The 44,611-nt window shown below is 55.1% G+C and carries 40 protein-coding genes, 4 tRNA genes and 3 pseudogenes; 17 read left to right on the top strand and 30 right to left on the bottom strand.

The window, feature by feature from the left end; all coding sequences use genetic code 11:
• Positions 1 to 1,135 (top strand): conjugal transfer protein TraG N-terminal domain-containing protein (locus tag KDX37_RS25120; RefSeq protein ID WP_231655804.1); only part of this gene is annotated, 1,135 nt, incomplete at its 5' end.
• Positions 1,136 to 1,174: 39 nt separating this feature from the next.
• Here the strand turns inward: KDX37_RS25120 and KDX37_RS25115 are convergent.
• The 7 genes and pseudogenes from KDX37_RS25115 to KDX37_RS25085 form a co-directional block, all read right to left on the bottom strand.
• The gene (locus tag KDX37_RS25115; RefSeq protein WP_231655802.1) at positions 1,175 to 1,561 is read right to left on the bottom strand and encodes a DUF3742 family protein; all 387 of its coding nucleotides are present in this window, start codon (positions 1,559 to 1,561) and stop codon (positions 1,175 to 1,177) included.
• Between the two features lie 246 nt (positions 1,562 to 1,807).
• Positions 1,808 to 2,020: pseudogene (locus KDX37_RS25110) on the bottom strand (hypothetical protein); the annotation flags it as partial.
• 135 nt (positions 2,021 to 2,155) lie between these two features.
• Entirely contained in the window at positions 2,156 to 3,349 is a 1,194-nt protein-coding gene (locus KDX37_RS25105) for an MFS transporter (protein ID WP_005746553.1), read from the bottom strand.
• A gap of 20 nt (positions 3,350 to 3,369) precedes the next feature.
• Positions 3,370 to 3,972, bottom strand: coding sequence for a DUF1349 domain-containing protein (locus KDX37_RS25100; RefSeq protein ID WP_231655800.1), 603 nt, complete (start codon positions 3,970 to 3,972; stop codon positions 3,370 to 3,372).
• 1 nt (position 3,973) lies between these two features.
• On the bottom strand, positions 3,974 to 4,627 hold the full coding sequence (locus KDX37_RS25095; RefSeq protein ID WP_005746551.1) for an HAD family hydrolase: 654 nt from the start codon (positions 4,625 to 4,627) through the stop codon (positions 3,974 to 3,976).
• Positions 4,627 to 5,301: a RibD family protein gene (locus KDX37_RS25090; RefSeq protein ID WP_231655798.1), complete on the bottom strand. Its 675-nt coding sequence runs from the start codon at positions 5,299 to 5,301 to the stop codon at positions 4,627 to 4,629. Before KDX37_RS25090 ends, KDX37_RS25095 begins: the two co-directional genes overlap by 1 nt.
• Before the next feature lie 69 nt (positions 5,302 to 5,370).
• Entirely contained in the window at positions 5,371 to 6,330 is a 960-nt protein-coding gene (locus KDX37_RS25085; RefSeq protein ID WP_231655797.1) for an alcohol dehydrogenase catalytic domain-containing protein, read from the bottom strand.
• 687 nt (positions 6,331 to 7,017) lie between these two features.
• Here KDX37_RS25085 and mobH point away from each other — a divergent pair.
• Together mobH and KDX37_RS25075 are read left to right on the top strand one after the other, a co-directional pair.
• Positions 7,018 to 8,947: pseudogene (gene mobH / locus KDX37_RS25080) on the top strand (MobH family relaxase).
• Positions 8,944 to 10,398, top strand: a complete 1,455-nt coding sequence (locus KDX37_RS25075; RefSeq protein ID WP_231655795.1) for a site-specific integrase — start codon at positions 8,944 to 8,946, stop codon at positions 10,396 to 10,398. The pseudogene mobH and the gene KDX37_RS25075 overlap by 4 nt, the downstream one beginning before the upstream one ends.
• Before the next feature lie 315 nt (positions 10,399 to 10,713).
• Here the strand turns inward: KDX37_RS25075 and KDX37_RS25070 are convergent.
• The 18 genes and pseudogenes from KDX37_RS25070 to KDX37_RS24985 all read right to left on the bottom strand — a co-directional run bounded on the left by KDX37_RS25070 (position 10,714) and on the right by KDX37_RS24985 (position 24,576).
• Positions 10,714 to 10,790 (bottom strand) — tRNA-Pro (locus tag KDX37_RS25070).
• 95 nt (positions 10,791 to 10,885) lie between these two features.
• A tRNA-Lys gene (locus KDX37_RS25065) sits at positions 10,886 to 10,961 on the bottom strand.
• A gap of 62 nt (positions 10,962 to 11,023) precedes the next feature.
• Positions 11,024 to 11,713: a 7-cyano-7-deazaguanine synthase QueC gene (queC, locus tag KDX37_RS25060; protein WP_231655793.1), complete on the bottom strand. Its 690-nt coding sequence runs from the start codon at positions 11,711 to 11,713 to the stop codon at positions 11,024 to 11,026.
• Between the two features lies 1 nt (position 11,714).
• The gene (gene queE / locus KDX37_RS25055; protein ID WP_231655791.1) at positions 11,715 to 12,362 is read right to left on the bottom strand and encodes a 7-carboxy-7-deazaguanine synthase QueE; all 648 of its coding nucleotides are present in this window, start codon (positions 12,360 to 12,362) and stop codon (positions 11,715 to 11,717) included.
• Positions 12,363 to 12,531: 169 nt separating this feature from the next.
• Complete coding sequence (gene ybgF / locus KDX37_RS25050) at positions 12,532 to 13,347, bottom strand: tol-pal system protein YbgF (protein WP_231655789.1); 816 nt, start codon at positions 13,345 to 13,347, stop codon at positions 12,532 to 12,534.
• Between the two features lie 6 nt (positions 13,348 to 13,353).
• On the bottom strand, positions 13,354 to 13,851 hold the full coding sequence (pal, locus tag KDX37_RS25045; RefSeq protein ID WP_025994450.1) for a peptidoglycan-associated lipoprotein Pal: 498 nt from the start codon (positions 13,849 to 13,851) through the stop codon (positions 13,354 to 13,356).
• A 52-nt stretch (positions 13,852 to 13,903) separates the two neighbouring features.
• Positions 13,904 to 15,154, bottom strand: a complete 1,251-nt coding sequence (gene tolB, locus KDX37_RS25040; RefSeq protein WP_231655788.1) for a Tol-Pal system beta propeller repeat protein TolB — start codon at positions 15,152 to 15,154, stop codon at positions 13,904 to 13,906.
• A gap of 47 nt (positions 15,155 to 15,201) precedes the next feature.
• The gene (gene tolA, locus KDX37_RS25035; protein ID WP_231655786.1) at positions 15,202 to 16,272 is read right to left on the bottom strand and encodes a cell envelope integrity protein TolA; all 1,071 of its coding nucleotides are present in this window, start codon (positions 16,270 to 16,272) and stop codon (positions 15,202 to 15,204) included.
• Positions 16,272 to 16,736 (bottom strand): protein TolR, encoded by a 465-nt coding sequence (gene tolR, locus KDX37_RS25030; protein WP_002554654.1) that lies wholly within the window; start codon positions 16,734 to 16,736, stop codon positions 16,272 to 16,274. The genes tolA and tolR overlap by 1 nt, the downstream gene beginning before the upstream one ends.
• Before the next feature lie 14 nt (positions 16,737 to 16,750).
• Positions 16,751 to 17,446, bottom strand: a complete 696-nt coding sequence (gene tolQ, locus KDX37_RS25025) for a protein TolQ (protein ID WP_231655784.1) — start codon at positions 17,444 to 17,446, stop codon at positions 16,751 to 16,753.
• Positions 17,436 to 17,902, bottom strand: a pseudogene (gene ybgC, locus KDX37_RS25020) (tol-pal system-associated acyl-CoA thioesterase). Before ybgC ends, tolQ begins: the two are co-directional and overlap by 11 nt.
• Before the next feature lie 136 nt (positions 17,903 to 18,038).
• On the bottom strand, positions 18,039 to 19,097 hold the full coding sequence (gene ruvB, locus KDX37_RS25015; protein WP_231655782.1) for a Holliday junction branch migration DNA helicase RuvB: 1,059 nt from the start codon (positions 19,095 to 19,097) through the stop codon (positions 18,039 to 18,041).
• Positions 19,098 to 19,706 carry a Holliday junction branch migration protein RuvA gene (ruvA, locus tag KDX37_RS25010; protein WP_231655780.1) on the bottom strand — a complete coding sequence of 203 codons (609 nt, stop codon included), beginning with the start codon at positions 19,704 to 19,706 and terminating at the stop codon, positions 19,098 to 19,100.
• Positions 19,707 to 19,814: 108 nt separating this feature from the next.
• A complete protein-coding gene (gene ruvC / locus KDX37_RS25005; RefSeq protein ID WP_003364732.1) occupies positions 19,815 to 20,339 on the bottom strand; it encodes a crossover junction endodeoxyribonuclease RuvC in 525 nt (174 codons plus the stop codon).
• Positions 20,340 to 20,469: 130 nt separating this feature from the next.
• Positions 20,470 to 21,216, bottom strand: coding sequence for a YebC/PmpR family DNA-binding transcriptional regulator (locus KDX37_RS25000; protein WP_231655779.1), 747 nt, complete (start codon positions 21,214 to 21,216; stop codon positions 20,470 to 20,472).
• Positions 21,217 to 21,331: 115 nt separating this feature from the next.
• The gene (gene aspS / locus KDX37_RS24995; protein ID WP_231655777.1) at positions 21,332 to 23,107 is read right to left on the bottom strand and encodes an aspartate--tRNA ligase; all 1,776 of its coding nucleotides are present in this window, start codon (positions 23,105 to 23,107) and stop codon (positions 21,332 to 21,334) included.
• Between the two features lie 286 nt (positions 23,108 to 23,393).
• Positions 23,394 to 23,738, bottom strand: a complete 345-nt coding sequence (locus KDX37_RS24990; protein WP_231655775.1) for a ribbon-helix-helix domain-containing protein — start codon at positions 23,736 to 23,738, stop codon at positions 23,394 to 23,396.
• Positions 23,739 to 24,102: 364 nt separating this feature from the next.
• Positions 24,103 to 24,576 (bottom strand): Dps family protein, encoded by a 474-nt coding sequence (locus KDX37_RS24985; RefSeq protein WP_231655773.1) that lies wholly within the window; start codon positions 24,574 to 24,576, stop codon positions 24,103 to 24,105.
• A 470-nt stretch (positions 24,577 to 25,046) separates the two neighbouring features.
• Here KDX37_RS24985 and KDX37_RS29575 point away from each other — a divergent pair, with 470 nt between their 5' ends.
• The gene (locus KDX37_RS29575) at positions 25,047 to 25,652 is read left to right on the top strand and encodes a cold-shock protein (protein ID WP_319941718.1); all 606 of its coding nucleotides are present in this window, start codon (positions 25,047 to 25,049) and stop codon (positions 25,650 to 25,652) included.
• An 88-nt stretch (positions 25,653 to 25,740) separates the two neighbouring features.
• Here KDX37_RS29575 and KDX37_RS24975 read toward each other — a convergent pair whose 3' ends face one another.
• Both KDX37_RS24975 and KDX37_RS24970 read right to left on the bottom strand, forming a co-directional pair.
• Positions 25,741 to 25,947, bottom strand: coding sequence for a SlyX family protein (locus KDX37_RS24975; protein WP_231655771.1), 207 nt, complete (start codon positions 25,945 to 25,947; stop codon positions 25,741 to 25,743).
• Positions 25,948 to 25,949: 2 nt separating this feature from the next.
• Entirely contained in the window at positions 25,950 to 26,375 is a 426-nt protein-coding gene (locus KDX37_RS24970) for an HIT domain-containing protein (RefSeq protein WP_231655806.1), read from the bottom strand.
• A 987-nt stretch (positions 26,376 to 27,362) separates the two neighbouring features.
• Between KDX37_RS24970 and KDX37_RS24965 the strand changes: the two genes are divergently transcribed.
• From KDX37_RS24965 to KDX37_RS24955, 3 genes are all read left to right on the top strand, one after another.
• A complete protein-coding gene (locus tag KDX37_RS24965; protein WP_231655769.1) occupies positions 27,363 to 28,685 on the top strand; it encodes an OprD family porin in 1,323 nt (440 codons plus the stop codon).
• A gap of 171 nt (positions 28,686 to 28,856) precedes the next feature.
• The gene (locus tag KDX37_RS24960; RefSeq protein WP_231655767.1) at positions 28,857 to 30,572 is read left to right on the top strand and encodes a proline--tRNA ligase; all 1,716 of its coding nucleotides are present in this window, start codon (positions 28,857 to 28,859) and stop codon (positions 30,570 to 30,572) included.
• A gap of 67 nt (positions 30,573 to 30,639) precedes the next feature.
• Positions 30,640 to 31,596 carry a hypothetical protein gene (locus KDX37_RS24955; RefSeq protein WP_231655765.1) on the top strand — a complete coding sequence of 319 codons (957 nt, stop codon included), beginning with the start codon at positions 30,640 to 30,642 and terminating at the stop codon, positions 31,594 to 31,596.
• 36 nt (positions 31,597 to 31,632) lie between these two features.
• Here KDX37_RS24955 and dinB read toward each other — a convergent pair whose 3' ends face one another.
• Positions 31,633 to 32,694, bottom strand: coding sequence for a DNA polymerase IV (dinB, locus tag KDX37_RS24950; RefSeq protein WP_231655763.1), 1,062 nt, complete (start codon positions 32,692 to 32,694; stop codon positions 31,633 to 31,635).
• Positions 32,695 to 32,953: 259 nt separating this feature from the next.
• On the opposite strand from dinB, the gene KDX37_RS24945 reads away from it, so the two are divergent.
• The 4 genes from KDX37_RS24945 to KDX37_RS24930 all read left to right on the top strand — a co-directional run bounded on the left by KDX37_RS24945 (position 32,954) and on the right by KDX37_RS24930 (position 37,636).
• Positions 32,954 to 33,030: transfer RNA gene (locus tag KDX37_RS24945), tRNA-Met, on the top strand.
• Between the two features lie 204 nt (positions 33,031 to 33,234).
• A tRNA-Met gene (locus KDX37_RS24940) sits at positions 33,235 to 33,311 on the top strand.
• A 351-nt stretch (positions 33,312 to 33,662) separates the two neighbouring features.
• Complete coding sequence (gene mprF, locus KDX37_RS24935) at positions 33,663 to 36,305, top strand: bifunctional lysylphosphatidylglycerol flippase/synthetase MprF (RefSeq protein ID WP_231655762.1); 2,643 nt, start codon at positions 33,663 to 33,665, stop codon at positions 36,303 to 36,305.
• Positions 36,305 to 37,636 carry a virulence factor family protein gene (locus KDX37_RS24930; protein ID WP_231655760.1) on the top strand — a complete coding sequence of 444 codons (1,332 nt, stop codon included), beginning with the start codon at positions 36,305 to 36,307 and terminating at the stop codon, positions 37,634 to 37,636. The genes mprF and KDX37_RS24930 overlap by 1 nt, the downstream gene beginning before the upstream one ends.
• Before the next feature lie 102 nt (positions 37,637 to 37,738).
• Here the strand turns inward: KDX37_RS24930 and KDX37_RS24925 are convergent, their stop codons facing one another.
• Both KDX37_RS24925 and KDX37_RS24920 read right to left on the bottom strand, forming a co-directional pair.
• Positions 37,739 to 39,634 (bottom strand): potassium transporter Kup, encoded by a 1,896-nt coding sequence (locus tag KDX37_RS24925; protein WP_231655759.1) that lies wholly within the window; start codon positions 39,632 to 39,634, stop codon positions 37,739 to 37,741.
• Positions 39,635 to 39,680: 46 nt separating this feature from the next.
• The gene (locus tag KDX37_RS24920) at positions 39,681 to 39,977 is read right to left on the bottom strand and encodes a hypothetical protein (RefSeq protein WP_231655757.1); all 297 of its coding nucleotides are present in this window, start codon (positions 39,975 to 39,977) and stop codon (positions 39,681 to 39,683) included.
• A gap of 199 nt (positions 39,978 to 40,176) precedes the next feature.
• Here KDX37_RS24920 and KDX37_RS24915 point away from each other — a divergent pair, with 199 nt between their 5' ends.
• The 6 genes from KDX37_RS24915 to KDX37_RS24895 all read left to right on the top strand — a co-directional run.
• The gene (locus tag KDX37_RS24915; protein ID WP_231655755.1) at positions 40,177 to 41,664 is read left to right on the top strand and encodes a SulP family inorganic anion transporter; all 1,488 of its coding nucleotides are present in this window, start codon (positions 40,177 to 40,179) and stop codon (positions 41,662 to 41,664) included.
• A 403-nt stretch (positions 41,665 to 42,067) separates the two neighbouring features.
• Positions 42,068 to 42,610 (top strand): hypothetical protein, encoded by a 543-nt coding sequence (locus KDX37_RS24910; protein ID WP_231655754.1) that lies wholly within the window; start codon positions 42,068 to 42,070, stop codon positions 42,608 to 42,610.
• A complete protein-coding gene (locus tag KDX37_RS29455) occupies positions 42,585 to 42,719 on the top strand; it encodes a hypothetical protein (RefSeq protein WP_264759378.1) in 135 nt (44 codons plus the stop codon). The genes KDX37_RS24910 and KDX37_RS29455 overlap by 26 nt, the downstream gene beginning before the upstream one ends.
• Before the next feature lie 74 nt (positions 42,720 to 42,793).
• A complete protein-coding gene (locus tag KDX37_RS24905) occupies positions 42,794 to 43,270 on the top strand; it encodes a hypothetical protein (protein ID WP_231655752.1) in 477 nt (158 codons plus the stop codon).
• A gap of 384 nt (positions 43,271 to 43,654) precedes the next feature.
• Entirely contained in the window at positions 43,655 to 44,014 is a 360-nt protein-coding gene (gene tnpB / locus KDX37_RS24900) for an IS66 family insertion sequence element accessory protein TnpB (RefSeq protein WP_231655750.1), read from the top strand.
• Between the two features lie 18 nt (positions 44,015 to 44,032).
• On the top strand, positions 44,033 to 44,611 hold a 579-nt coding region (locus KDX37_RS24895; RefSeq protein ID WP_231655749.1), incomplete at its 3' end, for an IS66 family transposase.

Below are 44,611 nucleotides of genomic sequence, written 5' to 3'. Positions count from 1 at the left end.
AGGATTACGAAGCCTTGCTGCCGTGGAACTGCGAACCTCGACTTCACAGCTAAGCGCTTTACCTATCTTTTGCCAGGTGGGGTTTATGGAGCGCTTACGTATCAACGACCCGCTGCTTGCCCAGGAGGTCGCTGACTTCACGAACGACTGCTATGCACGGGCGCGTGCAAAACTGTTCATGACCCAGCCTAACCTGAGTAAGGATCAACTCAACGACGTCAACTGGATCGGCTCGAGGTTCTTTCTGCAGACGCCAGGGTATTACGATGATGGTTTCTCTGGATTTAGGTCACACAGTCCTCGGACCAGATGGCCCTACGACGCAACAAGAGATGCGGGCCTGCCACAAACCAATGGTGGTGGGGGATTTCCTACCTGCACGCAGTGGTGGTCAGATAGCAGCATTGGCCTACGAGCCAGGCTGCTGGAACAGGTCAGTCCAGATCTGCTGAGCAAGCTCGCTCAGTGGGCAAAATTCATGACCCCGAATGAGGTGAACGACTCGGTCATCCGCGATCTGGTCTCCCCGAGGAAGCAGAAACTGACCCAGGGACAGGTGTATACTGACTACGGCGGCCAAGTGGGTGGTTCAGTGATGAATGACTTCACACGCCTGACCGCAACCGTCGGTCAGGCAGCAGGATCGTTGGCGATGTACCCCGCCATGGACAGCGTCCGTCAGGCAGCCCCCATGGTAATGGCCTTTTTGAAGATGGCTTTGATCATCTGTATTCCATTTGTCCTGGTATTCGGAATGTTTGATCTGAAGGTCGTGATGACGATCACATTCGCCGAGTTTGCATTGATCTTCGTGGACTTCTGGTTTCAATTGGCCCGCTGGGTGGATAGCACGATACTGGACGCCTTGTACGGCAATGGGATCGGCAGTGACGTACCTCATTCCAACTTCGACCCAGTGTTTGGGGCCAGCAATGCACAGGGAGACCTGCTGCTAGACTTCGTGATAGGGGCAATGTTCATCGTCCTGCCAAGTTTCTGGGTCGTTGCGCTCGGCTGGACCGGAATGAAACTTGGATCACTTATGAACGGACTGAGTGAAGGTACAAAGTCGGCTCAAGCAGCTGGGGCGAAAGGGGCTGAAGAAATTAGAAATCACATGAAACAAAGAAAATAACGGAATAATAGAAAAAGACCTGCAAATGCTGGTCTTTTTCTATCTATATTCATTATCAGAATCAAACCACCCTTTGGTCTGCCCGAAGACATTTGACTCTATACCATAAGGCAATTCTTCTTCCGCGAGAGAACGGTTCAAAGCATCGCATGTGGCTGACGTATTCAATATGCCCAATATTACTCCGAGTATAGCGACGACTCCCAAAGCATACAGCAATCCCCACGCCACGAAGAATGCGCCAGTACCGAACACCGCCGCACGGGCACCCCACTTGACTGGAGTGATGATCACTCTAGGCACACCGGTGCGGTCGAAAAGCGACCAGAACGCGCGCTCAACATTGAGTATTCGACGCAGACCACGACCGAGCACGTGGCCAAAACGCGCTGCACCGCTTAAATCCGTATTGGCATCTGTGGTCATGAGCCACCTCCCCTTGTCGATTAGAGTATGTCGTATTGACATCAATTTATAACCCATGAGTGAGTATCTTCAGCTCAATCCCCCTTGAAAATCAAGCCCTCAACGAGCAGTTGGGCAACAGATACCGACCGTTGAGCCGCCCGAGTCGACAGTGTTTCCGGATGAATGGGGCTGCAAGCGAACCCGCTACACAGAGGCTCCAGCTGCTCCTATAGACCATTCACAACCCATAAATGATCGTCAAGCCCCTCTAACACAGCGTGTATTGATCTCATCCTGCACTCCCATCACCTTCTCCGACGATGCCGACTGCGACGCCGCGAACAGGTCATTCGTAAAATTCGCGAGACTGTCGCAGATCCTGCAACAGTATCTCAGCCTCACTGTACTTGAACCCCGGTAGAAACAGACGACTCACTGCCTCAGTTGCCCCCAGGTCATCAACCGCACATCGTAGGTGAGTTATGGGCGGCTTGGAATCTTAAGTCTGGTTAGACCGAAAGCGAGTCGCCAAGGGTTTTTCAATGCCGAGCAAGTGCACCAGACTGCACGCGATCGCTTCGGGCTTGAGCGCTGACCGGCAGCCCCCCTTGGTCAAGGAGGAGGAATCACAGCCTTTCCACGTGACCAACGAGCCATCCATACGAGCAACACCATCATCCCTACAGGGCAAGCCATGACCGCCAACAATCCAATGTGAATGTCTGAATAATTTATGATGACACCCACCAACCAAGGGACAATACTACACCCCGCGTTGCCGATCGCTGTCAATACAGAGAACATTGTCGCCCCTCCCTGGGGGTAGGCATCAGCAGAAACAGCTAGCATCGTTGGCCAAAGGCAACTTCCCGAAAATCCTGCGGCAATAGCAGCAGCTATTGCAATTACAGGGCTAGGCGGAAAACTGATTACTATGAAAAGAACAGCAGTAACCGCGCAACACCCAAGCATCAAAGGAACTGGTGGGACGTGCTCTTGCAAGACCGCAGCGACCATTCGGCCGAGTGCCATACCGACGGAAAATCCAGCCAGCGTAAAACCACCAGCTTCTTTCGAGTACCCTAATCCTTGTTCGACGTAGGTAGGCAGCCATTGTGAAAGCCCTGTTTCGGTTGCTCCACCTAAAAAGATGGCGATCAGACAAACGATAAAAAAGGGTTGCCGGATAAGCGCCGGCATCGAGTCCCGTTGCGTGTCTTCATCTATTAAGGGCGGCAAGGTCAACCGCAGAAACAGCAAAAAAGTAAATAAAGGCGCAGCCATCATGACGAGTGAAACAATTCGCCACGAAATACCCCACCTCAGCGCGACACTGGCGATCAGCACTGCCCCCACAGCACCTACGCAGAAAAAAGCATGCAACCAGTTCATGGCTGCGCTACGCCGATCTGGCTGCAGGGCCGCCACGATGGGGCTCAGAATCATGTCCAGTACACCCGCGCCAAAACCCATAACCGCAACGGCGAACAACAGAAAGGAGTAGGAAGGAGAGCAGGCGACTACTCCCAAACCGGCCATGGTGATCAGCAGACCGATGAGAATGAAAGCCATGGCGCTGCCACGGTCCGCCAAAGGCCCCGTAACCAGAATTGCAACGATGAAACTGAGAAACATGACAGCGGGAATTCTGCCAAGTTGCTCAGCTGTAAGCCCTGATGCTCCACCGAACGTATCACTGAATGAAGTCAGGTATACCGGTAGGAAGTTAAGCGCCATGGCCAGACATGCCATGGCGGCGTAGCACGCATAAAGTGCGCGGCTGTTTTGGCTGAATAGATTCTTCATTACTCACACGACTCTTTGAATTAGAAACGGGAGGAGGTATGCGCATCCCACAGACATTCTGTCCACTCTATTTCCGAAAAGTGTGCGGCAAATGACGAGTCACCCGGACTACTCGCAAAAAACCCGAACTGAACCGTGGTATGTGCTTGAAACATATGAAACATCCGCATCATATTAAAGATTTTTCCGTCAGCGGAATGCTCGAGCAGAAAATCGTTGCCCCGGCGACTAAGTCGGTAGTACATAGTCTGCGTAACACGATCAAGATTGGTCATTGCCCAATCCGAGAACCCGTTATTCGTGACCACCGAAAAAAGCTGCTGATAGCCATTACTCTGATATTCGATCCCGCTTTTCATCCAGTTACTATCATCTATATAGATCAACATTCCACACTGATCAAAAAACATATTGGATTCAAACGCAACCTTAGATTTCAGCGTCCAGAAACGTTCCTCGCTGCGCATCACAATACCCGGAGCATTATTGTATTCAAGACCATAATAGGTACCCCGCCAAAAGTCAGTATCAGGTGACGTATGGATGACGAGTTCATTTTCGGTAATCGAGAAATGCTCAGGAGTGTTAATCCAGTTCAGCTCGGAAAAATTGAGTTTTTTCATACTATTTTTCTGCAAACCATTGCTTGATGTCACAATGATTATTGGCGATCAGATCAGCAGCGCTCAGATCCTGCTGCAATGAGCTGGGATGACGCAAACCTATACAAAACATATGGGCGGCCTTCGCAGCGGTAACACCGTGATGGGAGTCTTCAATAACCAGACATGAACGAGGTGACACTCCAAGTCCTTTGGCCGCCGTAAGAAAAATCTCCGGATTCGGTTTACTCTCTTTAACATCAGTACCACAAATAACCTCTTTGAAAAATCGACGCAATTTCGTTTTTTTCAATATAAGCTCGACCAAATTACGTGGAGACGAAGAGGCTACGGCACAGGGCACTCTGGTATGCTCCAGCAAATTGAGAAGCGCCTCCACGCCAGGCATGGATTGAAACGATTCAAAACTGATTGAGCGCATTAATTGCTGTTGATGCTGTGCCATCAGGTGGTCGATGGATTCAGTGAGCGCGTACTCATTTTTAATCGTGCTCCACATGTAGTGCTGTGTAGTTCCCAAAAAACGTGACAGATCTTTTTCATTAAGGGTCACGCCGTAGCGCAAACAGGAACTCTTTTCCTGTTCCATATAAAGGGGCTCACTGTCAACCAGAACTCCATCCATATCAAAAATAACAGCCCCTATCGCCTGCATCAGTATGGGCTCCGATTGTTCGATTCGCGCTTGAAGTGCATGAGATTGTAATGGGGGCGTGCTTCTAAAGCATGCAGCGTAAAGGAATTGGCCATGTTGATATCCCGATACCCCTCCCCGTCAGCAAGCGTTGCAGTTGCCGCACCACCTATGATGATAGGCACCTGCATGAGTATAATTTCATCTACCAGATCGAGATTGAATACCTGCCAGTTCAGGTTGCCACCGCCCTCAACCATGATGTGGTTTATTCCGCGCGCCTCCAGCATAGGGAAAAGTCGTGTAAAGTCGACATGCTTTGCACCGGCAAAGAGCACCTCCTTTCCACAAGCACGGATATGTTTGACCATGTCATGATCACGAGCCTGTTCGGTAGTTGCGATAATAGTTTTCTCTGGTGATTTGAAAATACTGGCGGAAGCAGGCAGATCTAAGGAGGTGGTGGGAATGATACGTAATGGGTTACGACCCGACTCATAGCGATTGGTCAATTGTGGATCGTCAGTAACAATTGTATTGCGCCCTACCATGATTGCGTCGACTTCGCCGCGGAATTTATGGATAAAACGCATATCATCATCATTAAAGTTCTGAAACAACGGCTTGCTGGATGCGCCTTTGCCCATCGTCAACTTGCCATCAATTGATATCTGACTGAATACAGTAACTTTCATATTGATTCCTTGATTCCTTGATTCCTTGATTCCTTGATTCCGCTCGTATCATACAGAGGAAATTGGGTATTAAAAATAAGCAAGATTTGGTGTGAATACGCTTTTTATATTGGGGGCGGAAGCATCGTTCAGAAGTGCATCAAAAACCTCCGAGTGATTTTCTAGCACGTAGCGATGCGTTACCAGCCGCCCTAGCTCAGGAAGTTTTTGCACAAGACGAATTGCTCTAGGAAAGTGCTGATTGTATTCTCCAGCAGAAATAATACTGATAGCGTTAATCAGGAAGTACTTAACAGGCAGCATGTAATGATAGTCGCCATCAAATCCAAAAAGTACAATTCTCCCACCGCGACCGATGTAGCGTGAAGCTGTATCGATCTGATTACCGACAGTATCGATAACAACATCAAACTTTTCTTGGTGCTGCATCTGCAACTCAAGATCATCGGCATGTATAACATCAAGACTTTGTGAGCGGCCGAACTGTATGCGATGTGTGTTTCGATCAGTGGCGAGCGTGTCAACCCCCATTGAGCGCAGAACGATCTGCGCAATCAGACTCATAGGGCCAGACCCTAGGATCAACACACGCTCTCCCGCTCGAATGAACGCCTGGTCTATATTATTCAGAATGCAGGCGACAGGCTCAACCAACACGCCAGCTGCCCAGCTCATATCGTCTGGCAATTGATACACAAAACGCTCACGAGTAACGAAGCGCTCGGCAAAAGTTCCATGTTTGTTGACACCTGCGATATCCAACCCAGCGTTCACCCCCCCATTGCATAGGTGCGTTTTAGCAAGACGGCAAGGTTCGCAAACGCCACAGTATTCGTTGGGATCAACAACCACCCGCATCCCTTTTTGTAGGTGTACTACGCTCTCACCTACATCGATAATAATGCCAACTGCTTCGTGCCCGCGTATAATGCCCACCTCTCCACCTTCACGGCCCGACAATACCGCCAGATCAGTTCCGCATATACCTGATAGCACGATATCGATTTCTACGCCGTCAGGAGCAAGCATGACAGGATCCTTGCAATTCACAAGTTCAAGCCTCTGGTTATCCATTAAGCCCAGTGCTTTCATAAGTTGATAATCACTCCATTTCTACCAGGAAAATATTAGCCATAAAGCGCTTTTGCTGCCAAACCTGCTGCAACGCTTAGCTTTAAGCAATGTTGGTCTGCCCAAGCATCTCTGACCCAAATCGACAAAAGTCACACGATGAGTGGCTGTTCTTCCAGTTTTGGTTCCAGATTTTTCGCGCCACGCCTCGCTGCCGCCCGGTCCCCCGTACAAACGGGTTGATTTTTCAGCCCCTCCCCTCACAGGCGCAATGAAGCAGGCTGAGGCAATCAAAGCCCCAAAGAGCCGAAATGGTCTGAAGCAAATGGCAAGGCAAAGGGTTTGAATGGAATGGGTAATAAGGGTAAGTGCCTTACCCGAAAAGGCCGGCGGGCCCGCCGAAAATGGATGCCGAAAGGGTTAGAAAGGCAGCTTTGCACGAATTGGAATTTACAAAAAACCAATCTAAACAAGCAGTTGAAGACTACATTTTCTTTGGCAAGCATGGCAACATCGGTTCGCTGACACTGTTTGGATCCCAACCATTCAGGTGGCGGCTCATGTACATAACCTTTCCAGGATGGATATGGGTTTCGACTTGTCACGCTGAGCCCTATAGAGCAAAAGGCCCACCATGACTTCATCATGGGTGCCTCAATGCTTAGCTTCTTTCAGCGAAGAAAAACATCGCCAACCACGCCCTCCAATGCTGCTGCAGGGTTTATCAAACACGAGTCTTCTGACGCGTTACTGTCTACTCCCCGACGGCGTCAGCTCATTGAAAACATCTGGCAGCGAACGTCCCTGCCCCGCGCGCAGTTCGATACGCTATACGTGCAGGCATTCAAGAGCTACGCAGCCTTGGTGCAGCATCTCCCTGCCTCGGAGAATCATCACCATGCCTATCATGGTGGCATGCTGGATCACGGTCTTGAAATCGTCGCCTACGCACTGAAGATTCGGCAAATGTATCTGCTGCCAATCGGAGCTCCGCCCGAGTCACAGGCTGCCCAGTCCGAAGCGTGGTCTGCCGCATCGGCTTATGGTGCGCTCGTCCATGACCTCGGCAAAATTGCGGTGGACGTCAACGTGGAACTGGCAGACGGCACGACCTGGCATCCATGGCATGGGCCACTGGATCAGCCATACCGATTCAAGTACGTGAAAGGTCGCGACTACCGGTTGCATGGAGCTGCGTCGTCGCTGATCTACGCCAATGTCATTCCGGCGAAGGCACTGGACTGGCTCAGCGGGTTTCCCGAGCTCTGGGCCCAACTGGTGTTCGCGTTCGCAGGGCAATATGAGCATGCCGACATCCTGGGAGAAATTGTCTCTCAGGCGGATCAGGCATCGGTGGCGCAAGAACTCGGCGGCAATCCGGGTCGGGCAATGTCAGCGCCTAAACAATCCATTCAGCGACAGCTGGCCGAAGGCTTGAGGATGCTCATCTCTGAGAAATTCAAGCTGAACCAGCGATGGTCCTTCAGACGGCTGGCTGACGCAGGACGGCTTGTGGCTTGTCAGCAAGCCTGCGGTAGACCAGCTCAGGGCTCATCTGCTGTCACAGGGCATTGAGCACATTCCGACGTCCAATGCCCCCATGTTCAACCTGCTCCAGGATCAGGCAATCATTCAGCCTAATGGAGAGGGAAAAGCCATTTGGAAGGCCAGCATCGACAATGGTCGCGGCTGGAAGAACACGCTCACGGTACTGAAAATCGCGCCGGCACTGATCTGGCCAAACGCCACCGAAAGACCAGAGGCGTATACCGGCACCCTTACGGTGGAAGCCGCAGGACCGGTGGAAGAAGTCGAGCAAGCGCTTGTGGGAGCCGCCGAACCACTTTCGGCAGGTAACAACAAGAAGATACCTGCTGCGATCAATCAGACGGTGCAGCAATCCTCTCAGAAACAGGCACCTGCACCAGTAAAAGATTTTGATGCGCTGGATGAGCTGCTCGATCTATTTCCCGATCCAGTACCTGCTGTTCCAACTGCACCAGTGCAAAGTAGCCCGGAGAGCACTGACGACGATCAGATCCCCTTTTCTCCTCCGCCCAAACCTTCTGCTCGGCTTAGCCAACCCAAGCAGGCTATGGCTGACCCTCCCATGTCTGAAACAGCTCCAGCAACTGACGCCGCCAAGAACTCGACCGACTCGGCCCAGAATCACGGTGCCAACTTCTTGGCCTGGCTGAAGGGCGGCGTAATTTCTCACCGGATCATCATCAATGACGCCAAAGCGCGTGTACATACCGTGGACAGCACCGCATTTCTGGTCAGTCCTGACATCTTCAAACGTTATGCGCTTGAGCATCCGGCGATCGAGCATGAAGCGAAAGAGCGCGATCTCGAAGCCTGGCAATTGGTCCAGCGATCTTTTGAGAAGCTGAAAAAACATCGTAAGACGCCCGCAGGCCTGAACATCTGGACGTGCTTGGTCAAAGGACCACGCAAAAGCAAGCAACTGCGGGGCTACCTGCTCATTGAGCCCACCGACGTTTTTAGCGAAGTGCCCTATGACAACCCGGTCATCAGCTTGGCGGACTTGGCAGATAAGGAACCATCTGAATGAACACGATGACACTGCCTGAGCTGACCCAGGAATACATCCTCACTCATGACCTGAGACCCGACACCGTCAAGATCTACTGGGCTGCCACAAAGTCCTATGTCAGATTCTTCGGCGACCGTCTGGCAAGCGAGACAACGCACCGGGACATGCTCGACTGGCGCCGATCAGAACTGGAGAGAATCTCAAAGCGCAGTTGGAACACGTACTCCGGCCACCTGCGAACGGTGTACCGATATGCAATGGAGCATGGTCTCGTTGACCTCAAGGCCAATCCTCTGAAAGAAACACGTGTGATCCCCGCCAAACGACCAAAGAAAACCGTCAACACAGACGCCATTGTACGTGCGAGAAACTGGCTAAACATTCTGGTCCAGGAGGAGCGTGCAACCGGGAACAGAACAGAGATCACCCCCGCATGGTTCTGGCTCGCAGTATTTGAAATGTTCTACTACACGGGCATCAGGCTCAATGCCCTGATCTGCTTGAGGTATGCCGATATCGATTTGGGACAACGCCTGATCAGAGTCAGGGGAGAGACAGAAAAGACTCACAGAGAATTCATGATCCCCATCCCAGACGGACTAATGCCTCATCTGAAACGGCTCATGGACATCGCGCAACGAGTCGGCTTCGATCCCGCCGACCAGATTTTCAACGTCAACCGCTTCTCCGGCCATTACAGTCGCACACAGATGAACGCTGATCAGGTGGAAGCCATGTATAAGAAGCTCACCGCCATGACGGGTGTTCGAATGACACCTCATCGCGTCAGGCATACCATTGCCAGTGAAATGATGCGACAGCCGGAACGCAACATTCACATAACAAAAAACCTGCTCAACCACTCCAATATTGCGACCACGATGGAATACATCGAACCGGATTACGACGTGATGCGCGAGGTCATGAATGAGCGCGGCAAGAGACCAGCAAAAATTAATTATCTGCCCAAGTCAGATGCCGCCAACCGAGAGAGTGCGCGTACAGGCAAGAAAGCCCCCGCAAAACATCTGACCCAACGCTCAGTCAGCAGCAGCCCTGCCATCAAATCAGGTAGCCTCTCCCAACCTACACCCCCTCCTGCCCCAGCAGCCAATGCCCACTCACCCTTGAAAGCTGATGAGATACGCCGCGCGGGTGTGCAGGTCAAAAACACCGAGTCCAATCTTTCAGAAAAATATGGAACTGACCCAGAGGAGCGAACAAATCCTTTTGACGATTCCACTGAGACGCCCATGAGGCAGGCTCTGCCTCATGACCTGTTCAGCCCGGAAGACCTCGCACGACAGCTTGAGGCGTTTTCGCAGTGGGTAAGAGAAGCTGCTAGCGGCAGAATAGTCGTGTGTCCTACAACCACTGATAGCCGATTACCGTCAGGCTCGAACGAGCAAATGGGCAACCCACTGCCGTCAGGCTTTGACGCAAGCGTCTGGAACAACCGCACCGGCTAAAGTATGGGGGCTAAGACAATTGCTAACTGCCATCAGTAATGGTCATACCCGCCTATTGTCTGTGCCAAGAGCCGACGTCAGGAAGACGGTACGAGGGCAGATAAGCGACGAACGCTGATTCGCACCCGCAAAAAAAAAGCCCTGTTCACAAGCTTTCGCTTGGAACAGAGCGCTGCAATTTGACATCACCGCGTGTCGGAGTTATGTTTCGCCACAGACGGCTGCTTGCCTGGATAAATCGTTCCACATGCAATGCTCGCCCTCAAGAAGCAAACGACACACCGTAATTGAAGATTTGAAGCACACAACAGTGTTTGGTCGGGGTAAGGGGATTCGAACTCCTGACATCCTGCTCCCAAAGCAGGCGCGCTACCGGACTGCGCTATACCCCGGTAAATCAAGGCACCTCAACCAGCTGCCTGCGACCTGATACGAGTGGCATCAGATCTTTAAGATTCGGCTCCAAGGTGAACCTGGAAGCCAAAAATGGTGGGTCGTGTGGGATTCGAACCTACGACCAATTGGTTAAAAGCCAACTGCTCTACCAACTGAGCTAACGACCCTCTGTTGTGTGGCGCGTATATTACTGATTTTTATCAGTAATTCAACACCTATTTTAAAAAAGTTAAAAATAACGAGTTGGGTCGGCTACACCAGCGGCTGAAAAGCCCTCTGCGCGCAGGCGGCAGCTGTCGCATTTACCGCATGCGCGGCCCTGATCGTCGGCCTGATAGCAGGAGACGGTGAGCGAGTAATCGACGCCCAGCGCCGTGCCTGCTTTGACGATGTCGGACTTGCTCAGGTTTTGCAGCGGCGCACGGATCGTGAAGCCCTGCCCTTCCACACCCGCCTTGGTCGCCAGATTGGCCATGCGCTCAAACGACTCGACGAATTCGGGGCGGCAATCCGGATAGCCGGAATAATCGACAGCGTTGACGCCTATGAAGATGTCACGCGCACCCAGCACTTCTGCCCAGCCCAGAGCCAACGAGAGAAATACGGTGTTACGGGCAGGCACATAAGTAACCGGGATGCCCTCTGAAGGCGCCTCAGGCACCGCGATCGAGCTGTCAGTAAGCGCCGAGCCGCCAATCCCGTTCAGATCAAGGCCGATGACCTTGTGCTCGACAGCACCTAGATCTCGAGCAACACGCGCTGCTGCATCAAGCTCGGCACGGTGGCGCTGACCGTAATCAAAGCTCATGGTGTAACAGGCGTAGCCTTCAGCGCGAGCCATGGCGACGACAGTCGCCGAGTCCAGGCCGCCCGACAAAAGAATCACGGCTCTTTTTTCAGTTCTGGTCATTTCAGTCATTTCAGCGCCCCGGCTCGTCGTCCCAAAGAATTTTATGCAGTTGCATCTGCAAGCGTACTGGCAGATTGTCTGCCACGATCCAGTCAGCGAGATCACGCCCTTTAAGCTCGTGATGACTGGCCGAGAACAACACTTCGCCTGCCCGACGGTCCAGCCCGTACTGGATCAGCTTGGAAACGGCCCAGTCATAGTCTTCGCGCGAGCAGATCACAAACTTGACTTGGTCGTTGGGCGTCAGCAGCTCAATGTTTTCATAACGGTTGCGCGCCACCTCTTTCGAGCCAGGGGTCTTTAGATCCACAACACGACTGACGCGAGTATCCACCGCCGATATATCCAATGCACCGCTGGTTTCCAGCGATACCTGATAGCCCTCATCACAGAGGCGTTTGAGCAAAGGAATGGCATTAGGCTGGGCGAGCGGCTCGCCACCGGTCACGCAGACGTAACGAGGCCGGTAGGACGCTACCTGCCCCATGATGTCGTCCAGCGTCTGAATGGTGCCACCGCTAAAAGCATAGGCACTGTCACAGTACTGACAGCGCAACGGACAGCCGGTCAGACGGACAAATACGGTGGGCAGCCCAGCCGTACGAGTTTCACCCTGCAAGGAGTGAAAAATTTCGGTGATGCGTAGTGTGTCTTGCATATCAGCCACGGGCGTAACAGCTAAACAGGCCGTCCGCCTCCGTCAGGCACTTCCAGGGACCCGGCAACGCGGAATCCAGAAAAGCGTAAGGTGTACCGGAATTTCGGGTGCGAGAGTTTAACGAAAAAGCCGCGACAGGCGCGGCTTTCTTGAACAGAGAGTCAAAACATCAGAGGCGCTGAAGATCTCGCTGCGCCAATTGAGCAGCAGACGTACCCGGATACTGGGCAACCACCTGCTGCAGAATGCCTTTTACCTTGTCGGTATGACCCAGGCGACGCTCGACATCTGCCAGCTTGTACAGCGAATCAGGCACCTTGGCATGCTTGGGGTACTGCTGACTGACTTTAGCAAAGGCCTGACCGGCGCCCTGAAGGTCGCCCTTGGCCAGATTCACTTCGCCCAGCCAGTATTGGGCGTTGCCCGCGTACGTGCTGTTCGGGTATTTGCGCAAAAAGGCCGCAAATGCCTGACTGGCCTTGTCGAAGTCTTTTGCCTTGATCAAATCGAAGGCAGCCTCGTAATAAAGCTTTTCCTTCGCCGGATCAGGAGGCTCGGTGCCTGCTGCCGGTGCCTGAGCTGCCGAAGCAGAAGGCGCACCACTGGCGTCGATAGCGGCGCCAGCAGGTTGAGAATTATTGGTAGCTGGAGCGGCTGCGCCACTGGCTATCCGTTGATCGAGTTCCTGATAACGCTCCAGAGCTTCCTGCTTCATGCGCTGGATATCGTTTTGCTGAACTTCGACCATACCGCGCAAACGCGCGATTTCGTCCTGCATTTGTTGCAATTGCATGAACAGCTGACCTTGTGCCGAGGCAGGGGCCGTAACCCCTCCCCCGGCATAGGCGCCGGACGTGCCATAACCCGCTGGCGGATAACTGCTGCTGCCAGAGCCAGAATTGTTATCGACCACGGTTGCCGCACCCAACGCTGAAAGCGGAAGGGCGAGGGCCAAAACGGTTAGAGCACGTCGGCACGTTCGCATGTCAAATTACTTACGCAGTTCGACGCGACGGTTTTGAGCCCAGGACTGCTCGTCGTTGCCGGTAGCAACTGGACGCTCTTCGCCGTAGGAAACCAGTTCCAGCTGAGCTGGGGAAACACCTTGCAGAACCAGGTAGCGTTGAACGGCTTTCGCACGACGCTCGCCCAGTGCCATGTTGTACTCGCGAGTACCACGTTCGTCGGTGTTGCCTTCCAGAACAACGCGAGCGCCGTTGGATTTCAGGTCTTTAGCGTGCACATCCAGGGAGCGCATTGCTTCTGGCTTCAGGTCCGAACTGTCGTATTCGAAGTAGAAGGTGGTGATTGCGCGCAGAGCAGCTTCTTCGCTCAGGGAGCCGTCAACAGCACCAGTGTTAGCGCCGTAACCAGCGTTAGGGTCGACAGCGCCAGCACCGGCATTGTCGCCGCCTTTGGACGAGCAACCTACAGCTACAGCCATGGCCAGAGCCAGCGCAGCAAACTTACCAAACTTCAGCATTTCCATCTTGAAACTCCTAATGAACCCCAGTGTGTTAAGCAAATCGTGTAGCGCCGCGTCAGTTCAGGTAAGGGGACCAGGAAGGTTCTCTGACTTCGCCTTGAGCGGTAGGAAGCGGGAGCCTTACGCGTCCGTTAATGGACACGAGCATCAAGACTCCCCGGCCCTGCTGGCGGGTGGCGTAGATTACCATGGTGCCGTTGGGCGCAACAGTAGGCGACTCATCAAGGTTGCTATCTGTGAGGATTTTTACGCTTCCGCGGGCCAAATCCTGCACTGCAACCTTGAAATTAGTGAAGCCGTCCTGCCTGTGAATCATCACCAGCGTCTTTTCATCGGCTGACAATTTCGGATTGGCGTTGTAGTTACCCACGAACGTAACACGTTCGGCACCACCGCCGTTGATATTGGTTTTATAGATTTGCGGCTTTCCGCCACGGTCCGACGTGAAATAGATCGTCGAGCCGTCCTTGCCGAAGAACGGCTCGGTATCAATGGAAGAATCGTTGGTAACACGGGTCAATTGACGCGAAGACAGATTCATCACATAAATTTCCGGGTTGCCGTCCTTGGAAAGAACGAACGCCAGCTTGCTGCCATCCGGCGACCATGCAGGCGCGCCGTTCAGGCCTTCGAAGTTGGTGATCTGCTCACGACGGCCGGTATCGATGTGCTGAACGAAGATGCGTGGGCGTCTCTGCTCGAACGATACGTAGGCGATACGCTTCCCATCTGGCGCAAAACGCGGCGACAGGATTGGTTCACGCGACTGCAGCAGCGTGACCGCACGTGCCCCGTCGTAATCCGAACGCTGCAAGGTGTAACGCGTGTTGCTTTCCGAAAAACGTTCGGCAGTCACGTACAGCATGCGGGTGGAGAAAGCACCTTTGATACCGGTGAGCTTCTCGAACGACTGGTCAGCGATATAGTGCGCCATGTCACGCAACTGATCGTTGGTGCCAGACACGTTACCGGTCAACACCTGCTGCTCGGTGGCCACATTGAACAAGGCGTATTGAATCTGCAGACGACCGCCTGCAGGGACAATGTTACCGACCATGACGTATTGGGCACCCAGTGCCTTCCAGTCACGGAAAATGACTTCGCTGGCCTGGGTCGGCAAGCTGATCATGTTCTGTTTTGGAATCGGCGCGTAATAACCAGAGTTGCGCAGGTCGTTACTTACGATCTCCGCCATGTCTTCCGGCAGCACGCTGCCACCCTGCCAGCCAAAAGGCACGACAGCGATAGGAGCCGCGCGGTCGCTGCCGCTGGTGACCAGAATATTCTTTTCTTCTGCGTTCGCCATTCCGGCTGCACAACAGAGAACGAACAGCAGTCCTCGAAAAAGGTTGATCACAAGGCTAGATCTCCAGGTGTGAATGTCATCTTGAATGAACGATAGGGAGCGAAGTCAGCCGGCTTCAGACCCTGCATTTCTGTCAAACGCCCAATATTCTTGACCGCAGCAACGGCAGAGCTGTCAAACGGCCCATCACCACTGGACTTGGCAATCGATACGGAAGCGATTGTACCGTCCGGCAACATACCGATCTGCAACGTTACCGACATGTTGTTACGTGCCGATGGTGGTCTGCTCCAACCTTCCGAAGCCCGTACACGAATCAAGTCGTCGAAGCTGCCTGCCGTTTCATCGCCCTGCTCGTCCGCCAGCGCCTGTTGCCGCTCGGGTTTATCGGACAACAAATCGGCCAGTGCCTGCGCCTTCTTGTCTTCTGCCGACTTGCGAGCTGCTTCCTGTGCCTTTTTGGCAGAGTCAGCGGCGGCTTTCTTTTTCGCGTCCTCGGCAGCCTTCTTCTTGGCGTCTTCTGCGGCCTTTTTCTTGGCCTCATCAGCAGCCTGCTTCTTGGCCTCCTCGGCAGCGGCTTTCTTGGCGTCTTCCTCGGCTTTCTTCTTGGCTTCGTCTTCAGCTTTTTTCTTGGCTATATCAGCCAACTGCTTTTCTTCAAGCTTCTTGGCGTCGGCGACCTTCTTGGCTTCGTCAGCTTTCTTGGCATCATCGGCTTTTTTGGCCTCTTCTGCTTTCTGCTCGGCCTTTTTGGCTTCGTCGGCGGCCTTTTGATCTTCGGCTTTTTGAGCAGCCTCTTCTTTCTTTTGTTCCGCAGCTTTTACGGCTTCCTGCTTTTGCTGCTCGATTTTTTTCTGTTCCAACTGCTCGACTTCAGTTTGTCGTGCAGCGGTCTTCTTTGCCTCGCCCGCTATTTTCTGGTTGGTCTGGGTCGTCGCCTGACTTTTTGACTTGAGCTGATAGAGCGTAGCCTGAACGATAGGCTTGGCTTCAGGCAGATCTGGCGTCATGGCAAAACTGACGAAAAGCATGCCAAAAATCAGAATGTGCAATGCCACAGCCCAGACACTGGGCCAGAAATAGCTTTCCGAGGCTGTCGGCTCTCGAATCGGCTGCATCAGGGTGCCTCGGTAATCAAGCCAACATTCCCGACCCCAGCTTTCTGCAGCCCGCCCATCGTGCCCATGACAGAACCGTAATCAACAGTCTTGTCGCCACGAATGAACACCTGTGTCTGCTTGCCGGCATCACGACCGGCAGCGACGATCTTGGTCACGGCCGCAGTCAGCTGAGGCAGGGTCATTGCCTTGTCCATCTGCTTGTCGGTGTCGACTTCGCTGCCAAGGTTCCAGTAATAGGTCTTGTCAGCCTTGATCGAAATGGTCAGGACCTGGTTATTGTTGTCTTGCGGCAAAGCCTCGCTGGAGACCTTGGGCAAGTCGACTTTCACGCCCTGGTTGATCATGGGAGCCGTCACCATGAAAATCACGAGCAGCACCAGCATCACGTCGATGTAGGGCACTACGTTCATTTCGGCGACCGGCTTGCGTTTTCTGCGTCGATCTCGAGCGATTAAAGCCATGGGGGATTACCTGCTCACTCTTCGCTGGTGTGCACTTTACGGTGCAGGATTGCCTGGAACTCGTCGGCGAACGTGTAGTAACGGCCGATCAAGGTTTCGCTGCGAGCGGCAAAACGGTTGTAGGCAATAACGGCTGGAATCGCTGCGAACAGGCCAATGGCTGTTGCGATCAGTGCTTCGGCGATACCTGGAGCCACGGTTGCAAGGGTCGCCTGCTGCGCCGTTGCCAGACCACGGAACGAGTTCATTATCCCCCAGACCGTACCGAACAGACCGATGTAAGGGCTCGTGGAACCCACAGTCGCCAGAAATGGCAGGCCAGCTTCGAGTTTCTCTTCCTCGCGGGAAATAGCCACGCGCATCGCACGTGCCACACCTTCCATGACCGCATCAGGATCGACGCCGGACTGCTGACGCAGACGCGAGAACTCTTTGAAGCCGGCACGGAAGATCTGCTCGACACCCGAGTCTGGATCAGGATTGCTGCCCGCCTGACGGTACAGCTTGGACAGATCGATACCCGACCAGAAACGCTCTTCAAAGCTGTCCAGTGCACGTCGACCTGCACGCAGCATGTTGCTGCGCTGAAAAATCACGATCCATGAAGTGACCGAGGCGGCCACCAGAATCAGCATCACCAACTGAACAACAATGCTGGCATTGCTGACCAAACTCCACATGGAGGAATGGTCGACGACGTTAGCTTCCACGCTTTATCTCCTGCTCTGAATGTGTGCCCGCGCCACTCTGGTCGGCAAAGGCCGCGCGCAGAGTTTCGGGAATGGCCCGGGGTTTCAAACTATCGGCGCGTACGCACGCCACCAAGAACTGCCCCTCACAGAGCAGCGTTGCATCCGATGCCCGCCTGACCTGCTGTTGAAAGCGCAGGCTGACCCGGTTCAATTCGATCACTTCGGCACTCACCAGCAGCTCATCATCAAGCCGCGCCGGCTTGTGATAACGCGCTTCACTCGAGTGCACGACAAACAACAGGTTCTCCTGGGCCAACTCAGATTGGGCAAAGCCCAATTCACGCAGGCGCTCGGTCCGAGCCCGCTCCATGAATTTCAGATAATTGACGTAGTAAACGATGCCGCCGGCATCGGTGTCCTCGTAATAAACGCGACAGCGATGTGCGAACGACTGCCCCTCGTTTGCGCGCGCATACTCTAGTGCTTACTCCTCAGGTTGCCAATCCGGTCAGGCAACTGTTTTTCAACGATTTACCGGTTATTGCCTGTAACACCCAGGAGACTGGCAATGTGACCACACAAACCCTGAATAAATCACTTGTCGTAGCCATTATTCGCTTGAACCGTCGACAAAATCTTCGGATACCGGCATTTCGCCCATCCTCGACGGAATATTCAGCCCGAAATGCAGATAGGCATGCCGGGTGACCACACGACCGCGAGGTGTGCGCATCATATAGCCTTGCTGGATCAAATAGGGTTCGAGTACGTCCTCGATTGTGTGCCGCTCCTCGCTGATCGCCGCCGCAAGACTGTCCACGCCCACAGGGCCACCGTCGAATTTCTCGATCATGGTCAACAACAGTCGCCTGTCCTGATGGTCGAAACCGTGCTCATCGACGTCCAGCAGGTTCAGCGCCTTGTCTGCGATCTGACGGGTGATCTGCCCGTTGCCACGCACCTCTGCAAAGTCCCGCACGCGTCGCAGCAGACGGTTGGCAATACGCGGAGTGCCGCGTGCGCGCCGGGCAATCTCGAACGCGCCCTCAGGCTCAATGTACAGCCCGAGAATACCGGCCGAACGCGTCACGATGGTCGACAGGTCGGCGATGCTATAGAACTCGAGACGCTGGACAATACCGAAGCGATCGCGCAGCGGGTTGGTCAGCATGCCTGCCCGCGTGGTCGCACCGACCAGCGTAAATGGCGGCAGGTCCAGCTTGATGGAGCGCGCAGCCGGGCCCTCACCAATCATGATGTCCAGCTGGAAATCTTCCATGGCCGGATACAAGACTTCTTCAACGATCGGCGACAGTCGATGAATCTCATCGATGAACAGCACGTCGTTGGGCTCAAGATTGGTCAGGATCGCAGCCAGATCGCCAGGTCTCTCCAGCACAGGCCCGGACGTGCTCTTGATCGAAACCGCCATCTCCTGAGCAATGATGTTGGCGAGCGTGGTTTTCCCCAGCCCTGGCGGCCCGAAGATCAAGGTGTGGTCGAGTGACTCATTGCGGCCTCTGGCAGCCTGAATGAACAGCTCCATCTGCTCACGAACGGTGGGCTGACCAATATAGTCGGCCAGACTGAGCGGTCGAATCGCACGATCCAGCTGTTCGTCACGCTCGCGGCCGCCGGTGGCGGTTATCAAACGGTCGGCTTCTATCACTTATCCCATCCCCTTTAATGCACGCCGGATAAGATCAGCGCTGCTCAATCCTTTTTCCTTGATGGCAGAGACTGCCTTGCTCGCTTCAGGCGGCTTGTAACCGAGGGATATCAATGCGCTGACCGCATCAGACTCCGCCGTCGCCACCGGCTCTGGCTGACCCGGCCCACTCGAAACAAGTGTGAAGGTCCCAGGCAGTGTCTCCCAGGCCTTGAAGCGGTCCTTGAGCTCGACCAGCAGACGCTCGGCTGTTTTCTTGCCGACACCCGGAATACGTGTCAGCGCAGAGGTATCCTGGGCCTGAACGCATCGCACCAGCTCATCGACTTCAAGGCCGGACATCAGTGCCAGCGCCAGCTTGGGGCCAACACCGTTCAGACGGATCAGCTCACGAAACAGCTCGCGCTCGCGTTTTTCATAAAAGCCATACAACAGATGTGCGTCCTCGCGGACCACCAGATGCGTATGCAGCGTCACAGGCTCACCGACATGCGGCAGCCGATAAAGCGTGGTCATGGGCACTTCGATTTCATAGCCGACGCCATTGACGTCCAACACCAGGTGCGGAGGCTGTTTTTCGGCAAGGGAGCCGCGTAAACGTCCAATCACGTATCAGATCCTTTCGTGTTGCCTATCGCGTGCGCGAAGAAGAAGTTGGACACAATCATCACAGGAGTCACCGCGCTGCAAGTAAAAAAATGCGTACGAATGATGCAGTCAGAGACGCAACCGCCCACCACGACTGCGCGCAGTGCCCAAACCATGGGGGATAAGGCTGGAGCGTGTATGCGCGTGACACAGCGCAATGGCCAGTGCATCAGATGCGTCAATTTGCGGCTTCTGGGTCAGCTTGAGCAGATGCATGACCATCATCATCACCTGCTCTTTATTGGCACCACCGGTACCTGCGACAGCCTGCTTGACCTGCGTCGCTGTGTATTCGGCAATTTCCAGCGCCTCTTCAGCTCCGGCGACGATGGCCGCGCCCCTGGCCTGGCCCAGCTTGAGCGCAGAATCGGCATTGCGGGCCATGAAGACTTTTTCAATCCCCATCGTGACCGGCCCGTAGGTCTTGATCACCTCGCGGACACCGCGATACACAATCTGCAAACGTTCATGCAGCTCACCGCTGCCCGTACGAATGCACCCCGACGCGACATACACACAGCCACGCCCGGTATCACGCACCACGCCATAGCCGGTAATTCGCGAACCGGGATCGATACCAAGAATAAGAGTCATAAAGCCTGCAGCTAGAGGAGATAACGCAACACAATGAGCGCAGCATAAAGGCAGAAGCCGGAGGCCGATAGCTACGTGATGATCACGGCTTCGCGCCCCCGGCTTCTGATGCAGCTTTATTGGCCAACGATCAGCCCAGTTGTTCCATGACCTCGTCAGGGATCTCCGCATTTGAATAGACGTTCTGGACGTCATCCAGGTCTTCAAGCATGTCGATCAGCTTGAGGACTTTCTCTGCGGTCTCCAGGTCGAGCACCGCGCTGGTGGTCGGCAACATGACTATTTCCGCATCCGCAGCCTTGAAACCGGCTGCTTCCAGCGCGTTGCGCACCGCATAAAAGCCAGCAAACGAAGTAAACACATCGATGGAGCCGTCATCATTGCTCACAACGTCATCGGCATCCGCTTCCATGGCAGCTTCGATCAACGCGTCTTCATCAGCGCCTGCAGCGAAAGATATCTGGCCTTTACGGTCGAACAGGTAGGCAACGGAGCCGTCAGTACCAAGGTTTCCGCCGCACTTTGTAAACGCATGGCGAACCGCTGCGGCGGTACGATTGCGGTTGTCGGTCATGGTTTCGACCATGATCGCCACACCGCCTGGCCCATAACCTTCATAGCCCAGCTCTTCGACATCATCACCGTCAGCAGCACCCGCACCGCGCGCCACAGCGCGATCAATGGTGTCACGGGTCATGTTCGCGCCAAGTGCCTTGTCCAGCGCCAGACGCAGACGAGGGTTGGAACCTGGGTCACCGCCACCCTGACGCGCGGCGACAGTCAGCTCACGAATCCACTTGGTGAAGATCTTGCCTTTTTTGGCATCCTGACGCTCTTTGCGGTGCTTGATGTTCGCCCACTTAGAATGACCTGCCATCTCTCGCTCCAGATTCTTTTTGAAACACTTTCAGCCCTTGCCCGCCTTCCGGCTGGCAAAAGCCTGACTCAATTCGGGCAAGGCAGGACGCATCAACGATACGTCCCGCCTGATATCACTCAGCCTTCTGCTGTTCGCGCAGACGGATGTGCAGCTCGCGCAACGCCTTGGCGTCCACTACACCCGGTGCCTGGGTCATGACATCCGCAGCACTCTGGGTTTTCGGGAACGCGATGACTTCACGAATGGACTGGGCGCCGGTCATCAACATGACCAGACGATCCAGACCAAACGCCAGACCGCCGTGCGGCGGTGCGCCGTATTTCAGGGCGTCGAGGAGGAAGCCGAACTTCTCCTGCTGCTCGTCTTCAGCGATGCCGAGAAGACGGAAAACAGCCTGTTGCATCTCCTTGCGGTGGATACGGATCGAACCACCACCGAGCTCGGTACCGTTGAGTACCATGTCATAGGCACGGGACAACGCTGTTGCCGGGTTGGCTTCGAGCTCTTCAGGCGTGCACTTGGGTGCAGTGAACGGGTGATGCAATGCGGTGAAGCTGCCGTCGTCGTTCTCTTCGAACATCGGGAAGTCGACGACCCACATTGGCGCCCATTCGCACGTGTGCAGCTTCAAGTCGTTACCGACCTTGATCCGCAGCGCGCCCAGAGCTTCGCTGACGATCTTCGCTTTGTCAGCGCCGAAGAACACGATGTCACCGTCGACAGCGCCCACGCGATCAAGGATCACGTTGAGATTGGCTTCAGGGATGTTCTTGACGATTGGCGACTGCAGACCTTCGACGCCCGCAGCGCGCTCGTTGACCTTGATATACGCCAGGCCCTTGGCACCGTAGATGCCGACGAACTTGGTGTAATCGTCGATCTGCTTGCGCGGCATGCTTGCCCCGCCTGGAACGCGCAGGGCAGCAATGCGGCATTTCGGATCATTGGCCGGGCCGCTGAAGACCTTGAATTCAACCTGGGTCAGTTGATCGGCAACGTCTACCAACTCCAGCGGGTTGCGCAGGTCTGGCTTGTCGGAGCCATAACGACGCATGGCTTCCGCAAAAGTCATGTGCGGGAAGGCGCCGAAATCCAGGTCCAGTACTTCCTTGAACAGCTGACGGATCATCTTTTCGGTCAGACCGATGATGTCTTCTTCGTTCAGGAAGCTGGTCTCGATGTCGATCTGAGTGAACTCAGGCTGACGGTCGGCACGCAGGTCTTCGTCGCGGAAGCACTTGGCGATCTGGTAGTAACGGTCGAAGCCGGCAACCATCAACAACTGCTTGAACAGCTGGGGCGATTGCGGCAGAGCAAAGAAACTGCCCGGGTGTGTGCGGCTCGGCACGAGATAGTCTCGAGCACCTTCCGGCGTGGCACGGGTCAGGATCGGCGTTTCGACGTCCAGAAAGCCATTTTCATCGAGGTAACGGCGGATGCTGGTGGTAATGCGCGAACGCAGACGCAGCTTCTCGGCCATTTCCGGGCGACGCAGGTCGATGAAGCGATAACGCAGACGCGTCTCTTCACCGACATCGGAATACTCGTTGAGTGGGAACGGTGGAGTCTCGGACTCGTTCAGCACTTCCAGCTCATAGCCCAGGACTTCAATAGCACCCGACGCCATGTTCGCATTGACAGCACCGGCCGGGCGAGGACGCACCTTGCCGACAACCTTGACAACGTACTCGCTGCGCACGCGGTCGGCAGCAGCGAAAGAGTCGGCGCGATCCGGGTCGAACACCACCTGAGCCATGCCTTCACGGTCGCGGATATCGAGGAATATCACGCCCCCGTGGTCACGACGACGGTGGACCCATCCGCAAAGGGTAATTTCCTGACCTTCCAGACTCTCGTTCAGTTGGCCGCAATAATGGCTGCGCATCATGATGGTGTTTTCACTTCCAGTAATTCGAAATTCGACAGGGCTTCAGCTCCTGAGCTGCGCTCAATAGTGCAAGGCACCGGCACACAGTTCAAGCCAGCCCTCGCCCACGCAGAGTCATGCCCGTTAGCAAGGCGAGGGATTATATAGAGTTAATCGATACCGTGCAGCCGCACGAGCCTATCCAGCAGGATAAGTTCGTGGCTGCACCGTGCGTCAGCGACGCTTGGCCGCGACGCAGGGCGGGCGCGTGCCCGCCAGAGGCGGCCACGCAGGAATGGGGGGCAATCTAAGCCTGACTGATCTCCAGATGATCAGTTTTCAACAAGTGGGCAACACAGACAACTCGAATCAGACCGCTGAAATTCTTGACGCCGCCGTAGCGCAGATGGACCTCTCTGTCGATGTAGGAAAGCACCGCATTCACGGAGCAGTGGTTGGAATTTGCAATGCCGGCAAGTATGTTCCAATAGACTTTTTCGAGACGCAGACACGTAGCAAGACCATTCAGCCTTACCGATTTGGAATGGGGTTGCGCCAGCGTCATGTTGAAGTCTTCAACAAACGGATCATCATATATAGCACCCTGCCGACTTGAATCTTTAACCTCACGCTCAACACCTCGTACCGTCATATTCATTACCTTTTTAAAGCCAGATTGAACCACGAAAGAAATATTTATAAACAAGTCAATACGTGTTCTATAAAGCCCGATTCACAATTTTATATCCAGCAGGGCATACACCCTGTTGTCGTAGGACATGACAACACGAGAATAGCGAATAACGATTTGCAGGCCTGCAATAACGCACGCCCACGGCACCAGTGCGTTGAATACTTATAGCGAATGTAAAAAACCGGCTTGAGCGACCGCGGTCTGGGGACGCGCATGCGGGACGGCCGCAACAGCGAACTAAAGGAAGGTGATCCCTTGTCACCAGGCCGCGCAGGCCTGGCGAGGATCAAGCGAGTGGCATGACGCCACTCACCTGGAGCACTTACTTGGACTCAAGCATCGAGCGCAACATCCATGCAGTTTTTTCATGAACCTGCATACGCTGCGTCAAGAGATCAGCCGTTGGCTCGTCGCTGACTTTATCCAGAAGAGGAAAGATACTACGTGCAGTGCGGACAACTGCTTCTTGACCTTGAACAAGGCTTCTGATCATATCTTCAGCACTTGGCACACCTTCTTCTTCCTTGATAGAAGACAGACGTGCATAAGTCGAATAGGTCCCAGGGGCTGGAAAACCAAGAGCACGAATACGCTCTGCGATGGAGTCCACAGCCAATGCCAATTCAGTGTATTGCTCTTCAAACATCAAATGCAGTGTACGAAACATCGGCCCACTGACGTTCCAGTGAAAGTTGTGGGTTTTCAGATAAAGCACATAAGTATCCGACAGCAGATGCGAAAGACCGTCCACGATTGATTTACGATCTTCTTCACTGATACCGATATCGATTGCCATGTTTCATGTCCTTTTATTGAGGATTGGAAAGCAGTAACAACCGCTACTCTATCAAAGACAACCGGCGCAGCGCAGCTTTCTCTCTACAGAATCGCCCAGGCAGATACACCCGGGCGCAAAAGCATTGCGCGCCAGCACCACTCTGTATTTCATCAACGCTAATGCATGGAGGGACGATTACACCCGAACCCATCAGAAACCGGACGGAGGCTCTGCCTCGGCCCTCGCAGGAGCACTGAGGGAAAACGGTTCACGGCGACCGAAAAACCGTTCGAGCCAGCACAGGTACGTAATTTGAGTAGCTACCCGCTTTGCTGTTAAATACACCGCGTGTCGCTAATACGTTGTCATTCGGCTTGGCACATAGGCTGGCCCAGCGTCCGTGCATCACGCCTCCTCTTTTTCAGAAGCGTACCGGGCGCACTACCCGCTATTTCTCGTAATCCTTCTTGATATGTGAGCTTTTTAAAATGTTGAAAATTGTCCATCTGGTAACGGGAGCAACAGCCCTGTTGCTTTCTTTCATACCCAGTCTGCGTAGCGAAGCCCTGTCTTCGCCCGCACTGACGTCCGACGCGCTCTACCTGGTCTTCTTCGGGCTGCTTAACCTGATTCTCGCTCCGATGATCCCTTATTGGAACCGAGGCACGCGTCATAATTTGCAAAATCTAGTCAGCGCCCTGCTGGTGATCGCGGTGGTTCTACAGACCCTGATCCTGCTCGTTCCGCTTGAGACCATCGCAGGTCAGCCGGCAATCATGGCCAGCCTGATCCTTGCTGTCGCGGCTGTCGCATTGCATCTTGCCATCAGCTTCTATAAATCTTCCCCCTCACCTGCACCGCAAAGCCACGACATGAGCAATCGTGATACAGGTACCGTGAAGTGGTTCAATACGTCCAAGGGCTTCGGCTTTATTTCGCGGGACTCCGGCGACGATATCTTTGTGCACTTCCGAGCCATACGCGGCGAAGGTCATCGCGTATTAGTAGAAGGACAACGTGTCGAGTTTTCCGTCATGAACCGTGACAAGGGGTTGCAGGCTGAAGACGTGATCGCGGCACTGCCACGCCGTTGATGGGCTGAGCTCGCTCAGTCTTCTCCGCAAAAAAAACCGCGACCCTTTGACAGGTCGCGGTTTTTTTATGCCTGCACGCTTGCGCTGCTTAATAATGAGGCGGCGGAACATCATCTTCGAACGTATCGAACTGACTGCCCATTTCTTCCTGTCGCTTGAGCATTGCTGCCATTTGCTGCTTCAGATGGTCAAGCTCTCGCCGCTGCACCACCAACACATCATTCAATGCCTGGATAGTGTCATCCTGAAACGCAAGGCGGCTTTCCAACTCCATGACTCGCTCATCAAGGCTCATGATCACTCTCCCTCAAATCGAAAATCATTGATCAGGACCGACCGCAGCCGCTGACAGATTTCAGCGAACTGCTCATCGGTGTAGGCGACCGCCGGGTGCTTGCCCCATACCGGCGCCGGCCACGCCACGTCGTCACGCTTGCGCACGATCACATGCATATGGAGCTGACTCACGACATTGCCAAGCGCCGCGATGTTGAGTTTATCAGCGTCGAAGACGGTTTTTAACACCTTCGAGAGCTCGGAGGTTTCTTTCCACAACGCGAGCTGATCCTCTGCATCGAGATCGAACATCTCTGTGATATCAGCGCGGCGCGGCACCAGAATGAACCATGGGTAGTTCGTATCATTGGACAGCAGCAAACGGCACAGCGCGAAGTCGCCAATAGGCAACGTGTCTTGATGAAGACGTGAATCCAGAACGAACACGATAGAAACTCCTGATTGCCAGGTAAATGACAGGCTGGCCCGGTCGGTAACAAGGCACCCCGTAACAATCGGCAGGATACGCGTGATCAGGTAACGCTTCATCCCTCAACGGCGGGCGCACCGCCGGGCAGCCTCAAAAGATCAGACTCCCGATCAAAAAACCCTCAGCGCACCATCATGTTGCCTTTTTTCCTTGCTACGCACTGATTTGAACCCTGCACTGGAAACCCGGAACCCTCAACAAATGCAGGTAATTTCATTTTCGGATACGAAACCGTAATGAATGCCTGAGTTTGGGTCATGAAAATGAAACACGGTCGCCCTCACCATAGCCATGCAGAAAAGGCCTGCTCCAGCTTCTGGCGAAAGGAGAACAAAATGCACCAAAAACACACACTGATGTTGCAGGAGCAACACCTCACAGGGGCGATTTACTCAAATACCGGGGTGTGAGGTAACAGATTTGGTATCAGACGCTTCGTCAAAAGGTGAGAGGCCCAAAGGACGTTATTTTTTTCCATCAATAAAACACTTAAAAAACATATAGTTACGAAACAAAAACAACCTGAATTCTGATTTTTCACAAATTTTTTCTATTTACAGGAACTTTGTGCACGCTTGTTGCTATATCACCCATATGGTCGAGACGCTTCTGGCGGAAAACAGAGACGGCATGACCAAGGGAAAAAACAGGTCGCGGCCCCGACACAGGCTTTTGCAACACTGTTTGCGGACGGGCATAGCCCGTTACAGGACGCGAATGCTTCGACGGGGCTACGCCAGGGCAGTAAAAGCCCTGCAATTGCGACAGGGATGAGACGTTCAGCGACACCGCCGTAAAGTTTTTGCAAGGATAGGGTTGTAACTATCGTAACCACAGTCAGCGTGATGTAGATTTTCCGCCGACAAAAATAGAAAGAGCCGCCCAGATAAAAAAACAGGTGGGACGGCATAGAAACTCTTCTAAAAACCAAAGGAGCAATCACGATGAGAGTGATGAAGTGGAGCGCAATCGCACTGGCCGTTACTGCAGCCAGCACCCAACTGGCTACAGCTGCACCGTTCGTCAGTGACCAGGCTGAGGCCAAAGGCTTTGTTGAAGGCAGCACTCTTGACCTGAAATTGCGCAATTACTATTACAACCGTGACAAGAAAGCAGGCGCTCAGGACGATCGTGACTGGACCCAAGGTATCTGGGCCAATTTCAGCACCGGTTACACTCAAGGCACCATCGGCGTCGGCGTTGAAGCGTTCGCTTACGCTGGCGTGAAGCTTTGGGGTCCTGACAAGTATTCGGGTTCGGGTAACCTGATCACCGATTCGGCCGGTAACAACGAAAACACCCAAAGCAAAGCTGGCGGCGCTGTTAAATTCCGCATCTCCAAGACTGAGCTGAAAGTCGGCGACATGCAGCCAACCAGCCCGGTATTCGCAGTCGGCGGTTCGCGTCTGTTGCCTCAGACGGCCAGCGGTATCAGCCTTCAGAGCAGCGAAATCAAAGGTCTGGACGTTGAAGCAGGTCACTTCTACTCCGGCACCAGCCAGGACGACACCAGCCACGGCGGCAGCATCTTCGCCAACTACGCTGGCGTTCGTGCCAACAGCGCTGATTTCGCTGGCGGTAAATACGCTATCACCGACAGCCTGGGCGTCGGCTTCTATGCCGCCAAGCTCGAGGACGTGTGGGACCAGTACTACGGTAACGTGAACTACGCACTGCCACTGGGCGGCGATCAGTCGCTGGCTTTCGACGGCAACATCTACCGCACAGTCGATGAAGGTAGCGCCAAAGCAGGTTCGATCAGCAATACCGCGTTCTCCGGCTCGGTTGCCTACTCGTTCCTGGCTGCTCACACCGTTACTCTGGCCTTCCAGAAAGTCAACGGCGACACCCCATTCGACTACATCGGTATTGGTGACAACAACCGTGGTGGCGACTCGATCTTCCTGAACAACTCGATTCAGTACTCCGACTTCAACGGTCCGGGCGAAAAATCGTATCAGGCTCGCTACGACCTGAACATGGCACCTTATGGCGTTCCAGGCTTGAGTTTCATGACCCGTTACGTCAAGGGTACTGACATCGACGGCACCAAAACCCCAGGCGGTAGCGCTTACGCTGGCCTGTACGGCGCAGATGGCGAGCACCACGAGACCAACCTTGAAGCCAAGTACGTGCTTCAAACAGGCCCGGCCAAAGATCTTTCCTTCCGCATCCGTCAAGCATGGCACCGCGCCAATGCTGACCAGGGCGAAGGCGATGTCAATGAGTTCCGCCTGATCGTCGACTACCCGATTTCGGTTCTGTAATCGCGATTCGGTACTCGGTAAAAGAAAAAACCCGGCGCATGCCGGGTTTTTTCATGCGCGCTGCAAAGCACCTTCCAGAGGGCTGCATGCCTGACGCGCCCTGTACGTCATCGGCACACCGCCGTACAATGCCAGGTCATTTCCAGTCACAGCAACCGACAACGGCCAACCATGCGCACCAGTCAATTTTTGCTCGCCACACAGAAAGAAACCCCTTCCGATGCGGTCGTGGTCAGCCATCAGCTGATGCTGCGTGCTGGCATGATCCGCAAACTGGCCTCCGGCCTGTACACATGGCTGCCCATGGGCCTGCGTGTATTGCGCAAGGTTGAAGCCATCGTCCGCGAAGAAATGGACGCCGCCGGTGCTCTCGAAGTGCTGATGCCTGGCATCCAGCCCGCAGAGTTGTGGCAGGAGTCAGGCCGCTGGGAACAATACGGTCCGGAATTGATGCGTCTGGTAGACCGTCACAACCGTGAGTTCTGTCTGGGTCCGACGCACGAAGAAGTGATCACTGATCTGGCACGCAATGAGCTCAACAGCTATAAACAGCTGCCGATCAACATGTATCAGATCCAGACCAAATTCCGCGACGAGATCCGCCCGCGCTTCGGCCTGATGCGCGGCCGCGAATTCGTCATGAAGGACGCCTACTCGTTCCATGCCGATCACGCCTCGCTGCAAGAAACCTACGACCGCATGCACCTGGCTTACAGCAATGTATTCACGCGCCTGGGCCTGAAATTCCGCCCGGTCGAGGCTGACAACGGCTCCATCGGTGGCGCAGGCTCACACGAGTTCCACGTATTGGCCGAGTCCGGCGAAGACGATATCGTGTTCAGTGACGGCTCCGATTACGCCGCCAACATCGAGAAGGCCGAAGCTGTTCCGCGCGAGAAGGTTCGCCCGGCTGCAACGCAAGAGCTTCGCCTGGTCGACACACCCAATGCCAAGACCATTGCTCAACTGGTAGAAGGCTACAGCCTGCCAATCGAAAAAACGGTCAAGACACTGGTGGTGCATGCCGCAGAAGAAGGCAAGCTGATTGCCTTGATCATTCGTGGCGACCACGAACTCAATGAAATCAAGGCCAGCAAACTGGAGCAGGTTGCCAGCCCGCTGGTCATGGCATCCGAAGCCGAACTGCGTGACGCGATTGGCGCAGGCGCAGGCTCTCTGGGCCCGCTGAACCTGCCATTCCCATGCGTCATTGACCGCTCTGTCGCGTTCATGAGCGACTTCGGCGTCGGCGCCAATATTGATGACAAGCACTACTTTGGCGTCAACTGGGAGCGGGATCTGCCGATTCCGGCCATTGCTGACCTGCGCAATGTCGTCGCCGGCGACCCAAGCCCGGATGGCAAAGGCACGCTTGAAATCAAGCGCGGCATAGAAGTGGGCCATATCTTCCAGCTGGGCACCAAGTACAGCGAAGCGATGAAGTGTCAGGTGCTGGGCGAGAACGGCAAGCCGGTCAACTTGTCAATGGGTTGCTACGGCATCGGCGTTTCCCGCGTCGTTGCAGCCGCTATCGAGCAAAACAGCGATGAAAACGGCATCATCTGGAACGATACTCTTGCACCTTTCCAGATCGCCCTGGTTCCGCTGCGTTATGAAACGGATGCCGTTCGTGAAGCCACCGACAAGCTGTATGCCGAGCTGAAGGCGGCTGGCTTTGAGGTGCTTCTCGATGATCGCGACAAAAAGACCAGCCCCGGCATCAAGTTTGCCGATATGGAGCTGATCGGGATTCCGCATCGCATCGTCGTCAGCGACCGCAGCCTTGCCGAAGGCAATCTGGAATACAAGAGCCGTACCGAATCGCAACCTCAAGCCATTGCAGTCGCGGATGTGCTTTCGTTCATCAAGGGCCGAGTGAAACGCTGAGTAAAAAGGAGCACCGGCATTGTCGGTGCTCCGCTCATCACCTGCCCCATCCGCATCAAGAGATCCCATGCTCAAACGAAGCACTCTAAGCCTCGGCAGTGCCGTACTGTGCGGCACTTTCCTCGTTGGCGGTTGTGCCAATCAATTGTCACAGCGCAGCGAGCACGAAGAACGCGTCGAACGCAAACTGCTCGAGCACACCGTACAGATCGACATTGGTGAGCCCAAGACACTTGAGCTGCCACAACGGCGCGTACGGATTCACGAACACAAGTCGTTCGAGGTCACTGACTTTGAGGTGACCCGCCATTACGATCGCTACACACCCTACCAACCCTGGCGCGAAGTGTACGAAATCCCGCTGGGCGCTGTTGCGGTCGTGGCAGGCATCGGCGCAAATGTGGTCAACGTCTTTGCATTGGGCAGCCTTCCAGAAAGCATGACCAAAGACTTGATCAGCTATGGCGTCGCTGGCCTGAACCCGTTCATGAACGCACCTTCTCATGGGCGCGCCCAGCAGAATCTCGCCGGTATAGACGAGGTCCAGAAAGACAAGAGAATCGAAAACTCTACTCTGCCCTGGAACGAGCGCTCGGTGATGGTAAAGGCCGGCGCGGAAACGCACGAGTTGAGCACCGATCGCAATGGCGTACTGAGGCTCAATCTGCTGGACAGCCCGTTCGCCGAGCAGGATCTCAGTCGCGTCACCCGCCTGTATATCAATGTCGAAGACGAGCAGGACAACGCGCACGCCAACACCAGCCTGCCGATCAGTCATTCGTTGCGAGGCAAGCTGCTTGAAGCGCACGCCTTGATTTATGACGACCTGGAAGACGACGAGGTCAGTCAGTGGGTTCATCGGGTCAAGCGTCTTTCAGACATGGGTCTCGAAGAAGAAGCCAGCGAACTGGAACAGAGCCTGATCGAACTGACGCGCAACGATCCGCAACTGCAAAACGAATTTCTGAAATCGCTCGCCAAGGACGCTGGCCGTCTGGTTGCAGTACCTGCAGAGGCGCCTTGAAGGTTAAACGCTCCGCAATGCTGCGGAGCCTGCGACTCATCGGTTGAACAGCTCCAGTTGCTCATGGGCTGCGCGCATGTCATGCAGGCGCACACCTACGCCCAAGAGTCGGACCGGCTTGCTTCCCCGCGCAAAAGCCTGAGCCAGCAATTGCTCATAACTGCCAAGGTCACGACCAGCCCCGGTCTGTTCAAGCGTGGTCTGCGTAAAGTCGTGAAACTTCACCTTCACGAATGGCTTGCCGGGTTTGTACTGCCCCTCCATGCGCGCCATGCGATTGGTCAACGTTTCCAATAAAGCGGGCAGCTTTGCCAGACAGCTGGCCAAATCAGGCAAGTCCGTATCGTAAGTGTTTTCGACACTGACCGACTGGCGCCTGCTGTCATTCTGGACGGGACGATCATCGATCCCGTGTGCAAGGCTCCAAAGCCGCTCGCCGAAGCTCCCGAACTCTCTTACCAACGACAACTTGTTGCGGCTGCGCAAATCGGCGCAATCGACAATCCCCAGACGTCCCAGCTTGTCAGCGGTAACTTTGCCAACACCATGCAATTTGTTCACAGGCAGCGAAGCCACGAAATCTTCGACCTGATCAGGCGTAATGACGAACAGCCCGTTGGGCTTTTTCCAGTCGCTGGCGATTTTGGCGAGGAATTTGTTGGGCGCGACTCCCGCTGAAACAGTGATATGCAACTGATTCGAGACCCTGCGCCGAATGTCCTGAGCGATACGCGTCGCGCTGCCCGAAAAGTGACTGGCGTCGGAAACGTCGAGAAAGGCCTCATCAAGCGAAAGCGGCTCGATCAGGTCGGTGTAATCACGAAAGATGGTGTGGATTTCCCGCGATGCTTCTTTATAAGCATCCATGCGCGGCTTCACGATGGTCAGATCAGGGCAAAGCTTCAGTGCATGACGCGAAGACATGGCAGAGCGAACCCCGAATGCCCTGGCCTCATAATTACAGGTCGCAATCACCCCTCGCCTCTCCGCCGAGCCGCCGACTGCCAGTGGCTTGGCCGCCAGACTGGGGTCGTCACGCATTTCGATGGCTGCATAAAAGCAATCACAGTCGATGTGGATGATTTTGCGTTGCGTCATGACCTGCTGAAATTTGAAAGCTGTGGCTGCGCAGTATCTCACCGGTATCGAAAAGTGACACGCCTCATCCTGCAAGTCCGCGATGAAATGCCAGCCCGCTCACCTCGTGGGCCAGGCAAACAACGCTCACGCCCTGCCCACGCGGCCCCAAACACCTGAATGCGTATTGAGCGCTTCGCTAACCAATTGAAGGAGAAGCATTTTTTTAAAACTAATCGTTGACACGCCCGCTACTCTCTGTAGAATGCCGCCACACAGACGCGGGATGGAGCAGTCTGGTAGCTCGTCGGGCTCATAACCCGAAGGTCGTCGGTTCAAATCCGGCTCCCGCAACCAAACATCAAAAAAGGCTACTCGAAAGAGTGGCCTTTTTTGTGCGCGTATGAAAAGGCATCTCGACCAGACTGAATCCGCCAGGGAACAAAAGCGTTGCATGGCGCCCACTTAAACCACCAATGACCTGCCAACCTACTAATTTGTCGGTTTTCTGCATTAAGGGTTGACACTTCTTCGTTCGGCTGTAGAATGCCGCCACACAGACGCGGGATGGAGCAGTCTGGTAGCTCGTCGGGCTCATAACCCGAAGGTCGTCGGTTCAAATCCGGCTCCCGCAACCAAACATCAAAAAAGGCTGCTCGAAAGAGTGGCCTTTTTTGTGTCTGACAGAAATAACTGCCTGATCAGCGCTAACCACCTGACAGAAAAGGCTATTTAGTTCACTCTCTGACATCCTTTCATCACGCATGTAACGTATTGTTTCCTTTTACGACAGTTTTAAGCTGCTCGGCCGATAGGCTTATGACTAAGCTGAATTTCACCTGAATCACAGCTGAACAGCATCACCCTGCTCCATTCGCTATTCGCTCGTTAGACGTTGACGCGCTAACATCCTGAAATATTTTTTGCGTAGGGATTGGTAACTTGGCTGTATACCTCCATCCTGTCGCGCACGATCCAAGGAGTGATTGATGCGCGATAACACGTCAGATTCCAATGAAACCGTGAATGCAGACCAACCTGGCAAACCTGCGCGCCTGCATTGGCGCGAGCTGCTGAGCAAGTATCGTCAGCCAATCGGCCTTGCGGTGATGCTGCTGTTGTTCGGCCTGGCCCTGATTGCCTGTCGTCACATGCTTATCGAGATGGACTGGTATGCATTGCACGACTCCTTGTTCGCCGTACCCCTGCCCTCACTGGGCGGAGCGTTACTGGCGGCAGTGATCGGCTATGTGATCCTGATGGGTTATGAACTGTCAGCCAGCCGTTATGCCAACGTTGACCTGCCCACCAAGACGCTGATTCTGGGAGGTTTCACCTCCTTTGCGATCGGTAATGCTGTCGGGCTTTCGATGCTGTCGGGCGGATCGGTGCGCTATCGTCTGTATTCCAGACACGGCATCGGCGCGATTGAAATCGCCCGTATGACGGTGTTCGCCAGCCTCTCGCTGGGCTGCGCACTGCCGCCGCTGGCCGCGCTGGCAACGCTGAGCAATCTCTCAGGTGCATCGCTGGCCCTGAAGCTGCCGGTTGAAGTATTGGCCGTAATTGCCACTACGGTCCTGGTAGGCAGCATTCTGCTGGCGGTTGCAATTTATCGCCGACGTCTGCCAGAGCAGGACATCCCGCACAACATTCTGGTACGCCTGGGTCGTCGCACCCTGCGCCTTCCTGATCTGCGCCTGACCCTGATTCAGCTGGTTATCACAGCACTGGACGTCGCTGCTGCCGCACTGGTGCTTTATCTGTTGCTGCCCCAGGCGCCGCCGCTGGGCGCCTTCATGCTTATTTATCTGCTGGCACTGGCTGCAGGCGTACTCAGTCATGTACCCGGCGGTGTCGGTGTTTTCGAGGCGATACTTCTCGCCGCGTTCGCCAACGAGCTGGGTGCGGCCCCACTGGCAGCTGCCTTGTTGCTGTACCGTTTGATCTATGTAGTGCTGCCGCTGCTGCTGGCGTGCCTCACGCTACTGTTCACCGAAGCGCAGCGCTTGCTGCCGACACGACAAGCCATGCGCGTTGCATCCGGGTTGGCAGCGCCAATTCTGGCCCTCCTGGTTTTCTTGTCGGGGGTGGTGCTGCTCTTCTCTGGTGCCACCCCTGAAATTGACACCCGACTTGAAAACGTCGGCTTCATGATTCCTCATCGACTGATTGACGCTTCGCATTTTGGCGCCAGCCTGGTCGGTGTGCTTTGCCTGTTGCTTGCTCAGGGCCTGCGTCGAAGGCTCTCCGCTGCGTGGGTGCTGACGGTGATTCTGCTGCTGGTCGGCGCTGTGCTGTCGATGCTCAAAGGCTTCGATTGGGAGGAGGCCAGCCTGCTGCTGCTGACCGCCTGCCTGTTGATGACCTTCCGACGTTCGTTCTATCGCCCCAGTCGCCTGCTCGAACTGCCCTTCTCGCCGCTCTACCTGATCGCCAGCGTGTGCGTTGTAGGTGCGTCGATCTGGCTGCTGTTGTTCGCCTATCAGGACGTGCCCTACAGCCATCAGCTCTGGTGGCAGTTCACACTGGACGCCGACGCCCCGCGCGGACTGCGCTCGGCGCTGGGCAGCGCTGTTCTGCTGGTAGTTGTGTCGCTGACCTGGCTGCTGCGCACGGCCCGTCCCGTGATCAAGTTGCCGGACGCCGCCGACCTCGACAAGGCCGCCGAGATTCTCAAGGCCTCCAGCCAACCCGACGGCGGACTCGTGCTGACCGGCGACAAGGCCATTCTTTTCCACCCTGCTGGCAATGCCTTTCTGATGTACTCGCACCGTGGCCGTAGCCTGGTGGCGCTTTATGACCCGATTGGCCCGACTCAGCAACGCGCCGAACTGATCTGGCAATTTCGTGACCTGTGCGACGTACACCATGCTCGCCCTGTGTTTTATCAGGTCCGTGCGGAAAATCTGCCGTTCTACATGGACATCGGCCTGACCGCCATCAAGCTGGGTGAAGAAGCCCGGGTTGACTTGCGTCGCTTTGACATCGAAGCGAAAGGCAAGGAAATGAAAGACCTTCGCTATACCTGGAACAGGGGTGGCAGGGACGGGTTGTCGCTGGAGATCTACGAAACCGGCCAGGCTCCCATCGATGAACTCAAGGTCATCTCGGACGCTTGGCTGACCGGCAAAAACGTGCGTGAAAAAGGTTTTTCGCTGGGCCGCTTCAATCCTGAATACCTCAAGTATTTCCGGATCGCCATCGTTCACTTCCAGGGCAAGCCTGTCGCATTTGCCAACCTGCTTGAAACCACCAGCCTTGAACTGGCAAGCCTGGACCTGATGCGCTCGCACCCTGATGCTCCCAAGCTGACCATGGAATTCATGATGGTCGGATTGATCCTGCATTACAAAGCTCAGGGCTACGCCCGATTCAGCCTGGGCATGGTCCCCTTGTCGGGGCTGCAGCCACGACGGGGCGCCCCTATCACACAGCGACTGGGATCAATGATCTTTCGCCGTGGCGAACAGCTATACAACTTCCAGGGGCTGCGCCGCTTCAAGGACAAGTTCCAGCCTGATTGGGAACCCCGCTATATGGCCGTGCCTGCCGGACTCGATCCGCTTGTCGCACTGGCTGACACCGCCGCCCTGATTGCGGGCGGCCTGACTGGATTGGTGAAACGCTGATGATTCGACGCTTTTGGCGATTTTTGCTCGCCGCCCTGGTAATTCTTCTATTGGCTGCACTGGGAGCCTGGATCTGGAACCGCCCCGCTCCACCCGCCACTCTGGAACGCTTTGACCTGGATGACGGTGCACCGCTGATCAGCGTGACGCCGGCCACAAGCATCAAGACCCGCATTGCCCTGGCCGTCACCGCAGAAGAGATGCTGACCGACAAACAATTGCTGGCGATCAGCAAGGACGCCTCGGCTCGCATCATCCAGGTCGTGCTGCCAAAAGACGATTGCGTCATGCAGCAGAAGACTTTCAAGGCCGCTCTGGAGAAACTCGACGGTCCCGCCCTCGTCGTGGGCGGCATCGGGCCTGGTGCGACACTGGCGTGGCGTTGGCTGGCCGAACAGACCAATGACAAGGCTCAGGCGATCTCGGTAGGTTTTGCACTGGAGCACGTTTCCAATCCGCCACCGGTGCTGGAAGAAGACGAGACCCCGCCGCGCATATGCGACGTGCCGCTGCCGCAAAAGGCGCCACACGGCCATTGGCTGGCTGCCTGGAACGATGCGCCGGATGATCCGAGCGCTGCATTCGTGCGCGACCAGACCAATGCCGACACCAGCATCAGCGATTACGACATTCCGCTGCCGCAGGTTCTGAACACTGAACTGCGCCACTTGCTGCTGGGCGAAAACGACGCGGGCGGCCTGGGCATTCCGGTGGTTGAAGTGCCAGCAAGCCAACCCTCCGACACCGTGACGCTGTTTATGTCTGGTGACGGCGGCTGGCGCGACCTGGACAAGGTCGTGGCGGGCGATATGGCGAAGATGGGTTACCCAGTGGTCGGTATCGACGTACTGCGCTACTACTGGGAGCACAAGACGCCTGAGCAGACTGCCGTCGACCTGACCGACCTGATGAACCACTATCGTCAGAAATGGGGCACCAAGCGCTTCATTCTCGCGGGTTATTCCTTCGGTGCTGACGTCATGCCTGCAATTTACAACCGTCTGGCGACCGAAGACCAGAACCGTATCGATGCGATCATCCTGCTGGCGTTCGCGCGGACTGGCAGCTTCGAGATCCATGTCGATGGCTGGCTCGGCAACGCAGGCAAGGAAGCAACCACAGGCCAGGAAATGGCCAAGCTGCCCGCCGCCAAAGTGTTCTGCGTGTACGGCGTGGAAGAGAAGAAAGACAGCGGCTGCACCGATACCACAGCTGTGGGCGAAGCGGTTCAATTGCCGGGCGGTCATCACTTCGATGAAGACTACCCTGCCTTGGCCAAGCGCCTGATTGATGCGATCAACAAGCGTCAGGGCAAAACAGCTGCTCAGTAATATGCGCTATCGCAGCTGATGTGCCTGCCATAAAAAATCCCGGCACCGTAAGGTTGCCGGGATTTTTTTGCCTGCCGTTCAGCCAGTCTTGCCAGCAGCGGGTTACATCTCGACCTGCGTACCCAGCTCAATCACCCGGTTGAAGGGCAGCTTGAAGAAGCGCAGGTTGCCGTTGGCGTTCTTGAGCATGAACGCGAACAAGGCTTCCCGCCAGCGTGCCATTCCGTCCATCTTGGACGGGATGACCGTCTCGCGACTGAGGAAGTACGTCGTACGCATCGGACTGAAGTCCAGCTCCGCCAGATGACACAAGGCCAGCGCAGCCGGCACATCAGGCTCGTCAATGAACCCGAAATGCAGAATCACCCGGTAGAAACCTTCGCCATACGATTCCACCTCGAAACGCTGCTGGGCGGGCACACGAGGGGAATCCTCGTAGACCACGGTCAACAGCACCACCTGCTCATGCAGCACCTGGTTGTGCAGCATATTGTGCAGCAGCGCGTGCGGCACAGCATCCGAACGAGCAGTCAGGAACACTGCAGTACCCTGAACACGATGCGGCGGCTGGACCCGGATACTGCCAATGAAGATCGGCAAAGGCAGCCCGCCCTCATCAATACGCTCAGCCAGCAACTGCTTGCCGCGCTTCCAGGTGGTCATGAGAATAAACAGCACAGCACCGGCCAGCACCGGAAACGCCCCGCCCTGGAAGATCTTCGGCACGTTGGCCGCGAAGAACAGACCGTCCACCAGCAACAGACACAGCAACAACGGCACCGCCAGCAGCGGCGGCCATTTCCAGAGCATCAACATGACAGTCGACACCAGAATCGTGGTGCACAGCATGGTTCCGGTCACTGCAACGCCGTATGCAGATGCCAGCGCGCCTGAGGACTCAAAGCCGATCACCAGCAGGATCACACCCGCCATCAACGCCCAGTTCACAGCACCGATGTAAATCTGGCCCTGCGCATCGCTGGACGTGTGCTGGATGTACATCCGAGGGATGTAACCCAACTGGATGGCCTGAAGCGTCATGGAGAACGCCCCGGAAATCACTGCCTGCGAAGCAATCACGGTTGCCATGGTCGACAGGCCGATCAACGGCAGCAAGGCCCAGGCAGGCGCCAGCAGATAGAACGGGTTGCGGACAGCCTCAGGATTACCCAGCACCAAAGCCCCCTGCCCGAAGTAATTGAGCAACAGGGCAGGCAGAACCAGGATGAACCATGCACGCGAGATCGGCTTGCGTCCAAAGTGCCCCATGTCGGCGTAAAGCGCTTCGGCACCGGTCAACGCCAGCACCACGGCGCCCAGAATGGCGACGCCAATGCCCGGATGGATGACAAAGAATCGTACACCCCAGACTGGGTTGACAGCGTGCAGCACTTCCGGAGACTGCATGATGCCGTAGATGCCCAGCGCGCCCAGCACCACGAACCAGGTGACCATGACCGGGCCGAACAGCACTCCGATGCGCGCAGTGCCATGTCGCTGGATCAGGAACAGACCGACCAGCACCACCAGCGCCATCGGCACAATCCAGCGCTCCAGGCCATCGAATGCCAGCTCGAGCCCCTCCATCGCCGACAACACCGAGACCGCCGGGGTGATCATGCTGTCACCATAGAACAGCGCAGCGCCAAACAACCCGAACACCACCATCATCATCTGCAGCCGTGGATGCTTGGCCGACGCACGACGCGCCAACGCCGTCAGGGCCATGATGCCGCCCTCGCCCTGGTTGTCGGCGCGCAGGATAAAGACCATGTACTTGAAGGAGACGACCCAGATCAGCGACCAAAAAATCAGCGACAGTACGCCCAGAATCGCGTCATGTGTCACCTCGACCCCATAGCCACCCTGAAACACTTCCTTGAGCGTATACAGCGGGCTGGTGCCAATGTCGCCATAGACGACGCCCACTGCCGCGATCAACAAGCCAACAGGCCTTGCAGCGCTTGCCCCCTCAGCATGACTGTTTGCTTGACTCATCCACTACTCCCGGAAACCAGACATGAGGTTCAAAGCACTCTGAACTTCACAACGCGTAACAATTCAGATTCACCCAGACATTGACATGCCTGGGCGCGATGGCGCGAAGCATAACGCAGCACTCGTTGTAATTCTCTTTCAAACGCTGCTCATCGCATGCACTCGTCTTGCGGTGTGTCTGGATCAGCAACCTCATCTCATGGCTTTGACCTTTCTTTTGTAACGCCCGCCTGATCAAAACTCCCTGCTCGCGCTCGTCTGTTAATGGCGCTTGAAGTTTGAACAGGCGCAGCGGACCGGTTAACATTTGCCCGGTTTCCAGAATTGCCCAAGGAAATGCCATGTCCCGCACCCACTGGCTGCCTACGCCGCCTTAGCGCTACGCCCCCTCGCAACACCCTGACCGCAACCTACTGCGGTCGCATCCGGCTGTGCCCGATCAATATCGGCAGCCCACTCCCTAGCTCAGTCAAAAACAGTTGCACACGCACCGTTCAGCGCTCGCCGCTGCGCGTCATGCCGTGCCTGCCATGGGTGAATCAATGTTTGAAAAGATCAAGGCCAACTGGCTATCCAACATAAAGGCGGATGTGCTCGCCGGTCTCGTTGTTGCACTTGCCCTCATTCCGGAAGCGATTGCCTTCTCGATCATCTCCGGCGTCGACCCTGAAGTCGGTCTCTATGCCTCGTTTTGTATCTGCACAGTGATTGCGTTTGTCGGAGGTCGCCCCGCGATGATCTCCGCCGCCACCGGCGCAATGGCGCTGCTGATGGTCAATCTGGTAAAAGACCACGGGCTTCAGTACCTGCTGGCAGCAACCCTGGTATGCGGGTTGCTGCAGATCATCGCTGGCTACCTGCGATTGGGCGCGCTGATGCGCTTTGTGTCCCGCTCGGTCGTTACGGGCTTCGTCAATGCGCTCGCCATTCTGATCTTCATGGCGCAGCTACCTGAACTCACAGGCGTCACTTGGCCAGTCTATGCAATGACCGCTGCTGGATTGGCGATTATTTATCTGTTTCCACGCGTACCGTTCGTGGGCAAGTTATTGCCGTCACCACTGGTGTGCATTCTGGTGCTGACAGCCGTATCGATGTATCAGGGTCTGAAGATACATACCGTCGGCGACATGGGTTCATTGCCGGACAGCCTGCCGATATTCATGTGGCCCAGCGTGCCACTGAACATGGAGACATTACTGATCGTCCTTCCCTACTCAGCGGCTTTGGCGGTGGTCGGTTTGCTGGAGTCGATGATGACAGCGACCATCGTTGATGACCTGACAGATACCCGCAGCGACAAGAACCGGGAATGCAAAGGCCAGGGCATCGCGAACATCGCTACCGGCCTGATCGGCGGGATGGCAGGCTGCGCGATGATCGGACAGTCGATGATCAATGTTAAATCCGGCGGCAGAACGCGCCTGTCCACGCTGAGCGCAGGCGTACTTTTACTCGTAATGGTCGTGTTTCTTGGCGATTGGCTGGCACGCATTCCGATGGCGGCCCTGGTTGCGGTGATGATCATGGTGTCCATCAGCACGTTCAGCTGGAGCTCGATCCGCAACCTGAAAACCTATCCACTCTCGACGAACATCGTGATGGTCACCACCGTGGCAGTAGTGGTCACTACGCATAACCTCGCGTATGGCGTCATCGCGGGCACTCTGCTGGCAGCCATGTTCTTTGCCAACAAAATAGGCCATTACCTGGATGTCACCTCCAGACATGACCCTGAACACAGCCACCGGACATACTACGTCACTGGCCAGGTTTTCTTCGGGTCCGCAGACCGGTTTGCCAATGCGTTCGACCTCAAGGAGAAACTGGACACGCTTACCATAGACCTGCGAGACGCTCACTTCTGGGACATCACCGCAGTGGCGGCTCTGGACAAAGTGGTCCTCAAACTGCGTCGAGAGGGCATCACCGCCGACGTCATCGGCATGAACCAGGCGACCGCGACCCTCGTCGACCGATTCGGCGTGCACGACAAACCGGACGGTATCGACACGCTGATGGGGCACTGACTGCCAGCATGAATAGCCCTCTGGCTATCCAGGGTCAGAGCTGCACACCCACCACGCAGGGGATTTAACACAGCACTCGTCGTAATTCTCCGCCAAACGCTGGTCATCGTGCGCGCTCGCCGCTAGAATTGCGCACTTTTTGATCAGAGGCGCACCAAGCGCCCAATCGGTGTCTGCGCGCGTATCGCCCAGGCACATTCACGCCGAGGTTCGCCATGTCCACCGTCACCACGCCGTCCGCCCCAAAGGTCGGATTTGTCTCTCTGGGCTGCCCAATTGATACCCTTCCTATACTTTGAAGATAATTGCTTTACCACGGCCACTTTTACTCGTTTTGCTGGCAGCATTGGTTCACCCCAAGCCCCTGCCCTGCTAGGATGCGCTCCCTGATTTCGGAGCACACATGGACGAACTTATCTCCCAGATGTACAAAGGTTTGAGCACGAATGGCCCCTTTGTAGGTGGTGTTTTCGAGTCACCGGAGGATGAGAATGAGTGGTACGTCCCTTTGCTCTGCCAAGGGGAACGATTCATCATGATTTTCGGTCTGATCAGCTCTGACCCTGTCGCTACGCACTACACCGGAATCATCAGAACCGACGCTGGCCATAATCTGAGTTCGCACGCATATAGTCTGAAATACGCAGCCGCCAGTGTGTACTTCTCAAAGAACCGCTTTGCGCCACTGCAGGTAGCAGGTACTACACGCAACCTCCTTAGGCAAACCGTACCTGAACTGCTGGTTGTAGCAGTGCAAACCTTCATAGGCTACCGCCCCACCGCAGACGAGTTCTATTTCATCGCGGGCGCTGAAGAGGACAAACGGATTGATAAGCTCAATTTGTGGTACCACCGGATTGGTGGTAGCCTTGCGTCATCCATAGGTTTTTCACCCGTCCACCGATCCAAAGGAGATTGGCATGGTTACCGAAAGACTCACGATTAAGGACCTGCAGAAAATGAAAGCAGCTCGCCTTAACGATGCTTTCGAAAAAATCGAACGTGCGATTAAAGCTGGTACCCTCAAGCAGGTAGCTCCACAAAAATCTGTGTGAGTACGAATTCCAAAAGCCGCCTTTCAGGCGGTTTTTTTTCGCCTGTAATTTCAGTCTTTTCCTGAACCAAGCGATTGCAAAGCGGTGCAAATGCCGAGGAGGCATGCAACCCACCAGGAACCGCATATTTCAAGCGGCTAGGACATTTAGGGCAGCTTCATTGCGTTATCAATACCAAAGACTTTTCGGGCACACTGGTTTTCGAAAATCATCCATTTCACCTGTTTTCCAATTTTTCACCCAAGCGGGCCGGGCCTGTCGCCAGATCGATCGCCCAGGGCAGCCTGCAGCGCGTCGTGCAAGCCCGTGACATTTCCCTGCAAAACTTTGCACGCAGTGCAATGGCCGCTGCCCTGTGCGAGCCCACAGACGGCGTGCCCTGGAGCATTGGTTGCACCACACCCGGCGTTTGCACTTTTTGGGGACGCAAAGCCCGTCGGCGGGAGGGGGATAAGTGCTTTTTCATCCGTTTTTTTATTCTGGTGGTTATTTTCGAGAACATTTGTTATCAACTTAAGCGCGAGTTCGAGTGTTGCCTCCTAGCAGAATAACCGAAAAAAGCTATACTGTTCATTCATACAGATAACCGATAGCGGGAAGAGGCTAAGACTATGGATGTGGCAAGCGTTGAGCGAACCGCTGCTATAGCGACATGGACACTACTCTTGAACGACAGCATCGCGTTACAGGAGAATCTTGGTGCTCAGCACAGGAGGCTACGCAGAACGGCTCACGCCCTTTGTCGATCCCAAGTAATTAATCGTGACGATCTCAGCGATCTGCTGGAGCTGGCAGACGGAGCGCGTTCATATGCGGCGGAGGCATTGCTTGAGTCTAGGACTGGATGGTTAGTAAGCGCTCCATGAACCCCACATTCAAAATGCTCAGTTGATGCCCGATGCTGTGCTCCCGATTCTATCAGGAGCCCGTTCGCCATGATGCGACCCGATGCAAAAGTCGAAAAAGTGTATCTGTATCCCAAGCCGGTCGACTTCCGAAAGTCCATCGACGGCCTGGCTGCCCTGGTCGAGCTGGACATAAAGGTAGCGGTCTTCGACCCGGTGCTCTTCGTCTTTCTCAACAAGCCGCGCAACCGGGTTAAGATTTTGTATTGGGAGCGAAACGGCTTCTGCCTTTGGCTCAAGCGTCTGGAATCCGAACGTTTCAAAACATCGCCCGATGTCAGCGACGAGGCGATTGTCCTGACCGTCCAGGAACTCAACTGGATGCTCGACGGTTTTGACCTCTGGCGCAACCGACCTCATCAGGTTTTGACGCCGCGATTCGTCGCCTGATTCGGTATAATCCAGGGCATGATTTCCATGCCCAAAGACCTTCCTGACGATCCTGTTTTGCTCAAGCAACTGCTTGAGCAAATGTTGCGCGAGCGCACGTCTGACAAGGGCAAGATCGTTCATCTCGAAGAAGAAAACGCACTACTGCGCCAGCGTCTGTTTGGTCGCAAGTCCGAGCAAACAGCCGATGCGGCCACGCCGCAGTTGGCCCTCTTCAACGAAGCAGAGAGCGTCGTCGAAGCTATCGACGACAACGTTGAAGAAGAGGTCGTCGCTCCCGCCAAACGGCGTGGCAAGCGCAAGCCTCTGCCCGCCGATCTTCCGCGTATCGAAGTCATCCACGAATTGCCCGAGCATGAGCTGACTTGTATCTGCGGCTGTCGCAAACACACGATTGGCGAGGAAGTCAGCGAGCAACTTGAAATCGTGCCGATGCAGATCCGCGTGATCAGGCATGTTCGTAAAGTCTACGGTTGCCGCGACTGCGAAACAGCACCGGTCACTGCGGACAAACCGGCTCAACTGATTGAAAAAAGCATGGCCAGCCCGAGTGTTCTGGCGATGCTGCTGACCACTAAATATGTGGACGGCTTGCCG

The organism is Pseudomonas californiensis (genome assembly GCF_021147775.1).
In the GTDB taxonomy this organism is placed as follows: domain Bacteria; phylum Pseudomonadota; class Gammaproteobacteria; order Pseudomonadales; family Pseudomonadaceae; genus Aquipseudomonas; species Aquipseudomonas californiensis.
Note: the sequence above shows the minus strand (reverse complement) of the source record. Positions and strands in the feature narration are given on the sequence as shown.

What these genes read in the sequence shown, in the direction of transcription:
- KDX37_RS25115 (WP_231655802.1), bottom strand. Translation starts at nt 1,561, where the DNA reads ATGACCACAGATGCCAATACGGATTTAAGCGGTGCAGCGCGTTTTGGC.
- KDX37_RS25105 (WP_005746553.1), bottom strand. Translation starts at nt 3,349, where the DNA reads ATGAAGAATCTATTCAGCCAAAACAGCCGCGCACTTTATGCGTGCTAC.
- KDX37_RS25100 (WP_231655800.1), bottom strand. Translation starts at nt 3,972, where the DNA reads ATGAAAAAACTCAATTTTTCCGAGCTGAACTGGATTAACACTCCTGAG.
- KDX37_RS25095 (WP_005746551.1), bottom strand. Translation starts at nt 4,627, where the DNA reads ATGCAGGCGATAGGGGCTGTTATTTTTGATATGGATGGAGTTCTGGTT.
- KDX37_RS25090 (WP_231655798.1), bottom strand. Translation starts at nt 5,301, where the DNA reads ATGAAAGTTACTGTATTCAGTCAGATATCAATTGATGGCAAGTTGACG.
- KDX37_RS25085 (WP_231655797.1), bottom strand. Translation starts at nt 6,330, where the DNA reads ATGCTTGCTCCTGACGGCGTAGAAATCGATATCGTGCTATCAGGTATA.
- KDX37_RS25075 (WP_231655795.1), top strand. Translation starts at nt 8,944, where the DNA reads ATGAACACGATGACACTGCCTGAGCTGACCCAGGAATACATCCTCACT.
- queC (WP_231655793.1), bottom strand. Translation starts at nt 11,713, where the DNA reads ATGACTGAAATGACCAGAACTGAAAAAAGAGCCGTGATTCTTTTGTCG.
- queE (WP_231655791.1), bottom strand. Translation starts at nt 12,362, where the DNA reads ATGCAAGACACACTACGCATCACCGAAATTTTTCACTCCTTGCAGGGT.
- ybgF (WP_231655789.1), bottom strand. Translation starts at nt 13,347, where the DNA reads ATGCGAACGTGCCGACGTGCTCTAACCGTTTTGGCCCTCGCCCTTCCG.
- pal (WP_025994450.1), bottom strand. Translation starts at nt 13,851, where the DNA reads ATGGAAATGCTGAAGTTTGGTAAGTTTGCTGCGCTGGCTCTGGCCATG.
- tolB (WP_231655788.1), bottom strand. Translation starts at nt 15,154, where the DNA reads ATGGCGAACGCAGAAGAAAAGAATATTCTGGTCACCAGCGGCAGCGAC.
- tolA (WP_231655786.1), bottom strand. Translation starts at nt 16,272, where the DNA reads ATGCAGCCGATTCGAGAGCCGACAGCCTCGGAAAGCTATTTCTGGCCC.
- tolR (WP_002554654.1), bottom strand. Translation starts at nt 16,736, where the DNA reads ATGGCTTTAATCGCTCGAGATCGACGCAGAAAACGCAAGCCGGTCGCC.
- ruvC (WP_003364732.1), bottom strand. Translation starts at nt 20,339, where the DNA reads ATGACTCTTATTCTTGGTATCGATCCCGGTTCGCGAATTACCGGCTAT.
- KDX37_RS25000 (WP_231655779.1), bottom strand. Translation starts at nt 21,216, where the DNA reads ATGGCAGGTCATTCTAAGTGGGCGAACATCAAGCACCGCAAAGAGCGT.
- aspS (WP_231655777.1), bottom strand. Translation starts at nt 23,107, where the DNA reads ATGATGCGCAGCCATTATTGCGGCCAACTGAACGAGAGTCTGGAAGGT.
- KDX37_RS24990 (WP_231655775.1), bottom strand. Translation starts at nt 23,738, where the DNA reads ATGACGGTACGAGGTGTTGAGCGTGAGGTTAAAGATTCAAGTCGGCAG.
- KDX37_RS24985 (WP_231655773.1), bottom strand. Translation starts at nt 24,576, where the DNA reads ATGGCAATCGATATCGGTATCAGTGAAGAAGATCGTAAATCAATCGTG.
- KDX37_RS29575 (WP_319941718.1), top strand. Translation starts at nt 25,047, where the DNA reads ATGTTGAAAATTGTCCATCTGGTAACGGGAGCAACAGCCCTGTTGCTT.
- KDX37_RS24975 (WP_231655771.1), bottom strand. Translation starts at nt 25,947, where the DNA reads ATGAGCCTTGATGAGCGAGTCATGGAGTTGGAAAGCCGCCTTGCGTTT.
- KDX37_RS24965 (WP_231655769.1), top strand. Translation starts at nt 27,363, where the DNA reads ATGAGAGTGATGAAGTGGAGCGCAATCGCACTGGCCGTTACTGCAGCC.
- KDX37_RS24960 (WP_231655767.1), top strand. Translation starts at nt 28,857, where the DNA reads ATGCGCACCAGTCAATTTTTGCTCGCCACACAGAAAGAAACCCCTTCC.
- KDX37_RS24955 (WP_231655765.1), top strand. Translation starts at nt 30,640, where the DNA reads ATGCTCAAACGAAGCACTCTAAGCCTCGGCAGTGCCGTACTGTGCGGC.
- dinB (WP_231655763.1), bottom strand. Translation starts at nt 32,694, where the DNA reads ATGACGCAACGCAAAATCATCCACATCGACTGTGATTGCTTTTATGCA.
- mprF (WP_231655762.1), top strand. Translation starts at nt 33,663, where the DNA reads ATGCGCGATAACACGTCAGATTCCAATGAAACCGTGAATGCAGACCAA.
- KDX37_RS24930 (WP_231655760.1), top strand. Translation starts at nt 36,305, where the DNA reads ATGATTCGACGCTTTTGGCGATTTTTGCTCGCCGCCCTGGTAATTCTT.
- KDX37_RS24925 (WP_231655759.1), bottom strand. Translation starts at nt 39,634, where the DNA reads ATGAGTCAAGCAAACAGTCATGCTGAGGGGGCAAGCGCTGCAAGGCCT.
- KDX37_RS24920 (WP_231655757.1), bottom strand. Translation starts at nt 39,977, where the DNA reads ATGGCATTTCCTTGGGCAATTCTGGAAACCGGGCAAATGTTAACCGGT.
- KDX37_RS24915 (WP_231655755.1), top strand. Translation starts at nt 40,177, where the DNA reads ATGTTTGAAAAGATCAAGGCCAACTGGCTATCCAACATAAAGGCGGAT.
- KDX37_RS24910 (WP_231655754.1), top strand. Translation starts at nt 42,068, where the DNA reads ATGGACGAACTTATCTCCCAGATGTACAAAGGTTTGAGCACGAATGGC.
- KDX37_RS29455 (WP_264759378.1), top strand. Translation starts at nt 42,585, where the DNA reads ATGGTTACCGAAAGACTCACGATTAAGGACCTGCAGAAAATGAAAGCA.
- tnpB (WP_231655750.1), top strand. Translation starts at nt 43,655, where the DNA reads ATGATGCGACCCGATGCAAAAGTCGAAAAAGTGTATCTGTATCCCAAG.